Source organism: Mesorhizobium sp. USDA 4413, assembly GCF_056280365.1.
Map to the genome: position 1 here is coordinate 5791484 of NZ_JBVPRP010000001.1, position 56350 is coordinate 5847833.

Genomic DNA, 56350 nt, shown 5'->3' on the forward strand with positions numbered 1-56350 from the left:
GGCGCGCAAATCGATCGACATCGATCTTGCCGCCATCATCTACACGTCCGGGTCAACGGGCGAGCCCAAGGGCGTGATGCTGACGCACCGCAATATGACCGCCGCATGCACCTCGATTGCGTCATATCTGGAGCTTCGCGAGGACGAGGTGATCCTCAACGTCCTGCCCCTCGCCTTCGACTACGGTCTCTATCAGATGCTGATGGCGTTCCGCACCGGCGCCCGGCTGGTTCTCGAGCGCTCTTTCGCCTTCCCGGCGCAGATCCTTCAGATCATCAAGGACGAGAGGATCACAGGCTTCCCGGGTGTGCCCACCATCTTCGCCTCGCTGGCGGAGCTCAAGTCGCTGAAAGATCACGACTTCTCCAGCATCCGCTATGTCACCAACACTGCCGCCGCCTTGCCGCTCAAGCACATCACCATGCTCAGGGATCTGTTTGCCGGCGCCCGCATCTATTCGATGTACGGGCTCACCGAGTGCAAGCGCTGCACCTATCTGCCGCCGGAAGATCTCGAGCGAAAGCCGCTGAGCGTGGGAATCGCGATCCCGAACACCGAAATGTGGATCGTCGACGACAACGACCAACGGGTCGAACCCGGGATCGTCGGCCAGCTCGTCATCCGTGGCGCGACGGTGATGAAGGGCTACTGGGGCAAGCCGGAAGCGACCGCCAGGAAGCTCAAGCCCGGCCCATTGCCGGGCGAGCAGGTGCTCTACACCGGCGACTACTGCCGGATGGACGCGGAGGGCTATCTCTATTTCATCGGCCGCAGCGACGAGATCATAAAATCCCGGGGTGAGAAGGTTGCGCCCAAGGAAGTCGAGAACGTGCTGGTGAACATCCCGGGCGTCAAGGAGGCTGCCGTGGTCGGCGTGCCTGACGAGCTTCTCGGCCAAGCCGTGAAGGCCTTCGTCGTGATCGAGCAAGGCCGCATTGTCGGCGAGCGGCAGCTTCAGATGGAGTGCCAGAAGCGGCTCGAAAACTTCATGGTCCCGAAGTCCATCGTTATCGTGCCCAGCCTGCCGAGGACGGACACAGGGAAACTCAAGAAGGTGGCTCTTTCGTAGTCCCTGTCGGGCGGCGCGGACCGTATTTGGTTTTTTATCGGAGGGTGGGTTATGGATAATTTTTTGGCAACGGATCCCGCGGGCGACATTTACACCAGACAAATTCGCGATTTCCTGGCTTCGAACTTCTACATCGCCGACGTCAAATCGCTCAGCGCCACGGAATCGCTGCTCGATCAGGGTATCGTCGACTCCACCGGCGTGCTCGAGGTCATCGGCTTCATCGAAGAGACCTTCGGCATCATGGTGGAAGACAGTGAGCTGCTCCCGGAGAATCTCGATTCCATCCAGGGCATAGCGCAGTTCATCGCGCGCAAGAGGGGATGAGCTCCTTCTGCCAGGCGCTCAGGGCTGCGGTTTTGCGTATCCGAGCACGACCCGCGCCTCGCCGGCGAGATTGGTGACGGCGCGGACATTCTCGTAGCCCCTGTTCCGCTCGAACAGGCTTGCCACCTGGCGATCCTGGCCGAGGCCGACTTCAAACAACAGTGCACCGCCGGGCCGCAGATACCGCAAAGCATCCCTCACCACGCGCATGTGGATGGCGATGCCGTAAGGCCCGGCCGCAAAGGCCTCGCGCGGCTCGAGCGCGACCAGATGAGAGCGGTCGCCCTCCAGCCGCTTCTCCGAGATATAGGGTGGATTGCACACGACAACATCGATCGTGCCCTGAGGCACCAGGGTGGCGAGAGCGTCGAACAGATCGCCCTGCCGGACCGACACCCGGTCGGCCAGTCCGTGGTGGGCGACATTCCGGCACGCCACCCCGACACATCCATCGGTGAGATCGCTTGCCCACACCTGCGCCGTCGGAACCTGGTGGGCGATCGCACAGGCAAGATTGCCGGCCCCGCAGCACATGTCGATCACGCGCGGCGCCGGCAGGTTCATTTGATGCAACACGTCGACGGCGGTCGAGCCCAGCAGCTCCGTCTCCGGCCTCGGCACAAGCGCGCCGGATGCCACAAGCATCTCCATTCCCATGAAGACCGCGCTGCCTCTGCTATAGGCGTCCGCGACATCGATGTCCTGGCTCAAGACTTGCCTCCACAACCGGATCCAGCACTCGCCGAATGGTGCAGAAGCGCCGGCGCTATTGCGCCGCCGCGCTCTCCAGCTCGTTGCTGAACCTGACCTCGATCGTATCTCCCGGCGCCACCTCGGCGTCCTCGTCGGCGGCCTGCTTGCGCCATTGCCCATCGACGTTGCGAATGATCGTCATCTGGGCTCGAACGGTCTCGCCGGCGATGGAAAGAGGCGCGGCGGTGGCACCCAAGGGCTGCAACTTCTGACTCGCGGCGCGAAGTCTTGTGCCGATATCGGCCAGGCGAACCTCGGTGTCCCGCAATTCGTTCAGCAGACCGATGCGCCTTTGGTTCTCGTTCCGCTCGAGCTGCCTGGCAAAGTCTTCCTGCTGGCGCTTTGTTCTCATCAGCTCGACGGACGTTTCCAACGCCCGGCTGGATGAAAGCAGGACGGCGCGCCGGACATCGGCGAGCCGGTTGTTCGTCAGGTTTCCAGCCTTGAACGCTTTGGTGACCTGCTCCAGGTCCTCTTCATCCGCCTTGACGGCATCCGCTTCATCCTGTGCGCGCTTGATCAGCGTCTCGATCTGCGCCGCGGCATCTTTGGCGCCCTTTTCGACAAAGCTCTGCTCTTGCTGAAAATTACCCAGGGAGAGCTTGAGCGCTTCCGCTTCAGCCTTTGCTATCCCCGCCGCGAGCGCAGGCGAAAGCGGCGATCCTTGCGGAGGCTGTGTGTCGAAGCTTTCCTGCTTGTCGAGCTCGGCCCGCAGGCGCGCGCTGTGGAAGTAGTCCCTGGTGTATTCTCCCCAGATCATCTCGTAATCGCGTCGCAGGTCCGTCGGATCCGGACCTGCCTGGTTGGTCCGCGCCCGCAAAAGGCTGAAACCGCCGGCCACGGCGATTGCCTGGCGCACGGTCATCAGTGGACGGTAGGCCTGCTGTCCGGGAGTGAGCACATCGCCGGTCACATAGATCGGGCGATACTCGGCGATGATCGCCGTTACGTCGCTCGGCCTCACGATCGCCATCTGCTCTCGGCCATCGGGCATGCGGATGTGGAAGATCTTGGTCGGCAGGACCGTTTGCATACGGCTCTGCAATTCGGGTGGCGTCAGACCGCCGACCGAAACCGTGCCGGCCTCTGGCAGGACGATCGTGCCATCCATCTGGACGACGGCACGTTGCGTCCGGTCGGGGATGGAGGTTATTCCGATCTCGACCGTGTCGCCCGGCGAAATCCGGTAGGTCGATGTCTCGGCCGCCACGGCCATCGACGCTGTGGCACAGACTGCAAGAAGCGCAAAGGAGAACCGGCTAAGGCTGGTCATTGGCAACAACCTCCTTGGGGTTTTGGCGTTCGCTCCAATCGAGGCGCGCGACGAACTCGTAGACCGGGCCGCCCGGCACGCCCCAGTTGCTCGACCAGATCACCTGGGAGCCATCCGGAGAAGGCGAGGCATGCGTTTCGCTCCAGTAGTCGGAAGGAGGATTCCGCGTCTGCACGACACGACGGATGGCGCCGCTGCCGTCGATGCGGAGGGCGATGACCTCGCGCGCATAGGGAGCCCAGCCAGGATTGGCCGATACCTCGTGCGGGTCACCGCCATAGCTCAGGAAAACCCAGTCGCCCCTGGCCACGGCCCGGGCCGATGCATGCTCCGCCTGACCGTATGCGGTCAGGGACGTCACCTTCCCGTCCGAGAGCCTGCGCTTGATGACCTGGAACTTGTCGGGGTCGGATTTGCTTATGCCGACATAAACCTCGCTGCCGTCCGCGTCGACGGTCAGATCGCCATGGCCTGGACGATGATGGTCAGTCCATCTCTGATGCAAGGTGCCGTCGACGGTGAAGATAGCTCTCTGCTCCGTGCCATCCACAAGATTTTGGAAACACAGGATATACGTTCCGAGCGGTGAGATTGTGCAGGAACTGGCCTTTCCAGGTACCTGAGAAAGGTCGATATCCGGAAATTTCTGCCGCTGGCTCAGATCATAGGCAAAAACGACGTCCGCGCCGTCCTTGCGGATCGCGCGGACCGCGATGCGGCTACCGTCCCGGCTGGGATTGCCCTTCGATGGACCGAATTGCAGATCGTGGTAGTCCGCGGATGTGAAAAGGACGACTTCGCGGTTGGTCCGTGGCGCCCAGGTTGAGACCGCCCGGTCCTGAACGCAGATCATCAATTCGGCATTTCGGGGATGCCACTCGCACTCGCCCCCTCTTTTGCGCCAAAACAGCGCCTTGTAGGTGTGCCCGTCGAGAAAGCACATTCCGTTGCAACCATTGTCGAGCAGGAGCAGTGTCTGGTCCGCGTTCCAGGCTTGAGCGCTCGAATAGCGATGGCTGCAATATTTGGGCCCGCAAACGACCCCATTTCCAAGAGGGCCGGGCTTGGAGATGCGGACGACGCTTGTGCCGAATGCGGGGTCCGTGGCGGGACGAAGATATTCCGGCAAATTCATCGCCACCGGAGCCACGAAGCCGGCGAACGTGTCGCTCGCCTGCCCCCCGACCGTTCGCAGGCCGACAAAGGCGGCAACGCAAACCAGCAGCAATGCGGCGGAAAGCTTGGAAAACCTCATGTCATGTAGCTCATTTCATGACGTACGCGCCCCTCGCTCAGGCGCGCCCGCCACCAGGCGATGGTCCGCCTCAGGCCTTCGCGCAAGTCCGTTTTAGCCCGCCATCCTGTTGCGCTTTCAAGCCGGGATGAATCCGCCAACAGCGCCCGGACCTCGGAATTTTGCGGGCGCAGCCGGCTCTCGTCACGACGGACGGGCTTGTTGGAACCGCTCAACTCCAGCACCAGGTCCAGCACGTCGGATATGGTCACGGCACGCTGGCTTCCGGCATTGTAGGCATGGCCGAATTCGAGCTCGGCGGAACCTGCGCTGAGAAACGCCGCGGCCGTGTCCTCGACGAAGGTGAGGTCGCGGACCGGACTCGTATCCCCTACCATGATGGCCTGACATTTTGGGTCGACGGCCTGCCTGATGAGGGTCGGAACAATCGCCCGTTCGCTTTGCCGTGGCCCGAAGGTGTTGAATGGACGCAGCACCACGACGGGAACGTCGAAGGAGCGGGCGTAAGATTCCGCCATCATGTCGGCTCCGATCTTGGAAGCCGAGTAGGGCGACTGGCCCTGCAGCGGGTGGGTTTCGTTGATCGGCATGGTCAAAGCGGTGCCATACACCTCACTGGTCGAGGTGTGCACAATGCGCTCGGTATCCCATTGACGGGCGGCTTCGAGCACATTCACGGTGCCCAGGACATTGGTCTCCACGTAGGACTGGGCGGCCGCGTAGGAGTAGGGAATGGCGATCAATGCGGCGAGATGAAACACGACGGCTTGGCCGCGTATGATCCGGTTCAGGAAGGCACTGTCGCGAACGTCTCCGCGGACGAGCTTGAGCTGGCTTCGGATCTCGTCCGGCAGGTCATCCAGCCAGCCGTGGCTGTCGAACGAATTGTAGAGAGCCAACGCCGTCACATCGGCCCCGCCGCGAACCAGCGCTTCAGTCAGATGCGAGCCTATGAAGCCATCCGCCCCGGTGACCAATACTCTCTTGCCCTTGTAGGTCATGTCCTGACAGCCCTCGCACTCCTTGGCCCTAACCCGGCGAATGCCGCGACGACCATTCGAACGGCTCAAGCGCCGGTCGAACGGCCCGCAGTCGTGCCGAGAACGATGAAAACACCTCGAATGATGAGCGCCGCGTCCGAGAGGATTGTCCGGCGGCCATAATAAGAAAGATCGATCTTCGCCTTTGCCGGAAACAGAACCTCCTTGTAGAAGGCAGTCGGCTCGACATCTCGAGGATAGAAATGAGCCTCATGACGGAACATGATCTGAGCAGGACCGAACAGGCCTGGCTTGTATTGCAGGACAGCTTCGTAGCCGTCCCTGAAGCACTCAGCGAATGACAAGCTCTCCGGGCGCGGGCCGACCAGCGCCATGTCGCCTTTCAGAACGTTCCACAGCTGCGGCAGCTCGTCCATTTTGCTGAAAGCAAGAAACCTGCCCACCGTCGTCATCCGCGCGTCGTTGGCAAGTGTCAGCGCGAGCCCCCCCGTATCGCACTGCGGGTAGAATTTTCGGAACTTGTACATACGGAAAAGTTGACCGCCGGCGCCAATTCGCGGCTGGACAAAGAGCACCGGGCGGCCGCCTTCGATCAGCAGTGCCGCTGCAATAAGCAGCATCAACGGAGACAGGACGATGAGGCCAAGACACGCGGCAATGATGTCGATGGCGCGCCGGCCTCGTCCATGGCTCACGCAGCGCATTGCAAGCCGGCCAATGGGCATGTCGAACGCGTTCATGCCGCTGTCCCTGCTCGGGCACAGCTGTTGAGGGCGGATGCCAGGGCGTCCACGACTGCTTCCACCACGGGAGATGTTATCTGCGGATGCAGCGGAATGGTCAGTTCACGGTCGGCGAAGTCCTCGGTGCGCGGCAGATGAACTCCGGGGAAAAGCTCCCGGTAGAGCGTCATTTGATGCACAGGCGGATAGTGAATTGTCGTCTGTATACCCTGCGCCCGCAGTTCATCGATGACCTCTTGTCGGTTGACGTACCGGGGCAACAGGATCGGCATGATGTGATAGGCAGAGCGGCGCGGTTCGGCAAACGGCATGGAAACGGCCGGACAGCGCATGGAGATGAGGCGTCGATACAATGTGACAAGGACGCGCCTGACCTCATTCCATTCCTGCAGATTGCGAAGCTGAACCAGGCCGATGGCTGCCCGCAATTCATCCATGCGATAGTTGAAGCCCAGCATGGTCACATCATATTGCGGCGTGCGGCTGTTCAGCCTCTGCCGCGTGCCGGTGGTCATGCCGTGGCCACGCGCCTGTCGAATCTTCTCCCGCAGGTCGGGGTCACGCGTAATGACCACGCCGCCTTCGGCGGTGGTCATATTCTTATTGCCGTAGAAGCTGAATGCCGCTCCCGCGCCAAAGGTCCCAACCTCCTTCAGGCCGGGAGCATGCGCGGCGTCCTCGATAATGTAGAGCCCTCGCGCGCTTGCGAATGTCTGCCACTCCAGCTTGTTTGCGAGATAGCCTGCGAAATGGACGAGAATTACAGCCCTGGTGCGGGAGGTGCAGCTTGCCTCCGCATCCTCGACCGACATCAGAGGCACGTCATCGGATTCTATATCGACGAAGACGGGCTTGGCGCCGACGTACAAGACTGCGTTCACGGTCGCCACGAATGTCAACGAAGGCACCAGAACCTCGTCGCCCGGTCCGATTCCTAGTCCATGCAGAATAAGGTGGAGGGCTGCGGTGCAGGAATTGACGGCGACACAATCGTCGGCGCCATGCATCGCGGCGAACGCTTCTTCGAATGCCCTGACGCGTTCGCCCATCGTCAGCCAGCCGCTGTCGATTACTTTCGACAAAGCGGCCTTCTCCGGCACACCCAATAAGGGAGCACTAACCAAGAGCATCCCAACCTCCCGGTGACTCTCGCGACTGGAAAATCCGCTCAGGCTGCAGCCGCGGCGACCTCTATCGAAGCTGACTGCTCCTCCCAGGAAACCGTCTGCGCCTTCTGGAAATCTTCGACACGGCCAATGTCCAGCCAAAGCCCCTCGTGCTTGTAGACGTGCACGACCTGCCCATCCTGGAGCATTTGCAACATGAGATCGTCGAAGCCGAAGGGGATGCCGGATGGAATGAACTGCAGAACCGCCGGATTCATGCAGTAGATTCCCATGCTCACCAGATGCGTGAGCGCAGGCTTTTCGCGAAACACCTGGACAGTGTCATTGACCTCGTCGATGACGCCAAAGTCCATTTTGGTGACGCGCGCCGCCGTCGCGATTGTAACCAGATCTTTGTGGGCCCGGTGCGCCGCCACGAACCGGCTGAGGCTCAGATCGGTAAGCACATCGCCATTGAGGACCAGAAATGGTTCATCCAATTCGTCCCTAATCAGGGAGAGTGGGCCGATGGTCCCGAGCGGTTCCATTTCCTGCGTATAGCGTATCTTGAGGTTCCATTGCGAACCGTCGCCACACACGCTGCGGATCAGATGGCCGAGGTAGCCGGTCGTGACGTAGACATTCTCGATGCCGTTGCGCCGCAGCCATTTGAGCAGCAACTCAAGCACCGGCCGGGCACCGATAGGCATCAGAGGCTTTGGCAGAACCGATGTGAAGGGACGCAGACGCATGCCCATTCCACCGCATTGGATAACAGCTTTCATAGGATACTCCCTGCGCACACGGCCGACACAGGCCAACAATCAAGCTCGGCGTCCGAACCTCGCCCGTGCAGCTCCTGCCACCCGATCTGCCAGACGTGCTCCGAACTAAGCGAGAGATACGCTCAGCCTGCAGGCCTGTCGTCGTGCGTTCGAATGGCGCGCTCAGCTGGACGATGGTGAAATGGCAGGCGGTGTTGCAGCATGCGCGGGCGCGGACTCCATCGCGGCCAGGGACCAAGGTCCGACTTTGCATTATGGTAAACGCGGAGTAGCCTTTTTTATTGGAAGGGGTAGATTGCTGTTGGGTTCCAGCTTGGCGGACCAAGTCACGCATCGTCACAGAATTAAGTCCTGTAGGCAAAGACGTTCTGGACGTGTGCCGTAGTCTCCGGGCCGGAAGTGCGTGCGTTGGGGTACAATGTACAAGATTGTCATCGCCGATGATCACGGTCTCTATAGGCGTGGCCTGCGGTTGGCGCTGACTGCCGGCATTGAGGACGTCGAGATATTCGAGGCCGCATGCTTCGATGCCGTGGTTGGCCTTCTTGCCGAGCACGAGCGGGTCAACCTCGCGATGCTCGACCTGAACATGCCTGGGCTCTTCACTCAAGAAGTGATCGGCGATGTTTTGGCCGCGTACCCAGACACGCGCTTTGCGATCGTTTCGGGAAACGATTCACGCTCCGAAATCCTGACCGCTCTCAATGTGGGACTGCACGGCTATATCGTGAAATCGCAAAGCGATGACGAGGTCGTGCTCGCGGTCAAGGAAATCCTGGCGGGCCGCATATACGTGCCGGCGCTCCTTTCCCGACATTTGGGAACCCACGATCAGGTGCTCGAAATCCGTCACGGCAGCAACGCCGGCGCTGGCGCTCTTGAAAGACTCACATCCCGCCAAAAGGATGTTCTGCGGCTGATGGCGGATGGATATTCGAACAAGGAGATAGCGAGAGATCTCGATATCGCCGAGGCCACCACAAAGATTCATGCGGCGGCGATCATGCGGGAATTGGGAGTGCGCAATCGCACCGAGGCGGCGGTTCTGATAAAGACCTGGTTTGGAACGGTGTGAGCTAGGCGTGCACTTCCTTCGACGACAGCCGAAGGGAATATCGCAATCCATCCTCCCGCACCTCGAATTGCGAGGAATGGCCTATAAGGGGTGTCCCGTCGACTCCCAGAACCACGGATCCGAAACCCGGGCGCTTGATCGAAGCCGCGCGCCGGCGCCCCGTTTCTATCCACTCGAAAACAATCTCATCGTCCGCCCCGGCTGACGTGAAATCCCAACGTGCCTCAACGTTGCCTTGCGCATCGCCGAGCACGCCGTGCTTGATCGAATTGGTCGTGAGCTCGTGGACAATCATTGCGAAACTCTCCGCCGCCCCGCCTGAAATCCTGACATCGGGACCCGTGATCACTGTCTTGCCAGCGTCCGCGAAAGGCTTCAGTTCCCGCACGACGAGATCACGGATGGTGGATGATCCATCCGCGCTGCGCGTGAGCAGCATATGCGTCGCCTCAAGCGCGCGAATTCGCTCGACCAGCATTTCCTTGAACTTGGCGAGACTGCCCTCCGGCGCGTCCAGCATCTTCACTATCGCCGTGATGACGGGGAACAGATTGCTGAACCGGTGACGCTGCTCCAGCATCAATTTTTCTTGCCGTCTTACCGCAGCCCGCAGTAGCGTGGTTTGCCGTCGCTCGGTCAGATCCGCCGCGATGCCAATGCGCTGGTCACGGCCATTGCGGCTTTCCTCGCGTCCCCGCAAGGCGACCCAACGGACTTCGCCGCCAGGGCGCTGGAGGCGAACCTCCACGTCGTAGTTGGCCCCGGGCTGCCCCTTTCCTGGAGGCGACACCAGCTTCTCCCAGTCCGCGGCGTGGATGATGGATGACAGATCCGACAGGGGGCGGAACGCGGCCGGAGGCAAGCCTAGAATCTCCCAAAACTGACGTGAGCCCGAGATCACGTCCTGGCTATAGTCTATGCGCCAGGTGCCCAACCGGCCGGCAGACAATGCGAGGTCGAGCCACTCGTTTTGAGCTATCAGCGCTTCGCGGGCGGCTCTTCGCTCGGTTATGTCGTCTACGACCACAAACAGGCTGTCCAACGGCACCGTGTCAGACGCAGAAAGAGAGAGCGTCAACCAAGCCCAAAGTGTGCTGCCATCCCTTCTGATCAGACGCATTTCCGAGCCGAACCACGGCGCTTCGGAGGTCAAGGCGGCGAGCGAATTCTTCAGCAGCGCGCGATCGTCTTGATGGACAAGCTCATCTATGGGCCGCCCGACAAGCTCGTCTTCGGGGTAGCTGAGCAAGGCACTGAGGCGTTTGTTCAGCCCCAGCAATTCCCCTCTGTCGTTCGCAGTCGCAAAGCCCAGCGCAGCTCGTTCAAAAGCCCGGCGGTAACGGGACTCCGCAGCCTCGACCGCGGCGAGCTTGACGTCCAGCGCGGCTTGTAAGCTTTGCCTGGACCGATCGAAAAGAAAGGCGATCATGCCCCCGGCAAGCACAAGCAGGATTGCGCGCGCCCAATCATCGGCGAGAGGCTGACCATTCATAACCATCCGGGCACCCAGGCCGGCAGCCGCCATCAAAAGCGTCGATCCGACCGCAATCAGGCGGCTTTCCAGGAAGGCGATGACAACAATCGCCGGAATAAATTCAAGGAATGCTGGGTCTGTGGCACCCGCGACGGAAACACTTACCTCAAAGAGCAGCGTGGCGACCAGAACAGCCGTCGACGCCAAGTGAGTTGGCGACAGGATCGGACCTCCTCGGCAGCTTTATCCGAATTAACTACAACTTTTGGTCTAGTTCGTCGAGGTTAGATCATCGACCGTGCAGCTAGTACGACTGGTTGCTTTCAGGCCGCCAAAAATCAGGGTCTTATGAAGCCAGCACAATCGTCTGGCTGTCCGTCGTCAAGCGCGGACAGCAGAGACAGAGAAAAAAGGATGGATGATCCATGAATCTGGTCAGCGGGCGGAATGACACGGGGTCGATCGCAAAGTTTGGCATGGTCGCGGCTGGTGCCGGCAGCAGAACAACGACCGCGTTCGCGCGAAGCGCTTCACGCAAAACCATCAGGCCGGCCACCAATGGCACATGCGTGCGGCCGCGCCTTAATTCCATAACCGGCATGCTCGAGCGCATCGGCTGCGGGTGGCTTGTGCTGAGTGAGGCAAAGAGGGTGCTTGAATGGAATGCGGCCGCCGAAACCATCCTCGAGGCCTGTGCGGATTCTCTGGATTCGCCCGGCGATCTATCGGCGGCACTAAGGAGCCTTATCGCTGGCGTGCCTGCGCATTTTCCTGCCGGATCGTTGTCCTGGATCGTCATCCGCAGCGCTGGCGACCGGCCGGTTATCATGAACGAAGAAGGCGTTGTCACCCCCGATGGGTCGATCATCGTCGCGCTTCTCGATCGCCAGCCGAGAACCGGACCCAATCCGGAGACCCTGCGGAAAATGTTTGGGTTGACCGGCGCCGAAACGCAGCTGGCGTTGCGTTTGGCGAGTGGCGACGCCCCCTTGGAAATTGCCGAGCGCAACCGGCTCAGCCGAACCACGATCCGCACCCAGCTCGCCTCGCTATTCGCCAAGACAGAGACAAGGCGCCAGGCGGAGCTGGTCGCTCTTCTGGGGCGCATCTCGGTTCTGCCATAGAACCAGAAACTCTCCGATCATCCGGCGTGCCTAGTTTTCCGAGAGGCCGCCGTTTGCTCCACGTCTGCCTTGAGCGTTTCACCGTTTCACGGAAACGGCGAAACGCTCTATCTCCTTGTTTTATGCAATTCCGAATGGAAAACCGCACACACTTTTCCTGGAATTGCTCTAAACCGCTCTGTCTCTTTGGTTTAGCCGCATTTGTGCGACGCCAAGCGATTCCGCTTGGCTGCAAAATGCTCTAGCGGCTCGCGCAGGGTGCCGGTATCGAGCGGTCCCGCGGAACACCAATACAATTCTCAGGCGGGCCTCGGCATCTCAGGAGCGTATTGTCAGCGTTTACGGGTCCGCAGCGCGCCGAGTTTTGGTCGGATCCTGAACAGGTATTCCAGGGCATACTGGTTCGCGATCTTCATCACGGACGGCCGAAAGATCTGCACGGCGTCTCGCATCGTCGTTCGCCAGGACTGATTTCGGAACCTGGCCGGGATGCGAGCGACCCGCAGCGCACGCAAAAGCGGCTCTGGTTTCGGGAGGCCCCTTCTATCCTCGATTAGATCCCAATTGAGCTGTTTGACGGCAAGAGTGACCTCATCCACGTCCTCGTAGCTCTTCGACGTCGTTATGCTCGGATGATGTGTCGCATCATAGAAGATCAACCCTTCGTTGATTGCCACCATCTCGCCGTAACGGGCCAGATCGACAAAGAACAATTGATCGACGCCGGCCGGGATGGATTTGTGTGCGCGCATCTGGCATCCGGCCTGGATCACGGCGGCGTTGATCAGCAGCGTCGAAGGAATGATGCCAAGGCTCCTGGTCACCCGTACCAGATAGAGGTCCGTCAGGCATTGCTGGCTGGAATAGAGTGAAACCCGGTTTTGCTCCGGCGGGTCCGACCGCATCACGATCCGGTTTTCCTCGACAACATGCGCCGCGCAGGTCATGAACGCTGCCGACGGATATTTTAACGAGATCTCGGCGAACCTCTTCAGCGCGCCCGGGGCCCAGCCAATCGTCGTCATGCAGCAATTTGATCCACTTGCCTGTGCAGGCAAGCATGGCGTTGTTGGTGTTTTCCACCTGCCCCCGGCCCCTGCGGTTTTCGACGATCCGGATGCGCGGGTCGCGTCGCGCATACTCTTCCAAGATGGGCCAACTCGACCCCTTTGGTCCTTCGTCGTCGCTGACGACAAGTTCCCAGTTGGAAAAGTCCTGCCCCACAATGCTGTCGATGGTGCGCCTGATCGTGTCCGGCCGGCGAAACGTCGGAACGGCAACGGAAATGAACGGGCGCGCGGGTGATGTTTCGGCAGCATGAGCGACATTGGCCACGGGGCCAAGCGCCGACAGATTTGTCTCACTTTTGCCACCGGCCGCCGGCTCTAGCGACGGCACGGCTCCTTCAGGACGCGTGTCGCTACTCAACAGGAGCTTCATCGTGCTGTTTCCTCGCGATTGAATACGGACTGGACAATGTCGCCTGTGCCGGTTCGGTGTCCCGCTTCAGAAGGTACAATGAGGCTGCGGTTTTGATGGCAAACCCAACCATCCCGCCAATAGCCATGAGATAGATGACGTCGATGGCTTCCCAACCAGCCTTGGCGCCGGCGAGCAGCGGACCGAAGACAAGCACCATCCGCGCCGCGTCGACGACCAGCCGCACCTCCTGCCGCCGCAACAGGGCAGGAACTTCACTGAGCGGTGTCGACAAGGCCTGCACCGCACCCATCAATGCCAGCGCAGTCATGATTTGCGCGGTCGGCATCCAAGCCTCGCCCAGGAGCGGGACGACGAGATACGGAGCAGCCAGCCCAAGCGCCAAGATGGGCAACGCAGTGAGGCCCGTGACAAGGATCAAGAGGCCACGCGCGACGCCAAGGATATGCCCACGATCGCTGCTCTTGTTCGCCTCGGCGACGAACACGTTGCTCAGCGGAGTGGCTATCAGCACGATGGGCCCCGTTACCAGCCGTGACGCGACGCCGAGATAACCGGCGAAAGCTGCGCCGAACAATGAACCCACGAGAATTGCTGGAAGATTGTTGATGGCATAGCTGCCGAGGGTCGCGGGGATGTCGAACAATGGGAACTTGTATTCCCTGACTGCCTTGTCGAAGGCACTTCTCCATGGCGCTCGATAGATGCCACGCAGGTCGTCCCAACTCAGAATCCGAGAGCCCAGAAAGGCGAGAAAAATGAACTGGCTGAGGACATGCGCATGCACCATCGCCTCGCCTCCGAGATGGGCGACGCCAAAAACCAGTTGCAGCAACGCCATGGTGGCCGGCAGGATCAGCCGGCCGAGAGCGAAATCGCGCAGCAGGCCCGCACGCAGGGCCCAGCAATTCATCGCTTCGACGAGCGCGGCGCCGCTCATGCCAAGCGGAACGAGCCAGAAAAGGTGCCTGAGCTGGGCAGGCGCCAGACCCAAAAGCATCTGCCCGACAGCAAAAGCGAGCACGCCCGTCGTCAACACGGCCATCACGATAAGCTTTACGGTGACGTAGATCTGCTCGGTTTCCTTGACCCCATAGAGCGAGGGCTCGAAGCGCAGCGCTGCGACCGCGCCGAGGATGTTTACCGTTGAGAGATAGATCGTGAAGACGCCGAAGTCGGCAGGAGAATAGAGACGGGCCAGTATCGGAATGGTGGCGACCAGGGTGAGTTGCCCTGCAATCGCCATTGCCGAAACGCCGCCCGCCGCGCGGACGATCTTGCCGATCGGGCTTGCTGTTATCCGCCCCTCCCTGGATCTCAGAAAGTCGCTGTAGGACATTGGTTCGCGATTCCGAGAAACGGCTGACGACTGGAATAGGAGCGTACGGAGGCTGTCGCATCACGCCATCATTCACCTGAATGATGGCACGCATCCAAATGCCGGTTCGATCCGTGGTGGGGGAATGAAACATCGATTGCGGATGTGAAAGCTCGGTTGTCGACCAACGGTCCCGTCAGCATGTCGGCTGCGTTTTTCCGAGTTGGATCAGCAGGTTGGATGGCCAAAGATGGCGGCTATGGCCTGTGGGGCCCCGCTGCTTCGGATGGCTGCTCGACCCGCTGGCGCTCACCATCCGTTGTGCCCAGAATGTATCTGGCGATGATCGCCTGTTCGAGGGCTTGCGTGCTTTTCATTGTAGAACGTTGGCTTGAAGTCTTCGCGCAAACAACGTTTCGCCCTGACACGGCAAGTATATCGCTTATCGTCTCGAAGACGCTGAGCGAACGCATATTGACGTCGAAATCGGCCTCGAAGAGCCGCTCCGCCGGCGGCTCGCGCTCCATGCGCCGGCGAAGACGAGCCGCGACCGTCGCTCGCGGCGCCAGAACTCTGATCGTGAGATCCGCGACCGGCACATCGCCCAGCATCGTTTCGAGAACAGCTTTGTCGGCATTCCCATTGAGCAACGCCAGGGATCCGACCGCCTGAACATAACCCTCGTCGAAGATAAGAATATCGTGGGCCAGCTTGGCTCGATCCCAGGCGTGCGACAGCTTCAGTATTTGCTGCCAGATCCGGGCTCGCCAGATCGGTTTTTTCGGCGGCATCGCTCTGAGCATGAGCAGGGATTTCGATAGATTCGACCCGCCATTGCGTGGGAAAAAAATGACCTTAGCCGTGGAAACGGTCGCCGAGACGATCCTTGAGACGAACAGAAGGACGCCCAGATCAAGTGTTCCGGATCTGATCGCGGGTCGATAGCTGCGAACAACCTCGGCTCGGTATCCGTGTTCGCGCAACCGCATGGCAAGAACGTGTGCTAAGGTTGTCTTGCCCGAACCTGGCGGACCGAAGAGCTCGACGATCACGGTTCAACACTCGACAGGCGCCTCGCGGCCGGACTCACGGGATCCGCGCAAGCAACAAGTCCCCGCTGTCACCGAACCGATATTTGGCGTGTCGTTTCAGATCGACCCGGGTAAGGACGCTCCCGATCGGAATAGAGGTCGCGCCGTCCCGTTGAAGCAACTCCAAAACGCCGCGGGCGATGTCGCGCGGCGTGCTGTTCCAGCGGATGGCAAGAAGGATCGCGTCGGCCCAACTCGTCAGGAATCTTGATTCCGGTCCGGCAAGGCCGGATGGCCCGTTGATGATGACCAGGCTGTATTCAGCCTGCAGTTCATCCCTGCATTCAAGGCTGTCTGCGCGCGCGAGAAGCTCGAGCAAATCCTCGGCCGGCGCAACGGTCATCAGGTCGACGCCCGCACCGGGCACACTCACAATCGCATCCTCCAGAGTACAGCGATTGCGGATAAAATCGCCGAATGACCGGTGAGCCTTCGGCCCGCCGCCCTGGCGGACGAATTCCTGCGTGAGTTGATGGCGCGTAGGTTCCAGATCGATCAGAAGAACCGGGCCACCCAACCGTATAGCGGCCAATGCCAAACTCCAGGCAAGCTCATTCGCACCCTCATAGCGCAAGCTGGACGTGACCATGATGGTACGTGGGGAACGCAACCTGGCTTGGTTTGGTGCCGCGCTAACCAGAAGCGATGTGACGGCACGACTGTACGCGGATTTGGGCTGATCCAGAATCAATTGCCGCAGTTGCTTCATGGCGACCTTGCCAGGCTCAGGAATGAGGCCAATGCAGGGAACTCCGAGCGCTGCCTCGGTCTCGGCCTCCCCGCGCAGGGCGCGATTGACCCTGTTGCGGAACAGCACGAAGGCTGCGCCGAGTATGGCGAAAGCGATCATCCCCGGAGGCACCAGGAAAATCGGCGGCAAAGTCTGCGGTTTGGCCGGCGGCCACGCCGGGGAAAGGATCGAGACACCTGCTGAAGGAGCGGCGATGCGCCGCGTCAGATCCTGCTGCCGGCTCAGGAGCTCGTTGTATCTTTGGGTTAGCAGGTTGACCTGGGGTTCGAGCGCGCGCAAACCGGAAAGCCGGCTGGCGGTGTCGGCCACGACGACATCGAGAACATTCTTGCGATCTTCCAGCGCCTTGACCTGAGCCCGGTAAGTGTTCACCTGCGTCTCGGCGCTCGCCAGGCCCTGCTGGATCTCGTTGTCGATCCTCGCGCTCAGATCCTTGTCCGCCGGCGTCTTGGCCTGGCGGGCCGCAAGGTCGGCCAGGTCCGGAGTACCCATTGCTTCGGCCAGAGAGGCGATTGGCGCACCCTGTTTGCGAAGATCCTGGATATGTTGAAGGCGCGCCTCCATCGCAGCGAGATCGGCCTTGGACATAGATATCTGCTGGCTGAGATCAGCCCTTTCCCTGGCAGCATTGTCAGCCGCGCCTTGATCGACGGCACCATGGCTCAGCCTGTATTTCTCCAGCCGATCGGTTGCCGAAACAAGATCGCTTTGCACGGCGGGCAGACTGGCGACCACTGTATCGAGTTCCTGCCTGTCTTCGGCTTGTCGCCTTTTCGCGAGCTCATCGATATAGACTTGTGAAAATGTATTGGCGACTGTGGCCGCTTGTACCGGATCTTCGTCCGCGAAGGCAACGGAGATCACCCTTGAGCGCAACTCCTGCCCAATCCTGATCCTATTCCTCAGCAGCTTCAGGTCGGGATCGACGGCGGCTTCCCCACTCTGGGGCCAAAGTCGCTCGATGATCTCGGCAGCACGCGACCTTATCGACACAGGGGCTGGACCAGGCGCGGAGGTTCTGGTTGTAGGCGAACCCTGCGCGGCCGTGGCGCCTTCGAGTTTGTGCAGCGCAGCCGCTACGCGGCGCAGATGGCCCTGAGACGAAAGCATAGTGATGTGGTCATCGATGCTGGAATCGACAAGGTCCTGCGCGGACGACCCGCCCGGAGCAACGGAACTGCGCGCCGGCGGGTCGATTATCAACTGACTGGTCGCCTCGAACATCACGGGGCGGACCAGGCCGGCCAGCGCCGCGAGGATCCCACCGGCAAGCGCAAAGGCAAGGATCAGCCATTTTCTTCTTGCCAGGGCAGCCATCAGTTCGTGCGTGGGCGTAGGTGGTTCGTATTCGCGCCGTTGCCGGATGCGATCCCTCTGTTCGACGACTGTTGGAGCAGGTTGGGGAATGCCTTGCGGAAGTTTCATTCGGCTGACGGCGGAACCTGCCATTTCATACTCCTGCCATGTCGAGTTCACGCGACCCGGTCGCGATAGGCGCTTGCCTTGTCTCATAGCGCCAGGCCTGAAACATCAAGGCGGACCACAATTCGCGCGAGCGATCCTGCCCTCGCATATGATCGCGCCAGCAACCGTCCACCTTGGCGCTGTCCAGCACGTCCTCGCCGTCGTGCCGGATATCGGCGAGAAGATCGGTCGCCCAGCTCCGCAGAGGACCTCTCAGCCATGCGGCAACGGGAACGTCGAAACCTTGCTTCGGCCTGTCGATCAGCCGGTCTGGAAGATAGCGACGCAGCAGATTGCGAAGGATCCACTTGCCTTTGCCGTCGCGCACCTTTGCATCCGACGGCAAGCGCCAGGCGAACTCGACGACGCGGTGGTCAAGCAAGGGACACCGCCCCTCAAGTCCGTTGGCCATGGTGGCGCGGTCCAGCTTCACCAGTATGTCGCCAGGCAAATAGCCGGCCATGTCGTCATAGAGAACGCGCGATAGCAGCCCGTCGAGTTTCGACGCGGCGATCGATGAAGACTGGTCATGCCGCGTGAGGCTCGCGGTCGGTGATGTTACCAACCGCTGATACAAATCATCTTCATGCCTTGCGCTGAGCAAGCCGGCGAACCGATTAAGCCGGTCGCTCCGCAGCATGTGGCGCATATTTGCGGCAAGCGGGAGCCTGTCGAGGATATCCTCGCGTGCCGCGCGGGCCAGCAAGTCGAGGCCGGTCGCTAGCGTGCGCCGCACTGCCAGCGGCAGACTTTGCTGACGCTTCAGCCGATCCGCCATGAAGTGACGGCCATAGCCGGCGAAGCATTCATCGCCGCCGTCGCCCGACAGGGCGACCGTCACATGCTGGCGAGCGAGCCGTGCCACCAGCAGCGTCGGGATCTGGGATTCGTCGGCGAATGGCTCGTCCCATATCCGGGGCAGTTCCGGGATGACCTGGCGTGCCGCCTCGGGCGAAAGGTGAAGCTCCGTATGATCCGTGCCTAGATGTTTTGCCACGTCGGCCGCATAACCGCTCTCGTCAAATCCCCCCTCCGAGAACGCAATGGTGAAAGTGCGCACCGGACTTCTGGATTGAGCCTGCATCAAAGCCACGACGGTGGAGCTATCGATGCCGCCCGACAGGAAGCTACCCAAAGGCACATCGGCGATCATGCGTTCGCGAACTGCGAGCCGCACCAGATCATCGAGCTCGTTGGTGAGATCGTCGTCACTGCCGGCGATCGGGTCCTCGCGGCCCTTGGTGGCAATTTCGGCCAGCGACCACCAGTGCACGACTCGCTGGGAAAGCGATGCGGCGCTGCCCGCCTGCGCGATATCCGTAGACCTGACCGAGAGCACGGCACCCGGCGGCAATTTGAACGCATTCCGCCAGATGCATGCGTGATCCGGCACCCATCCTTTCGAAAGCATGGCTCCGGCGGCGCCGAGATCGAGCTCGGGAGAGAAGCTGGGAAAGCACCGGATTGCCTTGAGCTCCGACGCAAAAACCAGGGCATGGCCGGCTAGGGCGACGTAGAGGGGTTTTTTGCCGATCCTGTCCCGGGCAAGGTGAAGGGTCCTGGTCTCCAGATCCCATAGCGCAAAGGCAAACATCCCCGCGCAGCGCCTCAGGGAAGACTCAAGGCCCCACGTCTCAATGGCGCATAACAGGACTTCGGTATCGCCGGTCCCACGGAACTGTCGACCCGCGCTTTCGAGTTCGCGCCGCAGGTCGCGGAAATTGTAGATCTCGCCGTTGAAGGTGATCACGTACCGGCCGCTGGCCGAGCGCATCGGCTGCCGCCCTGTGCTCGACAGGTCGACGATGGCAAGCCGCCGATGGCCGAACGCAATCCCGGCGTCGCGATCCACCCACAGCCCCTGGCCATCAGGTCCGCGGAGCCGAAGCGCGCTTGTCATAGGCCCAATCGCCTCAAGCGACTCCGGGTCCATTTGCGCCGGTGAGATCAGAATTCCAGCGATACCGCACATCATGCCACCCTTACATGCTGGGGCCGCAGGCGGACCTCGGGATGCATCCCTGCGACGAGGCAGAACGTCAGCGCGAACCACACGATCGGATGGCGAATGATCAGATGCGGCATGCTGAAGACGACCACCGAAGCAAGAAGCACCGAAAGCGCGTCGAACCGGCTGCGCCAAGCAGACATGGCGGCCGACCCGACAATCCAGACCAAGGCGAGGACTGCCACCAATCCCCCCTGCAGATAGAGATCAAGAATGGTGTTGTGGGCTTCGAACGGCCGCTCCAGGAATTGCCTGTCCGCGACCGGCGGCCGCTCCAGGTGCGGACCGGGACCAAGGCCGAGGGACCAGGACTGCAGTCCCTTCTCGATCGCTTCGCCCCACAGAAAGACCCGCAGGTCAAACGTCTCCGCAGTCGCCTCGCCGCCTCCGTCCTTGGTGAGGCTCTTGGCGAACTGCGCCACGCTGCTCTCCTCGGCGACGGCATACGGCGCAGCCGCGACCGCCAGCGGCACGGCGCCGACGATCAGCAAGAGCGCAATCTGCCGGGAAAGACTGGCTCTGCCGTCGGCGGATGCGAACCAAGCCCCGAGCCGCATTCCAAGAAACACGAGGCCGCTTAGAATGGTGGTGTAGAGATAGGTGTCGCTTTTGGTCAGCCGTCCGACGTAAAAGATCGGAATAAGGCTGGACAGTGCGAAAAACTGGGCCCATCGGTTGTTGGTGGTCACCGCAAGGTGCAGAGCCAGCGGGCCGAAGACGGCGCAATAAAGCGCGAGTTGGTTTGGATTTTCCGACCAGCCGCGGAAGCGATCCCAATACCACGGATCTACCCCCGACTGATGGACCCAACCCCAGGCAAGTCCGAGTTGGACCATGAAGGCGCCGAAAGCGATTGCGATCGCCCACCAGGCGCTGCGCCGAAGACGGGACTCAGCGTCGGGTTCCAGCACCGCAAGACATGTGACGCTCGCCAGGAGCGCATAGGCCATCGCGTCGTGCGACAGCCCTGTGAGGTAGAGCACCGTGGTGGAGTAGCCGACGGCGGTGCCGATCGCCAAAGTCAGCGACAGAAGCAACCAGAACTTCGCCAATTTTAGAAAGGCCGGCGTCGCTTCGATCGGGCCGCCTGCCAGGATCCGGCCGATCGACAGCATGATCCAGAGCACGAGGAAAAGCTCGCCGTAGCCGAATGGCAAGCCCGGTACGGATATCTGCGACGCGAAGGACAACACGACGCCCGCAGCGAGCAATGCATCCCTTATCATCGGCGTGCCTCGCCCAATCGGCGCTTGGCGATACGGCCTGCCGACGCGGAATCCGCAAGACCGCCCCTGGCCCGAGCCGCCAGCACGCTCCTGTAAAGATCGCAATACTGCTCGACCACTCCCGGTAGGGCAAAACGCTCTCTGACGAGCGCGGCGCTACGAGCACCCATAGCCTTGGCGCGCTTACGATCCGAGAGCAGGTCGACTATGCGATCCGCCAATGCGTCCGCGTCGCGCGGCGCAACCAGATAACCGTTCCATCCATCCTGGACGACATCGGTGCAGCCTGGCATTCTCGAGGCTACGATGGGCAGGCCCGCAAGCCCGGCTTCCAGCAGCACGCGAGGAACTCCCTCGCGGTATTCGGTTGGAAAGGCGAAGACGTCGGCCATGCCAAGAAGCGCAGGAACGTCCTGGCGTTTCCCCAACACAAGTACCTCTGAACCAAGGCGTCGAATTTCCGATTCGTCGACGGCAAATGGTCCCTCGGATTGCCACGGTCCAATCAACACGAAGCGCGCATCCGGCCGTTTGGCGAGAACTTTTGGGATGGCCTTGAGGAGGGTCGGAATCCCCTTCTGACGGGTCAGTCGACCGACAAACATCACGACTTCAGCCGTCTGAAGCCCGAGTTCCTGGCGCATCCTTGCAGGCGGCGGCCCAAGGTGCCTGGCCGCCGCGAATGCGCTTATGTCGACGCCCGAACCGGCGATGAGGCGCTTGTCGCTGTGTCCAAGCAGCCGATATCGCTCGAAGAAAGTCTGATCGTCGCGGTTCTGGAACACTGTCGCCGCTGTCCAAAGCGACGCCAGCCACTGCAGGCCGCAGAAGATCGGACGAAGCGCCAAGGCGCGCGGCGCACGTGACGAAAAGGTCCAGCCCAGCCCGTTGATCGTGCGGACAACCGGCACCTGCCCTCGCACCGCGAGCGGGGTCAAAAGATTAGGCTTGGTGTCGAAACTCTGCACGATATCGGGGCGCAACTCGGCCATCAATCCGCGCAGCGCCCTGATCGTGCCCGCTTTCCCGCTGCCGCTGCTGAAGCGGTCGAAGCCATAGCGCCTATGCGCGATCCCATGCCTTAGGAAAGAGGCACCGTCGCAGGTCGAAACGGCAGTGATCTGGAAGCCCCTCTCACGCACCTCCATGAGAAATGGAATTCGCAGCGCGTGATCCTCGCCACCAACGCAGACCAGGTGTGGCTTCATTTCACCACTCCCCAAAAGCTGCGGTCCACCAGCTGCCCGAAATGGCTGGAACTTGGATAGTCTTTCATGGCCCGCTGTCTTTGCGAGGAATGCGTTCAGTCGATCATCAAAGCTAGGGGCGGCCCCTAGACTTGTCCTCGTCTGTTCGAATGACAGGGCCGGCGGTCAGGGCAATGGCATCGGAAACTGCTGCAGATTCGGCAGAACGCCCCGATGGTTACCACTGGCTGACGAGAGATCTCTCGCTATGGAGCGTGGAAACGGAGCCACAGCACGGCTCTTCGGAGGAGCCGGTCGCAAACACGACGCCGACGGACGCCAGGGCTCTATGATGGCCCAGCGCGCGATACAAACTGCGGTCGCTCGATGACAGTATATTCATACGCCCGGTGCCTTCGGTCTTCTTCAAAGACCCGAATCCATCGGACTTCGGAGTTTCGCAGCGTAACGTCCCGATTGGTTGCGAGCTTTGCGGCCCGGAAGGGCGTTGGCGCAACGATCTTGTGAGAGACGATCACCTTTCCGGCGAAGATCTCCTCGACCTCGTAGTTCGGCATGCCACCCTCCGCCCCTTGCTCCACGACCAGCCCATCAACCCGGATCGGGGCAAAATGTTCCCGCGGGCCGCGAAAAACGCGAGGCTGCGGCCCGGCACAAGCAAGAGTTGATCGATTTTCGGAGCGGATGTCCAGGAAAAGTAGAGATCGCAGGGAGATTGAACACCGATCGACGGGAGCTAAGCTCACCGTCAGCTTAGGCCGAACTCCAGCAGGAACGACCTAGACCGGTCTCAAGGACTTACCGGCAGGAGCGCTGGTCGCTCCCGCCGGTGAGCATCTTGTCAGACTACAAGAAAGGAGTTTTCACCCAGGTGGAGATGCGGGGCCAGACTCGCAAATTGAGTCTGCGCATGGCCGCCAGCTCCGTCGCCGTCGAAGGAAAGCGCTCCTGTCGAGCTGTTGTAGATTATGTGATCGCTCGCATCATGTGCGCTGCGGCCGATGTGGAAATCGCCGGCTGCAAGCGCGCCCTTCTGAAGCCCGGCGAATATGCCGTGGTCGAGATGGATCTTGTCTCGAGAGACGTCGAAATCGGCGATCCTGTCGATGTTGTACTTTCCAAGTGCCGTGTTGAACACGAAGGCATCGTGTCCGCCATAGCCCTTCAGCAGGTCCGACCCGCCGCCGCCATTTATCTTGTTGTCGCCGTTGTTGCCGATGATCGTCTGGCCGAACTCGTTGCCTTTCAGATCGATGGCGGTTTTACCAGCCTTATTGGAGGTGGAAAGTTGCTCGACATGCGAGCCGGCGGACAGGGCATAGCTGACCGACGCCATCACTTTGTCGAAGCCGCTACGGCTAGCTTCCATGACTTTGTCATGCGCATTGTTGATGTGGTAGGTGTCGTTGCCCTTGCCGCCATTGATCACATGATCGTTGTGAGAAGAGTCTGTGGTCGTCTTCGGCGGCGTCGCGTCTGACGTTGACGGCGTCGGCTGGGAGGTGGCCGGCGGTATCGGCTGGGAGGTAGCCGGCGGTGTCGACTCAGTGGTCGCCGGCGATGTCGGCTCAGTGGTCGCCGGCGGCGTCGACGAGGTCGAGCTGGCATTGTGCTGCCGGAACACGGCCTGCAGTTCCGGCGAGTTCTCGAGCGCGGTGTCGCCGTTCTGCGAGCCCCATGCATAGGCGTAGTCGAAGGCCGGCGACGGCACCAGCTTGGCCCAATGATCCATCATCGTCTGCATTTGCGACGAGCTGGGCATGACGTGCTTTCCACCCGTGTCGGTTTCCCAGCCGCCGCCGCCGAAGGTCTGGTAGACGGGAATGATCTTGTCGATCGGGATACCTGATTTGACTGCGGCAGCCACGGCCCTGTCGATCATGTCGTAGTCGACGCTGGTTGTGCCGGTGCGCACCGGATAGGGGTCAAGACCGTAGTAGTCGATGCCGGTGTTTGCGGGATTGTAGGTGTTGGTGAAATTGGGGTTGGTGGAAGATCCCATATTCATCATCGTGATGAAGGTCTTCGCGCCCGGAAAATGTGAGTGGATCCAGTCCGATTCCGCTTTCAGATTCTCCGCGCTGGCATAAGTCCCCCATCTTCCGGTCGGATCCGGCTCGTCCATCAGGAAGAATCCGAAAACCTTCGGGTTGTTGAGGAACGGGGTGACTTTATCGATGAAGGATTGGGTGACGCCATCATGGGCGCTGAGATAGACCAATCCTTTCATTCCGTCGGGAAGCGCGTTCACCTGGGAAAGATATTGGACATCGACCAGATTGAAACCGGCCGTTGCCACCTCGGCGGCCGAGCCGCCCGACGCGTAATGCAGAGTTGCCATGCTTGTCCCTTTTTGTGATTCGGCAACGCCCCCTGCGCCCACCGCTTGCCTAGACGAAAGATATATTAGACAGAAATCACATACGGATTTCGCTGGTCAAAATAATTGATCGCGGCCCTTCCTTCGTGGCCCCCTTCACGAAAAACTTAAATGTTTTCAGTCCAGTCGCGCTTCATCACTCAACGTGTCAGGAAACTTTTCTTTTGATATTGTCCCCGCTTTCCACCGATTTTACTGCGCCGTTTTGGGACAGGGCCACGATTTCGCTTCATTTGGATTAAAGTAGGCTACATTAGCGACGCTTCACGTCCGGCAATCGCCCGGATCATATCCATGCAGTCAATGTTTCCCATCTCGGGCAGCGCCAACAAAGCCGCGCGGCTATCCGCGTGAAAAATTCAGAAGGCAAATGAAGAGCAAGCAAGAATCCTCCTCCCTTTTACGGATCGCAATGTCGGACTGCGCTCAGGGCTTGTTCGGCGTTGGGCTTTTTTCAGCAGTGACGAACCTCCTGGCGTTGACCGGGTCGCTCTATATGCTCCAGGTCTATGATCGGGTGCTGCCCTCCCAGAGCGTTCCGACCCTGGTCGTGTTGACGATTGGAATGCTGGGCCTTTACGCAGTCTACGGGCTGCTCGATTTCGTGCGGCTTCGCCTGTTGGTCCGCATTGCCAGCCGGCTCTATAGAAACCTGCACCAAAGGGCATTCGCGATATCGGTGCTTTTGCCGCTCAAGGCCGGACGGGAGGCGGACAAGCTCAATCCGTTGCGGGATCTTGACCACCTGCGCGGCTTTCTGTCGGGATCCGGGCCGACCGTCATATTCGATGCGCCTTGGATTCCTTTCTACCTGCTGATCATCTATATGCTGCACCCGTCGCTCGGCGTGCTGGCGACGATCGGCGCTCTTGTCGTGGTGGCGCTGACCGCGGTCGCGGAGATTTTCGGTCGCGGGCCTGCCAGACTGACATCCGAAGCCATGATCTCGCAGCGCGCCCTTGCCGAATCCGGCCGCCGCAATGCGGAGGTCGTCCACGCGATGGGCCTCTCCTCCAGACTGGCCGGGCGCTGGAGCGATATCGTTCATAGCTATCTGACGCATCAGGAGCGGCTCTCCGACATCATAGGAGGGACCGGTTCATTGTCGAAAGCGCTGAGGATGGCGCTGCAGTCCTCAGTGCTGGGCCTCGGCGCTTATCTGGTCATCGGCGGCGAAGCGTCCCCCGGTGTGATCATCGCATCATCGATATTGCTGGGTCGCGCGCTTGCTCCGGTCGATGCGGCGATTGCAAACTGGAAAGGCTTTCTGTCGACGCGGCACAGCTATTTCCAACTCAAGGCAATGTTGGATTCGTTCGAAGACCCGATCGAGCCCTTGGAATTGCCCCGGCCGCAGACGCGGCTGACGGTCGAGAGGTTGACGGTCGCGCCGCCCGGAATGCCAAAGCCGACCGTGCTCGATGTAAGTTTCCAGCTCTCCAGCGGCGCGGGCATGGCGATCGTGGGCCCGAGCGGTTCCGGCAAGACGACGCTCGTGCGGGCGTTGGTCGGAGCCTGGAGGCCGCTCAACGGCAAAGTAAGGCTAGACGGGGCCCCTCTCGATCAATGGGACCCGCATTCGCTCGGCGCCCATATCGGTTATCTGCCACAGGATGTTGAGCTTTTCGATGGAACCGTGGCCGACAACATCTCGAGATTCGGCGGCAAGAGCGATCCCAAAGGGGTGCTCGCAGCCGCGAGGGCCGCGGGCGTCTACTCGATGATCATGCATCTGCCTGAAGGTTTCCAAACCCGCATCGGCGAGGGAGGCAGGGCCCTGTCGGCAGGCCAGAGGCAATTGATTGGCCTCGCCAGGGCGCTCTATGGCGACCCGTTTCTGGTCGTCCTGGACGAGCCCAACTCAAATCTCGATGTCGAAGGTGACGCGGCACTTGCCGGAGCGATTCTGGCCGTGCGTCAACGCGGAGGCATCGTGATTGTTGTCGCGCACCGGCCGTCCGCTCTCACCAACATCGACCAGGTTTTGGTGCTGGCCAACGGCATGGTCCGTTCGTTTGGTTCCCGCGAGGAGATCTTGGCGAGCATGACGCGACCACCCGCTCCCCCCACCCACCGTCCGATCATTCCGACCCAGAGAGGTGTAAGCGGACATGCGTGACGTGCTGCCTCGCCTCTTTGCGGACACGCGTGATGTCCTGCCTCGCCTCTTAGCGGACATGCGTGACGTCCTGCCTCGCCTCTTTGCGGACCTGCGCTCCTATGCCGGCTTCGGTGCTCTTTCGCCCTCCGCAGGCGCGAACACGCTCAAGCCGCCCGGCAGTCTCGGCCCAAGCCTGGCCCTTGGCCTGGCGGTGACTTGCCTGCTTGTCGTTGGCGGAGGGCTGTGGCTCGGCCTGACCGAGATTGCCGGTGCCGTGATCGCTCCCGCGACCGTGGTGGTTGAAAGCAACACCAAGAAGGTGCAGCACCAGGCCGGCGGCACGATCAGCGGCATCTTCGCACAGGATGGCGATCATGTTCGGGCGGGCGATGTGTTGGTCAGGCTGGATGATACGCTGGCACGCGCAAACCTCGAGATCATCAGCGAGGATTTCGACCGCGCTACAGCCCGGCTTGCCCGTCTGGAGGCGGAGCGTCAGGGGCTGACGACAATGCAGATCCCAGCCGCCCTTCAAGCGGAGATGAACAAGCCGGGCGTGGTGGCGCTGGTCGATGGCGAGCGCGCCTTGCTGCAAACGCGGGCTTCGGAATTGGCCGGGCAAAAAACGCTTCTTCGCAGCCAGACCGAGCAGATCCAGCGACAGCTCGAAGGCCTGAAGGCGCAGCAGGCCGCGATGGACGAATCCGCGTCTTTGCTGGGCCGCGATCTCACCGATGTGGATGCTCTCTACTCCAAGAAACTGGTTTCGAAGGAGAGGCTCAGCAACGTCAGGCTGGACGCGACACGGGCCAAAGGCGAGTCCGGGCGGCTGGCGGCGGCCGTCGCGGAGGCGCAGGTCAAGATCACCGAAACCGAGTTGCAGGTCCTGCAGCTTGACGAGCAAAGGCGCAGCGAAGTGACAAAGGAGCTGCGCGAAACGGAAGCCAAACGGACCGAACTCGAAGAGCGCAAGATCGTGGCTCAGGACGAACTGACCAAAACTGAAATCCGCGCCCCGCAATCGGGGACGATCCAGCAATCCACCGTCCACACGATCGGCGGTGTAATCGCTCCAGGGGAATTGCTGATGACGATTGTCCCCGATGCGGACAATCTTGTCGTCGACGCGCTCATTCCTCCGGCGCGGGTGGATGACATTCAGCCAGGTCAGCCGGTCTCGATCCGTTTCCCGGCCTTCGATGCCGGCACGACACCCGCCTGCCAGGGCGCGGTGAAGTGGATCTCCGCAGACCTGATCAAGGACCCGCAGCGCCAGCTCTCCTATTTCTCGGCACGCATCAGCGTCGAAAACAAGACGAGTTGCCTGAGGGATGCGAAGGTGCTCAAGCCCGGCATGCCGGCCGAGGTTCATATAAGCACAGGACAGCGCAGCGTCTGGTCCTATCTGCTGAAGCCGCTCACCGACCAAATGTCACGCGCTTTCCGATAGACAGATATAGGGTCTAATCCGGCGCTTCCGAATGTCTGCAAGGCGGCATCTGGCTGAGCGCATATCGGACGTGAGGATCAGCGGGCCTGCTTGGAATGATTGCGGGGCCTGAAACGCGAGAGCGCCTGACCAACGGCGGCCGGATTAAATCATCCTGCCAGTCGCAGGTGCCGCTCGAAAATGGCGAGCTTGTCTCCACAGGGCAGCCGAACCGCTCTTGGCCTCGCTCGCATTCGACGGCTCGTCCTCGCCGCTGCTCCTCACCCTTTTGCGCCGTGCCTCCAAAAAAACGCGGGGGCGTCCGGCCGTTCTTGCTTGGGCCGCCCGGCATCCTTCGTTCGCATGGCAAAAAAATTGGCGAACCATGATATGTCTCGGTTCAGCCGGTGCCATGTTTTTCGTTCCAGCCCCCACCGGTTAGGCCCGGCGCATTGGCGACTCGAGCCGCCGGGGTGCCGGGCCGCTCCCGTGCAGAACCGCTGAGCGACGGAGCAAGCGGTAGGGCTGAATTGGGACAGGAATCCCATTGTCGGCGCCGGAAAATCCTCTAACGCCAGCATCGTTGCGCCCGGCTATCCGATGATCGATCGAAGGTGAGCCGCGGCACCCTGATCCTCGCGTGGTCTTTCTCCCGGCTCTTTTTGACGCCTTGGCTCACCATCCATGCCCCGCACGGTCCGGCTGCCTAAAGAGATGGCCCACTATGGCTGGAGCAGAGCGCCACCAAATAGCGCCCAAAGGTGTTCGCAGTCCCACGCCCTCAAGCTTGGTGTTCCTGGTTCGCCATATAAGACCATTGCACTGCGAACATCGTATCCAAGCACTGACGCATTCGCGACGAACTGGATGGCTTGTCCTAAGCTGATGGCGCTGATCCGGGTTTCGATTTTGCTGTTGAGATCGACGACGCCGAAGACCTCCGCGCTTGCACCTCTGCCGGCCAAAACAGCCGTTGAGATTGCATCGTCCAAGGCAAGGAGCATCACATAGTCCCCGCAATCCAACCCCTCCTAACTTCGACACGCGAAATTTGTTCCGTGTCGCTGACAAGAATCTTCAACTGTCGTTCAAGCGCGGCCAAGCCGCCGCGGCGTCTTGGGGCCGTCGAAGCGGCAACCTTGACAGCTTGGGTTCTCGGCCAGGGCGACGCCGCGCCGCGCGCCAGGTCGGCGAGCACGGCCGGCGATGATGACTATATGCGCAACCCGGTCGCGATCATGATGAGGGAAAATACGCAACCATATCGACCGGCTCCGAAAAGCGATCTTGAACGTGAACGGCAGCGCCATTCTCAAATCCAAACGGCTGCGATTGGAACAAAGCCCCAAGACGGTTGTTCGGCCCTATTCCATCGAGCAAAGGAGCTTGGGCCATGAACACGCGGACGCTTCTCGCATCATTGGCAATCGCTGCGACGTCGTTCGCCTTTCCGGCCGTCGCCGCCGATAACGCGCAGACCTTCGTGGACAAGGCCGCCGTCGGCGGGATGTTCGAGGTGGATTCCAGCAAGCTTGCGAAGGAAAGAGCCAAGGAGCAGCAGGTCAAGAATTTTGCGGAGAAGATGATTGCCGATCATGGCGCGGCGAATGACAAGCTGAAAAAGCTCGCCACGGAGCAGAAGTTGCAAGTGCCGGCTCAGCTCGACGCCGCGCATAAAAGCGACATTGAAAAGCTGCAGAACACCACGACAGGATTTGACCAGACTTACGTCGAGATGCAGCGCAGCGCGCATGCCGATGCGGTCGATCTTTTCCAGTCCTATGCCAAGGACGGCGACAATCCGAGCCTGAAGACGTTCGCCGCGGAGACCCTGCCGACACTGAAGATGCATCAGGACATGATCGAGAAGATCGCGGCAGCGAACGCAGGCATGCCGGCGGTCAAGTCGGCATCGACACCCAAACCGCCTGCCCCCGTTCCGGGCGCCAACAGCTTCACCGAGTCTCAGGCAAAAAACCGCATCCAAGACGCCGGCTATACCGACATCTCGCCGCTCGCCAAGGACGGCCAGGGGATCTGGCGCGGGCAGGCGAAGAAGGATGGCAAGACCATCTCCGTCGCGCTCGACTATCAGGGCAACGTCTTTGCCGGCCAGCAGTAATCATCACAGGAGCACCAGATGCAAACGATCACCGCGCTGTTCGACGATTATGACGATGCCGCCGATGCCGTCGGGGAGCTTGAGTCCATGGGCGTGCCGACATCCGATCTCAGTATCATCGCAAACAATGCCGATGGCAGACATTCCCCTGCGGCTGAAGACGCAGCCAGCGGAGCCGGCATTGGGGCCGTCGTGGGCGGCGCCGGTGGCTTGGCAACTGGTCTCGGCGCTATCGCAATACCCGGCGTCGGTCCAGTCGTGGCGGCTGGCTGGCTCGCGGCGACCGCCGCGGGCGCGGTCGCCGGTGCCGTCGTGGGTGGAGCGGCCGGCGGCATCATCGGCAGCCTGACCGATGGTGCCGATGTGTCGGAACGTGATGCCCAGATTTATGCTGAAGGCCTCCGCCGCGGCGGCACGCTGGTCACCGCCCGCGTCGAGGATGACCTCGCTCCACAGGCACAAGCGATCCTTCACGATTCGAGGTCCGTGGATATCGCCGAACGGCGGAACGAATACGAAGCGGACGGCTGGACGGGATTTGACCCGGCGGCCAGCGGTTACCGCCAGCAGAGCAAATAGGGGTCGGCGTGAAACGGGTACTGTGGCCCCTGATACTGACAGTCGTGGTCCTGCTGGCCTGCTACGGGGCGTTCATCTATGTCGAGCGAGGCTGGCCAACGGCCCCGCTGAAGCGGACGCCCGAGCAGAACCAGGGTGGCAACGCACCGCAGGATACGTCTCCGGCGGCCGGCATAAAGAAGAACCCGCAGGACAGCAACAAAATGCCAGGCAATCAATGAGCGTCAGGCGAGCGAGTGCGTTCGCCTGATCGTCTGGCGGCCTGCTCATCCGCGTTCGACGAATTTGTTGAAACGGCTGGGCACGCCTTCCGCAGTGATGTCCTGATGCACGAAGGCAAGTTCGTTGTCGTCCAGTATGGTGAAGAACTCTTCCCATTCGATGGGTTCCAGATCGTCTTCCTGATCACCGAAGTCCACTCGCAGCATCGCGCCCTTCGCCGCGGTCCGCGCGACCGCGGGTCTGCCTTGGCGGGCTTCTATCCACGCGCGGATCACCTCGTGATTTGTGGTTTTCAGTGGCTCGCTCATGGGGAATCCTTTCGACTCTGAATCTCCTTCCGCTCTCGCCAGCGAATAAAACTCAATTCTTGTCCGGCTCGCTCGTTCCCGCGGTCTCGCCAAAAACCCTTCGCGGCGGGCATCGACGGGCAAGACAAGGCTCAAACGAGCCTGGATGTCGCGGCTCATCATGCGTCGGCGGCCGGCCACAAAGCCGTTGGCCGGAGCAGACTTTTTCAGGGTTCGAAAACTTTGTGAGCGCCTATCCCCTCGAGCTTGTTGCCTCGAAGCAATCAGAAATTCCTCTATCGTTTCGCCCACCTGCCTTGGTGCCTCCGGGCGCAGTCTTGCACCACCGAGGGAACCAACAGCCGACCTGCTGGTTCGGACGGCATTCAGCGGAGCCTTGCCATGCCAATGCAGCCGAAATTGTCGTCGATACCCTGATTGACTGGAACGTCCAGGCCGTGATGGGCCTGCCAGGCGACGGCATCAAGGCGTCATGGGAGGCGCTGCGGAAAAGCGCGATCAGGTTTTCCACATGCGCCATGAGGGTCCGCTGCATTCGAGCACAACAGGCCGGGTAGCCGGGAACCCTTGGGAAGGATTTCAGATGTCTCGAAGGTTTACGTGGGCCGCGGCCGTGGTACTCGTGCTTATACTTGTCGCCGTCTGGGCTTGGACGGCTCGAGACTCCAGGCACCCGCCCGGCCAGCAGCCTCCGCCTCACGCGATCAACCAGAACGGCTGATGACGGGCCTCGACGCGACCGCAGGCTTGCTCAGCGCGTTGCCGTCTCGCCCGCTTTGTTTCGCCGCGCCTTGGGAGGAACCAGCCGGCCGGACGCGGCTCGCAAACCCCTGAAAAACTCTTCCACATAAGGCAAGAGCTCGAACAGCAGAATCACCGTCATCACCGTTCCAATATACCCCACGGGCAGTGGCTGCTCCTTCCAGGCGAGGTCAAACCGAGCCTTCTCAGGCCCAAATCCGAACAGCGCCAGGAACTGGCCCCAGTGCAACGAAACCACGCTGACAAGGCCCATCAGCGGGATCATTTCCAGAAAGCTGTGCACATGCTGTTCGATGGGAGTTACGGTGCGCGCGGTGGTCGCGTAACGCACATCCCATAGGGCGGTGGCCTCGTGGACAACGAACATGATCATCATCACGGCGATGATCAGTGCATTGATCTCCAAGAACATCGCCGCGAGCAAAGGAATGCCTACCTCGGCGAACATCAGCAGATGGATCAGCGATTCCTTCGCGCCGGTCGTCGATTCGATGTGCGTCGCGCGGTGGCAGAGCCAATCCGCAATTCCGGCAAGCAGCCAGACGGGCAATACGAAGTACATCAGTATCAGCACCATTGGATCGCTCAGCATTGAGCCGCGCTCCAGCTCTGATCTTTCCGTGCTGCCACGTCTTCTAGGACATCCCTCATGTGAACTCGCATTCACGCAAACACCGCCGGGGCCGAACTCCGCCCCGGCAATCGGATGCCGAGCGAGTTCAGGTGCTGCCGACAGCTCGCTTCAATCAGTGCGCAAAGCGGCTTCTCAGCCAGCCAAGCAGACGATTACCGGTGATGATCCTGCGGATGCGCTGAGCAGCCCAACCTGCCTGCATGGTTGCGCCGGCATGGCAGCTGCAGACGATTTCATGCAACTGCCAATCGGACAGCTCAAAGAAACGTCTGGCTTCCCCGTAGGTGTCGGATCGCAAGCCCGACGCCCTGAGCAGCGGGTCCTCAAAGGCAACCGTGAGCGGGGATCCTGCCGCACGGGCTTCCTCGCGCATCCCTGGGTAAAGATATTCAGTGCCGGTGAGCGCGGCGAGACAGCGCAGCGGATTGCGGTCGAGCAGTTCTGCCCACCTCTCAATCTTTTCAGTCCGCGTGGCGAGCGGCACCAACGGGTTAATATCAGCGACTGTGTGCAATTGGTCGAGCGTTTGGTGTTTCATAGTAGGCTCCCATCCATCCTTCCGTGACCGGTTAATTCTAGCGAGAGGTCGGCGGGCCCGCGCCCGAGGGACCAAAGCGCGGGCCGATCAGTGTTGCCCACCGATCTTCGGCAGACGTCCAGCAGCGGCGCCTGCACAGCACTGAACTGACGGCCATCCCGAATGTTCCGAAGGAAGACCGAATACCGCGCATTTGGCGGCCGTCGCGGGAAGCGGCGGCGTGTCGGACCGAGGCGTGGTCGGAAATTCGACTTGGATCTTAGGCTCGAGCTCGACTTTCGATCATCCGATTTGCAAGCCTGACCAGATCCTGGATCGCCGCCGGCTTCGGCAGGTATGGCGCGTCGTGAAAGGCGGGTGCCTGAAATTCAGGGTCGTAGCCCGAATGCACCACGAAGGGCACACTCAGTGCTTTGAGAAGGCTGGCGGCAACGCCGCGCTGGCCGTCCAGCAATTGTATGTCGATTATGGCCAAATCCGGCCGGTGATCGGCCAGCCATGTCTGGGCTGCCCGGTCGGAGGCCACGCAGGCGACTTCGAAACCGCCGTCCATCAATCCATTCGCTACGTCCGAAGCAATCAGATACTCGTCTTCCACGATCAGAGCCAAGGGCGACCTCATTTCTGCCTCCTAGCGTTCACTGCTTGTTGCGGTCTGGAGGCGAAGGTTCCTCGTTGGCGCTGGCCCTCGTCTAAGCCTTGCGGCGTCGCGCTTTGAGACCTTGCCGGGCGGGGAACCGAAGCACTTCCCCTTGCAGCGCCCCGTCGACATTGCCGACCGGGTTGGGACCGGCCTGAACCGGGCCGCTCTCCCGGGGCTGGTGGAGCATGACCACGCCTGGCATAGCCAATGCGAGGCGCGACCTGAGCAGGCAGGCAAGCTTTGGGTGCAACCCGTCGCCTTTGGGAGCCGCCATCGCGTCCAGCGAGAGGAAGGGGAGCATCATTTTTCCTTTCTTAGGCTGTGCGGCGCGGTCCTCATTCCGCCGCCGCCTTTACGCGCCTTGCCTCATTGAAGTCGACCGACGACACGATCTTGCCGCTTCCGTCGCGGACGCGGACAGCCCAGCCCTCTTGCCCGCCTTCGGTCCTGTCGTCCAACAGATCGATTGCCGAACGCAATGCCTCGTCATGCACGGCCTCCAGGCTCGCCAACTCCACCCCCTGGAGCTGGCGCACGCTGTTGTTGTCGCGATACTCGAATGTGAACGGACCCCGCGGCTTATCCGCAGGTCCACCGATGTCGCGATAGCTGTCCGGCCCGGATAGCTCGTCTGTATTGCCGAAAGCCGCACACTGGACCATCATTTCTTTGGCGCAGCCGACGAGGGCGGCTTTGTCAAGCGTCAGGCGCGGATCGGATATCGCCATTGTGACGGCAATCTTTTCGCCGCCCTCGCCGAGAAATTCGACCACCGTGCCTTCCGGCCCGGCATGTACTTCAGTTCCGAGAACCTGCATTGCTGCCTCGTCGTCTTCGCATCGGTGAAGATTAAAGCTGGCCCAATCGGAAAGGTTCCGGGTCCAATACGGCTCGTCCTCCGCGATGGGTGCCATGCCGAAAACGCGCGCCACGTCGTGGCGGCATTCTTCTTCACCTCCGACGGCCTTGTTGGAACAGCAGGGCCGAACAGATGTTTGGTTGCGAAGGAGCTATCCATGATCTCGCCGAGCAAGCGAACATCTGCCGAAGACCGAGGCCAAATCCAGGCGGGCATGACCGAAGACAAGACGCCCGGGTTCGATCCGGCGGCCGCGCCCCAGGAGACGGATGCCGAGGCCGGTGACGGCGCCAATCCAACTGGCCCCGCGACACGCCATGAAGCGAAGTTCACCAACCAGGCGAGCTTCGCCAATGCAATGCGCCGCCCGGATAATGCGTCCGGCCTTAATCCTGGAAGGAGAGGGCCTGTTTTGGTGGTCGCGGCTGCCGTGGTTCTCGCGGCCGCCGTGTTCCTGCTTGCCGCGCTGCTCGGGTAGCTTCCGTGCCGGCGCCTCGTCAACGGACGTGGCGTTCCAACGCTGAAACATCGTCTTCCGTTCAACAGCCCAGGAGGTGATTTTTGATGTCAACGTTGAAAAAGCTCCTTCGCCATCTGTGGCAACGGAAAATCCAACCGACGGCTGCCCCGTCTCCGGTCGATGCGATCGTGCGGTTGTTGCGCGAAGCAAAGGACCAGGAGTTGCGCGGCGGCAAAGGGTAGAAATTTCGATCCTTTCGCGTCCTGCCGTTCGGAACAACGGCCCACCGGGCAAGTTGGGGGCGCTCCAACGGTTGCTGGAACAACGCACGGTGACGGCGCGAAAGATAGACAAGGGCAGACATGAGCGCACATCGGCTGCGGCGCGCGCGTTGGTTGAAGCAGAACGACTGACGCGCCAAGCAAAGACGGCTCGACTGCGGGAACAGCGTCTGGCGGCGACGCCGCCAACAGAGGCGCCCTCGCCCGCAAAACCGCCACCTGACGCGACTAGACCCAAGCCGCCAATGAAGAAGCGAAAAACAACCGATATCAGCTAGCATATAGCTCCGGCTCGGTGCTGCCGCATCCTGACAAAATGGCGGGAAGAGATCAGTGCGGCCGGGTCGTCTTGCCCAGATGCATCGGCGTGGCCTGCTGGCGTGCCTGCCTTGTCACTTGGTCAGCCCCGCCGACATCTTGATCGCCGGACTCCTTCAGTGCCTTGGCAGCCTCGGTCAAAGTGGCGCGATCGTCCCCATGTTCAGCAATGAGCCGCTTTACCTGCTCGACAGCGAGCCCGTTCTGGCGGGCGAAATGCTCGATCTCGTGGTCTTGCTCGACTGCGTCTCGTGATTTGCCTGTGCTGTTCGCCACCTCGGATCCTCCTCGAAATGCATCGACGGAAGAGCAACGCCTTCCAGCGCCATTTGTTGCCACTACGCGGGAAGCAGGCCTTACACGGGCTGACGTGATCGAGTTTACGAAAACTAGTCCCCGGCCGCTGGATCGTCAGACCCGGTCTCGACCTCATCAAATATGTGTTCGTGGACAATACCCAGGATTTGCAGCCTCACCGCCTCACGCGCCTCGGGCTGAATAAACGGCATTAGGAGGTCGACCGTCTCCACGACCCGTCGTGGCAGATCGGCGCTGCGGTCGGTCAAACGGCTTCCATGGTCGTAAATGTTTTCAGTCAGCTTTTTATCCAGATCCGAGAAAGTGCCCATCGCTATCGCTCCGAACGTGACGTCGGAACGGCCGGATCCTAAAAATGGTTCCGTGCTTCGGGAGCACTACTGGTTTCGCCGCTGCAATGTTCGCCGGGCCCGCCAGATCACAAAACGCCCGGAACAATCGCACGCGTCGCATGTTCGGCCAGACCATTCTTGAACGGCTGGAGGAACCAAATGAATAACGGGAAGCTCGCGGTCGTGACCGGCGCCTCCAGCGGCATTGGCAAGGAACTCGCCAAACTATGCGCGAAGGACGGATACGACTTGGTGATTGCCGCTGACGAACCGGCGATAGAGCCGGCCGCGGAGGCGCTGCGGTCGCACAATGTCGCAGTCGAAGCCGTCGAAGCCGATCTCGCGACCGAGCAAGGCGCCAACGCATTGATCACGCAGGTTGGCGACCGCGATATCGACCTTCTGTTGCTCAACGCCGGGCGCGGCCTGGGCAGAGGTTTCGTCGACCAGGACTGGGTCAAGGCTCGCCGCGTGATCGATACCAATATCACCGGCACCGTCTATCTGGCGCATCGGCTCGGCCAACAGATGGTTCGTCGCGGCAGGGGCCGGATCCTGTTTACAGGCTCCATCGCCGGCTTCATGCCCGGCACTTTCCAGGCCGTCTACAACGGCACCAAGGCCTTCATCGATTCCTTCGCCATCGCACTGGGCCATGAGCTGAAGGACAGCGGTGTGACCGTGACGCTGCTGATGCCCGGCGCGACGCAGACCCGCTTCTTCGAGCGCGCCGACATGTTGGATACCGAAGTGGGGACGCAGGAGAAGGACAATCCCGCCGACGTGGCCAAAGATGGCTATGAAGCAATGATGGCTGGAGAAGCACAGGTCGTCAGCGGTTTGGCGAACAAGCTGCAGGCCGCCGCCGCCCACGTCACGCCGGCCGGCACCCTGGCCGAACAGCATCGCAAGATGGCAGAGCCGGGCTCCGCGAACAACGCGTGAGACGGGCGAAGCCTGCGGAACATTCGAGACAGGCGCAAGTTCGGCCAGCGATCCGGCAACATCCCAGTCGAGGACAGTCCGATGAAAGCACTGACGTGGCACGGCAAAGGCGACATCCGGTGCGACGCGGTCGCCGATCCATCGATCGAGGACGATCGCGACGTCATCATCAAGGTCACATGCTGTGCCATCTGCGGCTCGGACCTGCACCTCATGGACGGCTATATGCCGACGATGAAATCGGGCGACGTGCTGGGTCACGAAACGATGGGCGAAGTGGTGGAGGTCGGCCGTGGCCACACCAAGTTCAAAAAAGGCGATCGTATTGTCGTGCCCTTCAACATCTCGTGCGGCGAATGCTGGTTCTGCCAGAAGGGCTTGTTTTCGCTCTGCGATCGTTCCAACCCCAATGCCGAGCAGGCGGCAAAGGTGATGGGCCAGTCGCCCGCCGGGCTGTTCGGCTATTCGCATCTCGTCGGAGGCTACTGGGGCGGTCAGGCAGAGTACCTGCGTGTGCCGTTCGCCGATGTCGGCCCGATCAAGGTGCCTGACGGACTGGACGACGAGCAGGTGCTTTTTCTGTCCGATATCTTCCCGACCGGTTATATGGCGGCAGAAAATGCCAACATCCAGGAGGGCGACACCGTCGCCATATGGGGCTGCGGACCGGTCGGCCAGTTCGCGATCCAGAGCGCGTGGATGCTCGGTGCTGGCCGGGTGATCGCCATCGACAAGGTGCCGGAGCGGCTTGCCATGGCGCGCGACCACGGCAAGGCGGAGACACTCGATTTCAGCACCTCCGATATCTACGACGCCCTAATGGACATGACCGAGGGGCGTGGACCGGACAGTTGCATCGACTGCGTCGGTACCGAGGCGAACGCCGGCGGCAGCTTCGATTCCATGGTCGATAAGGTCAAGGCCACTGTCTATCTCGGCACGGACCGGCCGCATGTGCTGCGCGAGACGATCTATTGCTGCCGCAAGGGCGGCACCATCTCGGTGCCCGGCGTCTACATCGGCCTTGTCGACCATATCCCATTCGGCGCGGCGATGAACAAAGGGCTCACATTCCGCATGGGGCAGACCCATACCCAGCGCTATCTCGAGCCGCTCCTGCAGAAGGTGCAGGGCGGCGATATCGACCCCTCCTTCGTTATCACCCACCGCGCCGGCCTTGAGGCCGGACCCGATCTATACAGGAAATTCCGCGACAAGCAGGATGGCTGCGTCAAAGTGGTGATGCGCCCCCACGGCTGACATATCGCCTCTCGGCCAAATCCGCATGGGCGCCGCGTCGTCCGATCCACACACGGAGATTTGCCATGGCTCGACCGAAAAGTACATCCAAGCCGGCTGTCAGAACGCCCAATGCAGAAGGCCTGCCGCGCCCCCGTCGCGACGCAAGAGACAGCGATGCCGGTGCAAAACCGGTGGCTCCGAAAAACGCCGGCGCTGCCGAGAAGCCGTATTCCTCGCAGCTCGACAGCAGGGTTGCCGATCGGAATGCCGGGCGCAGGCACGAAGCCGGTGCGACGCCGCGGCCGACAGACAAGCCGTTGGATTGAGGCGCGGCGCCGGCCGCCGCTCCAGCGCGCTCACATGGCTCCGCTGGCGCCTGGTCAGCTTTTTGCGCCGCGCTCGACGAATTTGTTGAAACGGCTTTCTCCTCCGCTTTCGGCCTTGTCCTGGTGAAGGAAAGCCAGATCGTTCTCGTCGAAGATCCTGAAGAACTCATCCCACTCGATCGGCTCGAGCGCTTCTTCCGGTTCGCCGAAATCGATGCGCAGGATGCCACCCTTGCCTTTGGTGCGGACCACGGCGGGATGGCCATCCCTTTCCTCCACCCATTTACGGATTTCGTCGTGATTGGTGGTCGTCTTCGCCTCGGACATGGCTTTTCCTTTCTCGCAGCGGGACCGACGCGGCCCTAACAGCGCGCAAAGGGCAATGTTCCAACCGATCGGCAGTCCGACAGCGGATTGTCACGCGCATTGCGGGAGGAACTTTGTTGAAGCAGGGAACAAACCTTTTGGCCCGCAGTTCGGGAGCCCAACGCCAAATCCGCAAGGAGTTCTCGTGAAACGTGTACTGGTTACGGGGGGCTGCGGTTTCATCGGCCGGCATGTCGCCCAGGAGCTCATCGAACATAACTATGAAGTGCGTATCCTGGACGTGCTTCTGGATCAGGTACATGGCAGCGAGGCCATCAGCATCCCAGCTGGCGTCGAGTTGATAAAAGGTGATGTGCGCGACGCAGGAGCAATGGCCGAAGCCGTTTCGGGTATCGACGCCGTCATCCATCTCGCTGCCGAGGTCGGCGTCGGCCAATCCATGTACGAGATCGCTCGCTACGTCGGCACCAACGATCTCGGCACCGCGACCCTGCTCGAGGCGTTGATCAAGAAACCGGTCGAACGGATCGTCGTCGCGTCCTCGATGAGCATCTACGGCGAAGGCCTCTATGAGACACCGGACGGGCGGCGCATCGACGATGCCCGCCGCAAGCCAAGCGATATCAGGAACGGCCAGTGGAACCTGTTGTCGGCCGCGGGCGAAAGCCTGTCGCCGATTCCGACGGACGAGGAGAAGCGGCCTGACCTCGCCTCGATCTATGCGTTGACCAAATATGCGCAGGAGCGTGCGGTGCTGATCTTCGGTCAGGCTTATGATGCGGATGCGGTGGCATTGCGCCTGTTCAACGTCTTCGGCGCCGGACAGGCGCTCGCCAATCCCTACACCGGCGTGCTCGCCAACTTCGCCTCGCGCCTTGCCAACGGGAAGCGGCCGATGGTCTTCGAGGACGGCAAGCAAAAGCGCGACTTCGTCCATGTGCAAGACGTTGCCCGCGCCTTCCGTCTGGCATTGGAGCAACGCCAGGCAGCCGGCCACGCCATCAACATCGGCAGCGGGCGGTCCTACGCGATCAGCGACGTCGCCCGCCTGCTCGCCGAGGCGATGGGCGTGCCGAAGCGGCCGCCCGAAATCCTCGGCAAGGCGCGCTCCGGCGACATCCGCAACTGCTTCGCCGACATCGGCAAGGCGCGCGAGCTGCTCGGCTTCGAGCCGAGCCGCCGGCTGGAGGACTCGCTTGGCGAATTCGCGGCGTGGGTTCGCAACAGCGTCGCCATCGACCGCGGCGCCGATATGAAGCGCGAGCTTGAAGAGCGAGGGCTGGTGTCATGAGCCAACGGCATCGGAACCTTCGCAACCCGCCTGTGGCGATTGTCGGCGGCAGCGGCTTCATAGGCTCCAATCTGGCTGACAGCCTGCTGTCGGACGGCGAGCCGGTGCTGGTCATCGACAATTTCAGCCGTCCCGGCGTCGAACAGAACCTCGAATGGCTGGCGCAAAAGCACGGCAGCCGGCTCACCGTGGAAACCGTTGATATCCGCGACGGGAGCGGCCTGGCCTCAGCCCTGGCGCCGGCCAAGGCGATCTTCCACCTGGCGGCCCAGACCGCCGTGACCACGAGCCTGGTCGATCCTGCACAAGACCTCGACATCAATCTCAAAGGCACGTTCAACGTGCTCGAAGCGGCGCGACGGGTGAACGCGCCGGTAGTCTTCGCCAGCACCAACAAAGTCTATGGCAGCTTGCCCCAGATCGCGGTACGCGAGGCCGCCGATCGTTACATTCCCTGCGACGAAGCCATCCGCGCCAATGGCGTGGACGAGACGATCGGCCTCGATTTCTGCACGCCCTATGGCTGTTCCAAGGGCGCTGCGGACCAGTATGTCCTCGACTACGCCAAGTCCTACGGCCTGCCGACGGCGGTGCTGCGCATGAGCTGCATCTACGGCCCCCGCCAGTTCGGCACCGAGGACCAGGGCTGGGTTGCGCATTTCCTGCTCAGCACGCTGGACGGCCGGCCGATCACGATCTACGGCGACGGCAAGCAGGTGCGCGACATCCTGCACGTATCGGACGCCGTTGCCGCCTATCGCGGCGTGCTCGCGAGGATCGAAGACCTCAAAGGCCAAGCCTTCAACCTCGGCGGTGGACCGCACAACGCCGTCAGCCTGCGCGCGCTATTGTCGGAGATCGCCGCCATGACAGGTCGCGACATCACACTCCGCCACGACCTCCAACGGACCGGTGATCAGCCCTTCTTCGTCGCCGATACCCGCAAGCTAGAGGCCGCGCTGGGCTGGCGGGCGCGCGTCCCATGGCGCGAGGGTATTTGCGACCTCGCCGAATGGCTGCGCCGGCACCGTGTACAGCCCCGCCCCGAAGTCGCGAGGTATGTCGCATGAAAGTCGCACTGGTCAACCCGCGCTGGACATACGAGCACAGCATCTATTTCGGATGCCGGCAGCCGCATCTGCCGCTGGAGCTTGGCTACTGCAAAGCGCTGCTGGAAGCCAACCGCCACGAGGTGCTGATGCTGGATGGACAGCTGCAGGATCTCGACAACGCCGCGCTCGCCGAGCGAGTGGCCGCGTTCGGGGCGAACATGACCGTGGTGACCTCGGCGCCTACTTACCTGTTCTGGCGCTGCGCGCCCCCGGAGTTGCGGGTGCCGGCAGAGTTCCTCAAGCATCTCGCCGGACGCGGTGGCCGCACCGTGGCCGTCGGGCCGCATGGCTCGGCAACTCCTGCCCCCACCCTGCGCAAGCTTGGCGTCGACATCGTCGTGCGAGGCGAATGCGAGGAAGTGGTGGCCGAGCTTGCCGGGTGCGATGACTGGAGCGCCGTCCCCCACACGGCATGGTTGGACGGCGACGCGCCGGCCAGCAACGGAGGCGTCGCAGTCAGCCGCTTCGTAGACCACCCGGCGCTTCATTGGCCGTCAGACTGGATTGCCGCCCATGCACATCATCATCATCGGTTCGATGCAAACCAGAAGGGCTTCGGCGCGGAAGTAGAGGCGTCCCGAGGCTGCCCATACAATTGCAGCTTCTGCGCTAAAATCGATTTTCGCGATACATACCGGCGCAGGAACCATGACGCCATCATTGCCGAGATTGACGGCCTGATCGCGCAAGGCGTCGGCTACGTTTATTTCATCGACGAGATTTTCCTGCCGCAGAAGGCGCTGCTCGAGGCGTTGATCGGCCGCGACCTCCAATTCGGTGTCCAGACCCGCATCGACCTTTGGAAACCGGAGTTGCTCGAGTTGCTGGGCGAGGCCGGCTGTGTTTCGATCGAAGCAGGCCTCGAAAGCCTGACCGTCGAAGGCCGCGAGATGCTGGCCAAGCGCTGCCGGCTGGGCACGGAGGAACTGGCCGCGCTGCTGGTTGATGCCCGGCGTCACGTTCCCTTCGTCCAAGCCAATCTGATCGGCGTGGTCGAGGACGACCCGGCGTTGGTCGATTATTGGCGCAAGCATCTCATCGACAACGGCGTCTGGGCCAACGAACCGGTGCCGCTCTATCCCTACCCGAGCTCGCCCAGTTACCGCGAGCTATGGGGCGAGCCCGACGATCTCGCGTGGGAGCGCGCGCATGAGCATTACCTCGCCTCGTTTCGGACATTCAGCGACATCCAGGACCAGCGTCCGCGCGCGCTGGCCGAGTTGGAGTACTCATGCTGCAATCGCTGATCCATCGCCCAAGGCGTATCCTGATGACCACCGACGCCGTCGGCGGAGTTTGGCGCTATTCGCTCGATCTGGCACGCGAGCTTGTTACCGGCGGTGACACTGTCCTGCTGGCCGGGCTGGGACCGCGGCCTTCAGCGGAACAGGTCCGGGAAGCGCAATCGTTCGCCTCGCTCGCATGGCTTGAAACCCCGCCGGACTGGATGACGCACGACGAGAGCGCTCTCGATCGGTTTCCCGGAGAATTGCGGACCATCGCAACAGCCTTCGCTGCGGATCTTGTTCATCTCAACGCACCGGCTCAGGCGGCCAGGGTCGATCTACCCTGCCCCCTCGTAGTGGTCTCGCATTCGTGCGTCGTGACGTGGTTGCGTGCTGTGCGCGGCCAAGACGTGGCGGGCGACTGGGCGTGGCAGAAGGATCGCAACAGGGCTGGATTCGACCGTGCCGGGGTAGTCGTCGCACCCAGCCGCAGCCACGCCGCCATGCTTGAGTCCTGCTATGGAGCGATCTCGCGCCTGAGCGTCATCCACAACGGCGCCCTGCCTGGCCCAGCGGATTCGCGCCGCGAATCGTTCGCTTTCGCCGCCGCCCGCTGGTGGGACGAAGGCAAGAACGCCAAGGTGCTCGATGCCGCCGCCGCGATCACCGAATGGCCGATTTACGCCGCCGGCCCGCTCGACAGTGGGGATGGACAGAGGATTTGCCTCGATCATTGCGTCACGCTTGGCCCGGTCGGCCACGCCGAGGCGCGGCGGCTGATGGCGCGGGCCAGCATTTTCGTTTCGCCCTCTATCTACGAGCCTTTCGGACTTGCCGCTTTGGAGGCTGCGCTCTCGGGTGCGCCCTTGGTGCTCGCCGACATTGCGACCTATCGCGAGATCTGGGACGGCGTGGCCATGTTCTTCGACATGCACGATCCTTACGCACTTGCCCAATGCATTTCCCACCTCGCCCGCGATGCGGACCTGCGGCGCCAATTCGGCCGGCGCGCCGCTCGGCGCGCGCGTCAACTTTCGCTGCAGGCTCAGGCAGCGGCGATGCGCGAAATCTACGATCGGGCGGCGATGGCCGTCGCGGGGGACTGACCATGCGGTTCGTGTTCTATACCCACTCCGTCGTTTCCGACTGGAACCATGGCAATGCGCATTTCCAGCGCGGCGTCATGCGGGAACTTATCGCGAGCGGACATCACGCATTCGCGCTCGAGCCCGCGGACGGATGGAGCCGATCGAACCTGCTGGCCGAGAAAGGCCCCTTCGCGATCGAACGCTTCCGAAAGGATTTTCCCGAGCTGATACCGGTGACTTACGACGCGTCCTTCGATCATGAGGCCTGGATCGCGAACGCGGATGTGGTGATCGTCCATGAATGGACCGATCCAGATCTTGTCGCCCGTATCGGCCGGGCCAAGCTCAACGGCGGCAATTTCACGCTGCTGTTCCACGATACGCATCATCGCGCCGTATCGGCCACGCAGTGGATCTCGGCACTGAACCTTGAGCATTATGACGGCGTCTTGTTGTTCGGCGAGGCGTTGCGGGAGAGCTATCTTCGCGCCGGCTGGGGCAAACGGGCTTTCACCTGGCACGAAGCAGCCGACGACCGTTTGTTTAGGCCGCAGCTCGATGTCGAGCCTCAATCGGATCTGGTCTGGATCGGCAACTGGGGCGATGACGAACGCAGCGCCGAAATCGATCAGTTCCTGATAGAGCCGGCCCGCGGGCTTGGCCTGTCGGGCACCGTCCACGGGGTGCGCTATCCAGCGGAGGCGCTTGCCGCGCTTGCAGACGCCGGGTTACGGCACGAAGGCTGGATCGCCAATTCCGATGTCCCGAAGACCTTCGCGCAGCATCGTGTGACGGTGCACATTCCGCGCCGGCCTTACCGCGAACACCTGCCCGGCATTCCGACGATCCGCATGTTCGAGGCGTTGGCCTGCGGCATTCCCCTGATCTCGGCACCCTGGTCTGACGTAGAAGGGCTGTTCCGCCCCGGCAAAGATTTCCTGTTTGCCCGCGACGGCGCCGAAATGCGTCGGCACCTGCGCGATGTGCTGCATGACGCCGAACTTGCAAAGGCGTTGGCGGTGGCCGGACTGGAAACCATTCTCGCCCGGCACACCTGCCGGCACCGCGTGGACGAACTGTTCGACATACTCGCCGCATGCGGCAATCGCGCTGCGGTCGACAGCACGACAGCAAAGGAGGCTGCCGCATGAAAATCGCCTTTTACGGATCCAGCCTGTTATCATCCTACTGGAACGGCGCCGCCACCTATTATCGGGGCCTGCTGAAGGCGCTTTCCCGGCATGGCTATGACATCGTCTTTTATGAGCCGGATGCCTTCGATCGTCAGAACCATCGCGATATTGACGTTCCCGACTGGTGCGACGTCGTCGTCTACGAGGCGACGCCGAATGCGCTGATGCAGGTCGCGTCCCGCGCCGCGCAGGCCGATATCGTCGTCAAGGCGAGCGGCGTCGGCTTCGAAGACGAGGCCCTGTTGCGCGCCGTGCTCGACCACTCCCGCAGCGACGCGCTGACGGTGTTCTGGGACGTTGACGCCCCGGCAACTCTTAATGAACTGCGGAACGACTCCGATCATCCTCTCCATGAGGCCCTGCAGAGAATCGGCCTCGTGCTGACCTATGGCGGCGGCGATCCCGTCGTATGGGATTACCGGGCGCTTGGCGCGGCCGAATGCGTGCCGATCTACAACGCACTCGACCCAGAGACACATTTCCCCGTCGCCCGAGAACCCCGCTTCGCCTGCGATCTCGCTTTTCTCGGCAATCGCCTGCCGGACCGCGAAGCGCGCGTGGAGGCCTTTTTCCTCGATCCCGCCAGCGCCCTGGAGGACCAGAAATTCCTGCTCGGAGGATCGGGGTGGGGCGACAAGCCGTTGCCTGCGAATGTTTCCTGGCTCGGTCATGTCGGCACGCGAGATCACAATGCGTTCAACGTCACGCCGAAGGCGGTGCTGAATATCAGCCGCGACAGCATGGCCAGCAACGGATTTTCGCCAGCAACGCGGGTGTTTGAGGCGGCCGGCGCGGGCGCATGCCTGATAACGGACGCCTGGGCCGGCATCGAGTTGTTCCTGACGCCGGGCGAGGAAATCCTGGTGGCGCGGGACGGCGCCGACGTTGTCGAAATCATGCGCACGCTTACGCCGGAGCGCGCGATGGGAATCGGCGCGGCGGCGCTTCGGCGCGTTCTTGCCGAACACACCTACACATTGAGGGCCGAGCTGGTTGACGCCATCTTCAAGGCTCATTTCGAGCGCCGGACCGTGGAGGCTGCGGAATGACGAAGCCGCTCGACATCGTTTTCCTCGGTCTGTCGTTGTCCTCTTCCTGGGGCAACGGCCATGCGACAACCTTCCGCGGGCTGCTGCGAGCGCTCAACAAGCTCGGCCATCGCGTCACATTCCTGGAGCGCGACGTGCCCTGGTATGCGCATCATCGCGACCTGCGCGATCCCGATTTCTGCGATTTGCGCTATTACGACACGGTCGAGGAACTCCGCCGCAACCATCAGCGAGATCTTCGACTTGCCGATGTCGTAGTCATCGGTTCGTTCGTACCTGAAGGCAAAGCGATCATCGACGATCTCGCGTCCTTGTGCACCGGGCAATTCTGCTTCTACGACATCGACACTCCGGTGACGCTGGCAAGGGTCGCCGAAGACAACTGCGACTACCTCGCGCGTCGGCAGATCCCCTATTTCGACGTCTATTTCTCCTTCACGGGGGGACCGACCCTCGAACGCCTGAAGCTTGAATTCGGCGCGCGCCGGGCGGAGCCGCTCTACTGCTCGGTCGACCCCGAGCGGCACCATCGGATCGGAAGCAAGATCGAATGGGATCTGGGCTATCTCGGTACCTACAGCGCGGACCGGCAGCCAATGCTGGAAGCGCTGCTGATCGAGCCAGCCCGCAGGCTGCCGCAGCGACGGTTCGCGGTTGCCGGTTCGCAATACCCGTCCGAGATCGCCTGGCCTTCCAACGTCGAGCGAATCGAGCACCTGCCACCCGGCGATCATGCAGCCTTCTACAGCAGGCAGCGCTACACGCTGAACCTGACACGCACCTCGATGATCTCAGCCGGATGGTCGCCCAGCGTGCGGCTCTTCGAAGCCGCGGCGTGCAGAACGCCGATCATCAGCGACCGCTGGCCCGGCCTGGAAAGTTTCTTTCCGGCCTCGGCAATCCAGACGGCCGCGAGCGCGGAAGATGTGACGGAAATCCTTCTGAAACAGTCGGACCGCGCCAGGCTCAATATGGCCAGGCAGGCTTGTTCGCTGGTCCTCGACGGCCACACCGGAGATGCTCGGGCACGTGAGTTCACGTCAGTGCTCGTGCAGCCACAGACACGTCCCTTGCTCGATCTGGACGTCGAAAGTGCAGCATGACAGGCATACAGGAGAACGTAGAGATGCGGCGTTCAAGAACGGTTCAACAGACACGGACGGTGCTTGTCGCCGGCGGTGCCGGTTTCCTCGGTTCGCACCTATGCGAGGCCCTGTTTGGCGATGGCCATCGCGTGATCTGTGTCGACAACTTTCTTACCGGGCGTATGGAAAACATCACCCCCCTTATCGGCCAATCGCGGTTTCGGCTGATCGAGCAGGATATCTGCACTCCGCTCGAGCTCGGTGAGCCGGTCGACCATATCTTTAACCTGGCATGCGCGGCGTCCCCGCCCCGGTACCAAGCCGATCCGGTTCACACGACCCGCACCTGCGTGATCGGAACGCTCAACCTGCTTGAGCTTGCGGTGCGCGACGGCGCGCGGTTCTTGCAGGCCTCGACAAGCGAAATCTATGGCGATCCCGAACAGCATCCGCAGCGCGAGGATTACCTTGGCCATGTGAACTGCACCGGCCCGCGCGCCTGCTATGACGAAGGCAAGCGCGCCGCAGAGACGCTTTGCTTCGATTATCTGCGGGCCGAGATGGCCGATGTGCGTGTCGCCCGTATCTTCAACACTTACGGCCCGAGAATGGACCCTGCCGATGGCCGCATCGTCTCGAATCTGGTTATGCAGGCACTTGAAAAGCGGCCGTTGACGATATTCGGCGACGGCCGACAAACGCGATCCTTCTGCTACGTCACCGATCTGGTAGATGGCCTGCTGCGGCTCATGAACATCGAGCCCAATCCACGCCAGCCGGTCAATCTTGGCAATCCCGGAGAATTCACCATCCTCGAATTGGCCGACCTGGTGAGGGAACTGACCGGCACCAGGTCGCCCATGAAATTCCTGCCTCTGCCGCAAGACGATCCTCGCCGGCGACGCCCCGACATAGCGCGTGCGAAAACGCTTCTCGGCTGGTCGCCCAAGGTGCCGCTCAGGCAGGGCCTGCTGCAGACTATCGTTTACTTCGCCGATCTTGACGACACGGCGACGGTGCCGCCGGTCGAATCTGCCAAGTCGGGGACGGGCAGATCTGGACCTCTCAGCTCCAACGATGCGGATCCGGCGAACGTTCTTTTCGCTCGAGCGGAACATCCGACCAAGGTTCTGGTTGGACCTGACAACCAGTTAGGAGAACATAACCGTGCAGTCGAAGCGATCAGCCAAGGACATCGACCAGATGGCGGCCGCGGAAACCGCCGCCTTCCTGCGACGAGCCTCCATCACGTATCTCGAATGCTGCGTCAGTCTGATGATGACGCATCTCCAGCGCGAGGAAGTCGCCAGCATCCTCGAACAGGAAGCTGACATGCTGCGCAAGCTGGACTGAGGCCTCGGCACTGTTCCATTTTTCGCGACTGCCGGGCCGGTATTGCGCAAACCAGGAAGGAGAGCCGATATGGGTCTCGGTACAATTCTCATTATCATTCTTATCTTGGTGCTGATCGGCGCGATGCCGGCTTGGCCGTATTCGGCGGGCTGGGGCTACGGCCCTTCAGGCCTCGTCGGCGTCATACTTATCATCCTGGTGATCCTGGTTCTAATGGGCAGGATTTGAGGGGCCGGATAGCCCGGCCACACTTGGTCGATGTCTCTGTCGAAACGCGAATCCCGCCCTGCCTGAACGCTTCCGGATGACAAAGTCCTATCGCACGAGGGCGGTCACGGATGGGGGGCATCAGCGCGCCAAGCATGCTGCCGAAGCAAGCGCTCCGAGCAATTGCACCTTGCCGATGCGTAGAACGACCCGCATCAGAGCCTCGGCAGCCAGTAGAGCACCGCGTAGAGCGGCAGCCACGACAGCACGACAAAATACCAGTAGAAAGCATTGTCCTCGGCGTCGCTGAAGCGTTTGCCCGTTCCGTGCCTGGTGAACATCAGCACGGCCAGGACGAGTGTGTCGGCGACGTCCGTCAGCACGTGCACGCCATGCAGGCCGAGCAGAAGCCAGACAAAAGAGCCGTACGCGTTGTCGCTCCAGAGTACCGGCAAGGCGGAGAACTCCATGACGCGCAGTCCGATAAGCACAAAGCCGATCACGCTCATGACCAGCAACAGCACACGGACCGACCGCAGGCTCTCCCGCATAGCCGCTCGCCTTATCAAGAAGTTCGGCAGCGCGCTGACAACAAGGACGAGCGTGAAGAGCGCGGACCAGACCAAACTCAAGGGAACCGCGTCCTTCGGCCAATGCGTGTTGGTGACGGCCAGGTAAAGGTAACCCCCAATGCCAAGGGCAAAGCCAGTTCCCTCCAGCAGACAAAATGAGAAGGTCCCCCACCAGGGAGTGACACGCGAGCCGAAGGCATAGGTCGGCAAATCGGAGACATCGATGACGCTGCGGGCCATCTAAACGTTTTCCTCGGTGGTTTTCGGCCAGAACCAGGCGACCAGCACAATGGCGACGACAGGCGAGCCCCAGGTAATCGCCCACGGTGTGTAGATCGAACCGATGAAGGCGACGGCGGTAGCGAGCGCCGCCAGAAAGGGCCAGATCGACGGCGCCGGAGATTCCTCGCGAATGTCAGGCCGAGCCTCGGTGATGCTGGTCACGACCAGTTCGCGCTCATCAACCTTGAGACCGCCGACCACCGCCTTATCGCCGCCCTGATCCCAGAGCGGCGAGCGGCATGTGATGTAGGGAATGCGGTCGAAATTCTGGGGCTGGGGCGGCGAGCTGGTCGCCCATTCCAGCGTTTCGGCATCCCAGGGATTGTCGCCGGCAAAGGAACCCGAGCGGGCGCTGACGACCATATTCCAGAGCATGAGCAGAAAGCTTGCAAAGAACAGCAGCGCACCGGCGCTGGCGAGCAGGTTAAGCCCGCCCCAACCCATCTCCGCGGGATAGGTGTAAACCCTGCGCGGCATGCCGTGCAGGCCAAGCAGATGCATCGGAAAGAAGGCGGTGTTGAAGCCGATGAAGGCGAGCGCGAACTGCCATTTGCCGACCCGCTCATCCATCAGCCGACCCGTCACCTTCGGGAACCAGTAGTAGACCGCCGCGACAAGCGGAAAGAGAGTGCCGCCGATAAGCACGTAGTGGAAATGGGCGACGACGAAATAGGTGTCGTGCACTTGCGTATCGATCGGGACCGATGCCAGCATCACGCCCGAGAGGCCGCCGGCGACAAAGATGAAGAAGAAACCGAGCACGAAGATCAGCGGCGTCTTGAGCACCGGCTTGCCATCCCAGAGCGTCGCGATCCAGCAGAATATCTGGACGCCGTTCGGAATTGCGATCGCCATGCTGGAGGCGGTGAAGAAGGCGGCGCCCACCTCGGGCAGGCCGGTCACGAACATGTGGTGAACCCACAAACCGAAGGACAGAAAGCCGATTGCGATCAGCGACAGCACCATCGGCAAATAGCCGAAGACCGGCCGCCTGGAGAATGTTGCCACGATCGCCGACACGAAGGCGGTTCCAGGCAGGAAGATGATGTATACTTCGGGGTGGCCAAAGAACCAGAAAAGGTGCTGCCAAAGCAGCGGATCCCCGCCCGCATCGGCATTGAAAAACTGCGTGCCTACCAGCCGGTCCATGATCAGCATCGACGAGGCGAGCATGACCGCCGGCATAGCGAAAATGATGATGAAGGAATGGACAAGCATGGTCCATACGAAGAGCGGAATGCGGTCAAGCGTCATGCCCGGCGCGCGCTGCTTCAGGACCGTGACGACGATCTCCACCGACACCGCGAGCGCGGCGACTTCGGTAAAAGTGATCATCTGCGCCCAATAATCGGGCCCCTTGCCTGGAGTGAAATCCAGGCTTGCGAGCGGGACGTAGGAGAACCAGCCGACATCCGGGCGAATGCTCAATGCGAAGCCACCCCACAACATCAGGCCGCCGAACAGGTAGACGTAGTAGGAGAAGGCGTTGAGGCGCGGGAAGGCGATGTTGCGGGTGCCGACCATGAGCGGCACCAGATAGACGGCGAACGCCTCGCCAACCGGCACGCCGAACAGGAACATCATCGTTGTGCCGTGCATGGTGAAAAGCTGGTTGTAGAGCTCGGCGTCGACGAGGTGGCTGTCCGGCCGCGCGAGCTGCAGCCGCATGATGATCGCCATGATGCCGCCGGCCAACAGGAAGGCGAAGGCAGTCACGGCATACCGGATGCCAATGATCTTGTGATCGACCGTCGAGAGAACGCCGATCAGACCGCGCGCCGTGCCCCAGGTCTTGCTCAGCCTCGCGCGCAGTTCCTCGTCACCCAGATCGGTGTCACGGGTCTCGTGACGTTCTTGGGCCGCCGGGCTCATTGCGAACTCTCCGAAAGAGCGGCGGATTGAGACGATCTCGCGGAAGCAAGAACGCTTTGTCTTGGAAGATGCGCCATCGGCTTTGCCGGTGCGGCTTGATTGGCGCGCCAGCGTTCGAATTGGTTCGGCTCCATTGCCACCACGAAGATCGCCATATGCGCATGCTGCTGGCCGCAGAATTCGGCACACTGGCCGCGATATGTGCCTGGCTTGTCGGCTTCAATACGGAGCTCGTTGCTTTTGCCGGGAATGAGATCGAGCTTGCCGGCGAGGCTCGGTATCCAGAAAGAGTGGATGACATCGGCTGTGGCGAGCTTGATGTCGACCGGGCTGCCGACCGGAATGCGAATCTCGTTTGCCGTCTCGAAGCCGTCGTTTCCTTCATACCGGACCTGCCACCACCACTGGTGCCCTATAACGGAGATCGTCAGCGCCGCGCCTGCCCCGCTCCTGAAAACCGCCTTTTGTCCGCCGAAGCTGAGCACGGTCAAGCCTGAGAGAATGATGGTGCTCGACCCCAACATAGCAGCAAAGGCAGCCTTCATTGCTGGTTTGACGGCTGGATGGGCCTCGGCAGGCTCGCCGCGACTGCCGCGCCTGTGCACAAGCGCGAGCAGCAGCCCCGTCATGGTGACGAGCCAGACGACGCCGAGTACTGCCGTGAAGGTCCAGAACAGAACGGCCAGAGCGTCGGCCTGGCTGCCATGCGGATCGAGGACCGACTGCGTGTCGGTGCAGCCCGAGACGAGAATGCAGGCTGCAGCACCGACGAGACCGGGTAACGCCGCCGCTCCCCCTTCGGAGACTTTCGGAAACGGAGAAAGCGGGACATTCGGAACTCTCCAGTTCCGTTCCGTGTTGTTGGGTCGATCCGAGGCCGAGGAAGCCGAGCCGTGAGTCTCAGACGCGACATGAGGATTTTCCGTGAGCCCGGATTTTACATCGGGGCATTCCTCGCCTTCTGCCTGGTCGGTGGCGTTCTTCTGTTTTGCGGCATCTATGCGCCATAACGTCGGCGGATGCCGGGAGTGATCGCCCGCCCCGAAATTCTGCATCTCGTGAGCCTGCCAGAAATCCATGCAGCGTGGTTCACCCGGAGGAGGACGCTTCAGCCGGCTGTCCGCCTTACGCGGCCGTCTGTGCGCATTCGGAACTGGCAGCAAGGGATAAAGTTCCTTGGAGCTGATCCCGACCTGTCCGTGCAGCATCGGCCCTTTTTGCTTTGGATTCCACGAGCCGCGCATCCCGGTCATTGAGGAGCTTCGGAACGCTTTGAGAAAAAGGCCGATACGGCCGTTATATCGTCGTCCGTGAGGCGTTGCGCCGCGGTCGCCATGATACGCCAAAATCGCGTACCGCCGCGGGTCTCGGACCGGAACAGCTTCAGTTGCCGTTCGAGGTAAGCGGCGTGCTGGCCGTCAAGGCGCGGATAGAGCGGATTCTTGTCGGAGCCGATGTGGCAGCCGGAACAGGCAGGTACGTTCCGCTCCGGAATTCCGGCTTCCGCGATTTGCCGTCCCCTGCCGATCACCTCCGCCGAAGCTCGATCAGGGTCCACCGGTGACGGCGGCAGCGCAGCAAAATGCCGGGCAAGCGCAGCCAGGTCGGAGGGGTCAACGCCGGTCACCGGCAGAGCCATGAAGCCGCTCGTGCGATCGCCTCTGGCATAGGCTTGGAGACTGGCGAGCAGATAGGCTTCCTTCTGCCCGGCGAGAGCGGGTACGAGACCACCCCTGCCCTCGCCGTTGCCGCCGTGACAGCGCGTGCAGTCGGCGAGTGCCGCCGGGGCGGTAGGTTGCGATCCGTCTAAGGCAAGTTCCCGAAATCCATTTGCATCGAGTTTCGGAAGCTTACGCAGGAAGGCAACCATGGCCCAGACCTCGTCATCCCGGTCGCGGGCCGGCCAGGCGGGCATGCCCGTGAAACGTATTCCATGTTTGACGATCCTAAACAGCTGAGCGTCGGTCCAGTCTCCGACCGTGAGCACAAGGTCCGGCGGCTGCGGAAGCATCCGCATCACCGCCGGTGAGCGGGGCTCACCTGGTTCGCCGTGGCAAATCGCGCAACCCCGGGCAAAATGGCCGGCTGCCGCCCGAAGGCCCCTGCTGTCGAGCGTTTTCGGGGCGTCCACGGCCAATGCATAAGTGCGCACGGCCGAACGCATGGCGAGTTGGAGGAACCAGGCGGTCACCTTCCAATGACCACTGCTGGCACCGACGTTGAAGAAGCCGATCCATGCCCCAAGCAATATGACGACAGGCAAACCGACAGCGCCGAACACGACATGCTTCAGGCGGATCATCATCGGCTGGTTTGCCACGCGAACGACGTCATCTTCTTCCGCCGCAGCACTGGACGGCTTTGCCCCTGGATCAGCACGAGAACCGCGCATCACTGCAAGGCTTTCAAATATCGCGCGAGCATCCGGATTTCGATTTGCGGCAGCATATCGAATGCCGGCATTTTCACGCCAGGCTTGAGCAGATCAGGCCGAGCGATGAATCGCGCAATCGCTTCCTCCGTATTGGGCAGAATGCCTGCACCGATCGCTGTTCGCGACCCGAGGTGGGAAAGGTCGGGGCCTATCGTTCCATGGGCATCGGTGCCTCTTATGGTGTGGCATGCGCCGCAACCGTTGCGCAGGAACAGCGAAAGCCCACCGCCCGGCGGGTCTTGAGGTGCGGCTACGTTCGAGAATTGCGGCGCAGCCAAACTCACCGACGCGATTGGAGGTTTGACGACCTCCGTCCGTTGATGCCCGAGTTCCTCAGCTGCGGCCCAGCAGCTGCCCTTGGCAAGAAACCAAAATGCGCAGCCCACCAGAAGGCCGGTGTTTGCGGACATGACAACGCTCCCGCGCCTTAACTTCGCAAGATGGGCGAGGTTCCATCGCCCGCACGCCCGCCCTTCTTCGAAAGCGCTGGCCGGCATCGCGCCCAGCATTTTTTCCGACGGGAAGGAACATTCCTTCCCAGTCCTAGTTCGGCGGCCAGGAACTTACCTCCAACGGCAGAGGCGGCGGTTTCGTGACATCGAAGAAAGTTCGCATCGGCATCGTCGGCGTCGGCAATTGCGCATCCTCCCTTGTGCAAGGCCTTACCTACTATCGCCAGGCAAAAAGCAACGAGCCGATACCGGGGCTGATGCATGCGGATCTCGGCGGCTATCATGTCGAGGACATCGAGGTCGCCTGCGCCTTTGACGTCGCAAAGGGCAAGGTAGGACGCGATGTGGCCGAAGCGATCTACAGCGCCCCGAACAACACCTTCCGGTTTGCCGATGTGGCTCCGATCGGTGTCGATGTGGAACGCGGACCGACGCTCGACGGCATCGGCAGATATCTGCGCGATGAAATCGAGGAAGCGGATGAACCGGTCGTCGACGTGACCGCGAGCCTCCGGGAAAGCGGGGCCGAGGTACTGGTTTCGTATCTGCCGGTCGGCTCTGAGGCGGCGACCCGTTTCTATGCCGAATGCGCGCTCGCAGCCGGCTGCGCATTCGTGAACTGTATACCGGTCTTCATCGCTTCGCGGCCGGAGTGGCGACAGCGTTTCGAGGAGCGTGGCCTCCCCCTCGTCGGTGACGACATCAAAAGCCAGGTGGGTGCCACCATCGTTCACCGGCTGCTCGCCAATCTATTTCGGGAGCGCGGAGTGCGCATTGATCGCACCTACCAGCTCAATTTCGGCGGCAACACAGACTTTCTCAACATGTTGGAGCGGGAGCGGCTGGAATCCAAGAAGATTTCCAAGACGCAATCGGTCACCAGCCAGATCGATGTTCCGCTCGAACCGGGCAATATCCATGTCGGACCCAGCGACCATGTACCTTGGCTCACCGATCGCAAATGGGCCTATATCCGCGTCGAAGGCACGACTTTCGGCGGTGTGCCGCTGAATGCCGAGCTGAAGCTGGAGGTATGGGATTCGCCCAACTCCGCCGGCGTGGTGATCGATGCCGTGCGATGCGCCAAGCTTGCCCTCGATCGCGGCATTGCAGGGGCACTCACCGGGCCTTGCAGCTACTTCATGAAGTCGCCACCGGAGCAGTTCACCGACGCCGAGGCCCGCCTGCGCACGCTTGCCTTCATCGCCGGCAGGGACGAGCCGATGCTCGACGCCGCCGAATGACCACGATCTTCTTTCTGATCCGGCATGCGGAGCACGACAATGTCGGCCGCTATCTGCCGGGGCGCCTCGACGACGTCGATCTCGGCCGCGCCGGCCAATCGCAGGCGCGGCAACTAGCGGACCGCATGGCGAGGGAGCCGCTTGCCGGGATCTTGAGCAGCCCACGCAAGCGCACCCTGGAAACCGCGAAACCTATCGCTGTGGCCTGCGGCATCGAGCGGATCTCGATACGTCAGGAGCTGGACGAGATCGATTTCGGTGCGTGGTCGGGCA

General features: G+C 61.5%; 55 protein-coding genes and 2 pseudogenes (2 of these 57 cut by a window edge). 24 read left to right on the forward strand and 33 right to left on the reverse strand.

Annotated features, from left to right (window positions below):
* Together ACVMIM_RS28165 and ACVMIM_RS28170 are read left to right on the forward strand one after the other, a co-directional pair.
* On the forward strand, window positions 1-1069 hold the 3' portion of the coding sequence (locus tag ACVMIM_RS28165) for a class I adenylate-forming enzyme family protein (protein ID WP_476115899.1). The gene continues 485 nt to the left of window position 1, outside the view; only the last 1069 of its 1554 coding nucleotides appear in the window; its start codon lies beyond the left edge, outside the window; the stop codon is at window positions 1067-1069.
* A 63-nt stretch (window positions 1070-1132) separates the two neighbouring features.
* Complete coding sequence (locus ACVMIM_RS28170; protein WP_476115900.1) at window positions 1133-1396, forward strand: acyl carrier protein; 264 nt, start codon at window positions 1133-1135, stop codon at window positions 1394-1396.
* 18 nt (window positions 1397-1414) lie between these two features.
* Here ACVMIM_RS28170 and ACVMIM_RS28175 read toward each other — a convergent pair whose 3' ends face one another.
* From ACVMIM_RS28175 to ACVMIM_RS28205, 7 genes are all read right to left on the reverse strand, one after another.
* On the reverse strand, window positions 1415-2107 hold the full coding sequence (locus ACVMIM_RS28175) for a N5-glutamine methyltransferase family protein (RefSeq protein ID WP_476115902.1): 693 nt from the start codon (window positions 2105-2107) through the stop codon (window positions 1415-1417).
* A gap of 55 nt (window positions 2108-2162) precedes the next feature.
* On the reverse strand, window positions 2163-3365 hold the full coding sequence (locus tag ACVMIM_RS28180; protein ID WP_476115904.1) for a polysaccharide biosynthesis/export family protein: 1203 nt from the start codon (window positions 3363-3365) through the stop codon (window positions 2163-2165).
* Between the two features lie 43 nt (window positions 3366-3408).
* Window positions 3409-4677 (reverse strand): hypothetical protein, encoded by a 1269-nt coding sequence (locus tag ACVMIM_RS28185; protein ID WP_476115906.1) that lies wholly within the window; start codon window positions 4675-4677, stop codon window positions 3409-3411.
* Complete coding sequence (locus tag ACVMIM_RS28190; RefSeq protein ID WP_476115908.1) at window positions 4674-5678, reverse strand: SDR family NAD(P)-dependent oxidoreductase; 1005 nt, start codon at window positions 5676-5678, stop codon at window positions 4674-4676. Before ACVMIM_RS28190 ends, ACVMIM_RS28185 begins: the two co-directional genes overlap by 4 nt.
* Window positions 5679-5743: 65 nt before the next feature.
* Window positions 5744-6418, reverse strand: coding sequence for a sugar transferase (locus ACVMIM_RS28195; protein ID WP_476115910.1), 675 nt, complete (start codon window positions 6416-6418; stop codon window positions 5744-5746).
* Window positions 6415-7551 (reverse strand): DegT/DnrJ/EryC1/StrS family aminotransferase, encoded by a 1137-nt coding sequence (locus tag ACVMIM_RS28200; protein ID WP_041003407.1) that lies wholly within the window; start codon window positions 7549-7551, stop codon window positions 6415-6417. Before ACVMIM_RS28200 ends, ACVMIM_RS28195 begins: the two co-directional genes overlap by 4 nt.
* 38 nt (window positions 7552-7589) lie before the next feature.
* The gene (locus ACVMIM_RS28205) at window positions 7590-8312 is read right to left on the reverse strand and encodes a nucleotidyltransferase family protein (RefSeq protein ID WP_041003405.1); all 723 of its coding nucleotides are present in this window, start codon (window positions 8310-8312) and stop codon (window positions 7590-7592) included.
* Between the two features lie 418 nt (window positions 8313-8730).
* Here ACVMIM_RS28205 and ACVMIM_RS28210 point away from each other — a divergent pair, with 418 nt between their 5' ends.
* Window positions 8731-9387 (forward strand): LuxR C-terminal-related transcriptional regulator, encoded by a 657-nt coding sequence (locus ACVMIM_RS28210; protein ID WP_041003403.1) that lies wholly within the window; start codon window positions 8731-8733, stop codon window positions 9385-9387.
* A gap of 1 nt (window position 9388) precedes the next feature.
* On the opposite strand, the gene ACVMIM_RS28215 is transcribed toward ACVMIM_RS28210, so the two are convergent.
* Entirely contained in the window at window positions 9389-11068 is a 1680-nt protein-coding gene (locus ACVMIM_RS28215) for a sensor histidine kinase (protein WP_476115913.1), read from the reverse strand.
* A gap of 218 nt (window positions 11069-11286) precedes the next feature.
* On the opposite strand from ACVMIM_RS28215, the gene ACVMIM_RS28220 reads away from it, so the two are divergent.
* Window positions 11287-11985: a helix-turn-helix transcriptional regulator gene (locus ACVMIM_RS28220; RefSeq protein WP_476115915.1), complete on the forward strand. Its 699-nt coding sequence runs from the start codon at window positions 11287-11289 to the stop codon at window positions 11983-11985.
* A gap of 332 nt (window positions 11986-12317) precedes the next feature.
* Here the strand turns inward: ACVMIM_RS28220 and ACVMIM_RS28225 are convergent, their stop codons facing one another.
* From ACVMIM_RS28225 to ACVMIM_RS28265, 9 genes and pseudogenes are all read right to left on the reverse strand, one after another.
* Complete coding sequence (locus ACVMIM_RS28225) at window positions 12318-13010, reverse strand: hypothetical protein (protein ID WP_476117485.1); 693 nt, start codon at window positions 13008-13010, stop codon at window positions 12318-12320.
* Window positions 13011-13023: 13 nt separating this feature from the next.
* Window positions 13024-13425: pseudogene (locus ACVMIM_RS28230) on the reverse strand (glycosyltransferase family 2 protein); the annotation flags it as partial.
* Complete coding sequence (locus tag ACVMIM_RS28235) at window positions 13406-14764, reverse strand: lipopolysaccharide biosynthesis protein (protein WP_476115916.1); 1359 nt, start codon at window positions 14762-14764, stop codon at window positions 13406-13408. The gene ACVMIM_RS28235 and the pseudogene ACVMIM_RS28230, both read right to left, overlap by 20 nt.
* 236 nt (window positions 14765-15000) lie before the next feature.
* Complete coding sequence (locus ACVMIM_RS28240) at window positions 15001-15795, reverse strand: hypothetical protein (RefSeq protein ID WP_476115918.1); 795 nt, start codon at window positions 15793-15795, stop codon at window positions 15001-15003.
* A 34-nt stretch (window positions 15796-15829) separates the two neighbouring features.
* On the reverse strand, window positions 15830-18034 hold the full coding sequence (locus ACVMIM_RS28245) for a GumC family protein (RefSeq protein ID WP_476115920.1): 2205 nt from the start codon (window positions 18032-18034) through the stop codon (window positions 15830-15832).
* Between the two features lies 1 nt (window position 18035).
* The gene (gene asnB / locus ACVMIM_RS28250; protein WP_476115922.1) at window positions 18036-20024 is read right to left on the reverse strand and encodes an asparagine synthase (glutamine-hydrolyzing); all 1989 of its coding nucleotides are present in this window, start codon (window positions 20022-20024) and stop codon (window positions 18036-18038) included.
* Entirely contained in the window at window positions 20021-21172 is a 1152-nt protein-coding gene (locus ACVMIM_RS28255) for an O-antigen ligase family protein (protein ID WP_476115923.1), read from the reverse strand. The genes asnB and ACVMIM_RS28255 overlap by 4 nt, the downstream gene beginning before the upstream one ends.
* 107 nt (window positions 21173-21279) lie before the next feature.
* Window positions 21280-22491, reverse strand: a complete 1212-nt coding sequence (locus ACVMIM_RS28260) for a glycosyltransferase family 4 protein (RefSeq protein ID WP_476115925.1) — start codon at window positions 22489-22491, stop codon at window positions 21280-21282.
* A gap of 841 nt (window positions 22492-23332) precedes the next feature.
* Window positions 23333-24874 carry a calcium-binding protein gene (locus ACVMIM_RS28265; protein ID WP_476115927.1) on the reverse strand — a complete coding sequence of 514 codons (1542 nt, stop codon included), beginning with the start codon at window positions 24872-24874 and terminating at the stop codon, window positions 23333-23335.
* Window positions 24875-25241: 367 nt separating this feature from the next.
* Between ACVMIM_RS28265 and ACVMIM_RS28270 the strand changes: the two genes are divergently transcribed.
* Window positions 25242-26990 (forward strand): type I secretion system permease/ATPase, encoded by a 1749-nt coding sequence (locus tag ACVMIM_RS28270; protein WP_476115929.1) that lies wholly within the window; start codon window positions 25242-25244, stop codon window positions 26988-26990.
* On the forward strand, window positions 26983-28422 hold the full coding sequence (locus ACVMIM_RS28275) for an HlyD family type I secretion periplasmic adaptor subunit (RefSeq protein ID WP_476115931.1): 1440 nt from the start codon (window positions 26983-26985) through the stop codon (window positions 28420-28422). Before ACVMIM_RS28270 ends, ACVMIM_RS28275 begins: the two co-directional genes overlap by 8 nt.
* Before the next feature lie 701 nt (window positions 28423-29123).
* On the opposite strand, the gene ACVMIM_RS28280 is transcribed toward ACVMIM_RS28275, so the two are convergent.
* Both ACVMIM_RS28280 and ACVMIM_RS28285 read right to left on the reverse strand, forming a co-directional pair.
* Window positions 29124-29405, reverse strand: a complete 282-nt coding sequence (locus tag ACVMIM_RS28280; RefSeq protein WP_476115933.1) for a hypothetical protein — start codon at window positions 29403-29405, stop codon at window positions 29124-29126.
* Window positions 29406-29489: 84 nt separating this feature from the next.
* On the reverse strand, window positions 29490-29711 hold the full coding sequence (locus ACVMIM_RS28285; RefSeq protein WP_476115935.1) for a hypothetical protein: 222 nt from the start codon (window positions 29709-29711) through the stop codon (window positions 29490-29492).
* Between the two features lie 83 nt (window positions 29712-29794).
* Between ACVMIM_RS28285 and ACVMIM_RS28290 the strand changes: the two genes are divergently transcribed.
* Genes ACVMIM_RS28290 through ACVMIM_RS28300 form a run of 3 tightly spaced genes read left to right on the forward strand, consistent with a single transcriptional unit; the run spans window position 29795 to window position 31323 of the window.
* On the forward strand, window positions 29795-30523 hold the full coding sequence (locus tag ACVMIM_RS28290) for a DUF4142 domain-containing protein (protein WP_476115937.1): 729 nt from the start codon (window positions 29795-29797) through the stop codon (window positions 30521-30523).
* Window positions 30524-30541: 18 nt separating this feature from the next.
* Complete coding sequence (locus ACVMIM_RS28295; protein WP_476115938.1) at window positions 30542-31102, forward strand: hypothetical protein; 561 nt, start codon at window positions 30542-30544, stop codon at window positions 31100-31102.
* A gap of 8 nt (window positions 31103-31110) precedes the next feature.
* Complete coding sequence (locus tag ACVMIM_RS28300) at window positions 31111-31323, forward strand: hypothetical protein (protein WP_476115940.1); 213 nt, start codon at window positions 31111-31113, stop codon at window positions 31321-31323.
* Window positions 31324-31368: 45 nt separating this feature from the next.
* Here ACVMIM_RS28300 and ACVMIM_RS28305 read toward each other — a convergent pair whose 3' ends face one another.
* From ACVMIM_RS28305 to ACVMIM_RS28330, 6 genes are all read right to left on the reverse strand, one after another.
* Window positions 31369-31923 (reverse strand): hypothetical protein, encoded by a 555-nt coding sequence (locus tag ACVMIM_RS28305; RefSeq protein WP_476115942.1) that lies wholly within the window; start codon window positions 31921-31923, stop codon window positions 31369-31371.
* Window positions 31924-32383: 460 nt separating this feature from the next.
* Window positions 32384-32986: a hypothetical protein gene (locus tag ACVMIM_RS28310; protein ID WP_041003373.1), complete on the reverse strand. Its 603-nt coding sequence runs from the start codon at window positions 32984-32986 to the stop codon at window positions 32384-32386.
* Between the two features lie 154 nt (window positions 32987-33140).
* Window positions 33141-33566 (reverse strand): hypothetical protein, encoded by a 426-nt coding sequence (locus tag ACVMIM_RS28315; protein WP_476115944.1) that lies wholly within the window; start codon window positions 33564-33566, stop codon window positions 33141-33143.
* Between the two features lie 259 nt (window positions 33567-33825).
* Window positions 33826-34176: a response regulator gene (locus tag ACVMIM_RS28320; protein ID WP_476115946.1), complete on the reverse strand. Its 351-nt coding sequence runs from the start codon at window positions 34174-34176 to the stop codon at window positions 33826-33828.
* An 82-nt stretch (window positions 34177-34258) separates the two neighbouring features.
* Window positions 34259-34513, reverse strand: a complete 255-nt coding sequence (locus tag ACVMIM_RS28325) for a hypothetical protein (RefSeq protein ID WP_476115948.1) — start codon at window positions 34511-34513, stop codon at window positions 34259-34261.
* Between the two features lie 31 nt (window positions 34514-34544).
* Window positions 34545-35141, reverse strand: coding sequence for a DUF6894 family protein (locus ACVMIM_RS28330; RefSeq protein ID WP_476115949.1), 597 nt, complete (start codon window positions 35139-35141; stop codon window positions 34545-34547).
* A gap of 84 nt (window positions 35142-35225) precedes the next feature.
* On the opposite strand from ACVMIM_RS28330, the gene ACVMIM_RS28335 reads away from it, so the two are divergent.
* On the forward strand, window positions 35226-35546 hold the full coding sequence (locus tag ACVMIM_RS28335) for a hypothetical protein (protein WP_476115950.1): 321 nt from the start codon (window positions 35226-35228) through the stop codon (window positions 35544-35546).
* An 86-nt stretch (window positions 35547-35632) separates the two neighbouring features.
* Complete coding sequence (locus ACVMIM_RS28340; RefSeq protein WP_476115952.1) at window positions 35633-35770, forward strand: hypothetical protein; 138 nt, start codon at window positions 35633-35635, stop codon at window positions 35768-35770.
* 369 nt (window positions 35771-36139) lie between these two features.
* Here the strand turns inward: ACVMIM_RS28340 and ACVMIM_RS28345 are convergent, their stop codons facing one another.
* Together ACVMIM_RS28345 and ACVMIM_RS28350 are read right to left on the reverse strand one after the other, a co-directional pair.
* Window positions 36140-36403, reverse strand: a complete 264-nt coding sequence (locus ACVMIM_RS28345; protein WP_041003365.1) for a DUF3606 domain-containing protein — start codon at window positions 36401-36403, stop codon at window positions 36140-36142.
* 113 nt (window positions 36404-36516) lie between these two features.
* Window positions 36517-36756 (reverse strand): hypothetical protein, encoded by a 240-nt coding sequence (locus ACVMIM_RS28350; protein WP_476115954.1) that lies wholly within the window; start codon window positions 36754-36756, stop codon window positions 36517-36519.
* Between the two features lie 180 nt (window positions 36757-36936).
* Between ACVMIM_RS28350 and ACVMIM_RS28355 the strand changes: the two genes are divergently transcribed.
* Entirely contained in the window at window positions 36937-37722 is a 786-nt protein-coding gene (locus tag ACVMIM_RS28355; protein ID WP_041003361.1) for an SDR family NAD(P)-dependent oxidoreductase, read from the forward strand.
* Window positions 37723-37803: 81 nt separating this feature from the next.
* The gene (locus tag ACVMIM_RS28360) at window positions 37804-38982 is read left to right on the forward strand and encodes a zinc-dependent alcohol dehydrogenase (RefSeq protein ID WP_041003359.1); all 1179 of its coding nucleotides are present in this window, start codon (window positions 37804-37806) and stop codon (window positions 38980-38982) included.
* A 362-nt stretch (window positions 38983-39344) separates the two neighbouring features.
* On the opposite strand, the gene ACVMIM_RS28365 is transcribed toward ACVMIM_RS28360, so the two are convergent.
* The gene (locus ACVMIM_RS28365) at window positions 39345-39617 is read right to left on the reverse strand and encodes a hypothetical protein (RefSeq protein WP_041003357.1); all 273 of its coding nucleotides are present in this window, start codon (window positions 39615-39617) and stop codon (window positions 39345-39347) included.
* Window positions 39618-39801: 184 nt separating this feature from the next.
* On the opposite strand from ACVMIM_RS28365, the gene ACVMIM_RS28370 reads away from it, so the two are divergent.
* The 9 genes and pseudogenes from ACVMIM_RS28370 to ACVMIM_RS28410 all read left to right on the forward strand — a co-directional run bounded on the left by ACVMIM_RS28370 (window position 39802) and on the right by ACVMIM_RS28410 (window position 49242).
* Window positions 39802-40908 (forward strand): NAD-dependent epimerase/dehydratase family protein, encoded by a 1107-nt coding sequence (locus ACVMIM_RS28370; protein WP_041003355.1) that lies wholly within the window; start codon window positions 39802-39804, stop codon window positions 40906-40908.
* A gap of 32 nt (window positions 40909-40940) precedes the next feature.
* On the forward strand, window positions 40941-41978 hold the full coding sequence (locus tag ACVMIM_RS28375; RefSeq protein WP_476115956.1) for an NAD-dependent epimerase/dehydratase family protein: 1038 nt from the start codon (window positions 40941-40943) through the stop codon (window positions 41976-41978).
* Window positions 41975-43267, forward strand: a complete 1293-nt coding sequence (locus ACVMIM_RS28380) for a TIGR04295 family B12-binding domain-containing radical SAM protein (RefSeq protein WP_476117397.1) — start codon at window positions 41975-41977, stop codon at window positions 43265-43267. Before ACVMIM_RS28375 ends, ACVMIM_RS28380 begins: the two co-directional genes overlap by 4 nt.
* Complete coding sequence (locus ACVMIM_RS28385) at window positions 43252-44352, forward strand: glycosyltransferase family 4 protein (protein ID WP_476115957.1); 1101 nt, start codon at window positions 43252-43254, stop codon at window positions 44350-44352. Before ACVMIM_RS28380 ends, ACVMIM_RS28385 begins: the two co-directional genes overlap by 16 nt.
* Window positions 44353-44354: 2 nt before the next feature.
* Window positions 44355-45485 (forward strand): CgeB family protein, encoded by a 1131-nt coding sequence (locus ACVMIM_RS28390; protein ID WP_476115958.1) that lies wholly within the window; start codon window positions 44355-44357, stop codon window positions 45483-45485.
* Window positions 45482-46576, forward strand: coding sequence for a CgeB family protein (locus tag ACVMIM_RS28395; protein WP_041003344.1), 1095 nt, complete (start codon window positions 45482-45484; stop codon window positions 46574-46576). Before ACVMIM_RS28390 ends, ACVMIM_RS28395 begins: the two co-directional genes overlap by 4 nt.
* Window positions 46573-47679, forward strand: a complete 1107-nt coding sequence (locus ACVMIM_RS28400; protein WP_041003342.1) for a CgeB family protein — start codon at window positions 46573-46575, stop codon at window positions 47677-47679. Before ACVMIM_RS28395 ends, ACVMIM_RS28400 begins: the two co-directional genes overlap by 4 nt.
* A 23-nt stretch (window positions 47680-47702) precedes the next feature.
* Window positions 47703-48665, forward strand: a pseudogene (locus ACVMIM_RS28405) (UDP-glucuronic acid decarboxylase family protein); the annotation flags it as partial.
* 418 nt (window positions 48666-49083) lie between these two features.
* Complete coding sequence (locus ACVMIM_RS28410) at window positions 49084-49242, forward strand: DUF3309 family protein (protein WP_476115960.1); 159 nt, start codon at window positions 49084-49086, stop codon at window positions 49240-49242.
* Between the two features lie 194 nt (window positions 49243-49436).
* Here ACVMIM_RS28410 and ACVMIM_RS28415 read toward each other — a convergent pair whose 3' ends face one another.
* The 5 genes from ACVMIM_RS28415 to ACVMIM_RS28435 all read right to left on the reverse strand — a co-directional run bounded on the left by ACVMIM_RS28415 (window position 49437) and on the right by ACVMIM_RS28435 (window position 54791).
* Entirely contained in the window at window positions 49437-50033 is a 597-nt protein-coding gene (locus tag ACVMIM_RS28415) for a cytochrome c oxidase subunit 3 (protein ID WP_476115962.1), read from the reverse strand.
* A complete protein-coding gene (gene ctaD / locus ACVMIM_RS28420) occupies window positions 50034-51947 on the reverse strand; it encodes a cytochrome c oxidase subunit I (RefSeq protein WP_476115963.1) in 1914 nt (637 codons plus the stop codon).
* Entirely contained in the window at window positions 51944-53200 is a 1257-nt protein-coding gene (gene coxB / locus ACVMIM_RS28425) for a cytochrome c oxidase subunit II (RefSeq protein ID WP_476115965.1), read from the reverse strand. Before coxB ends, ctaD begins: the two co-directional genes overlap by 4 nt.
* On the reverse strand, window positions 53197-54252 hold the full coding sequence (locus ACVMIM_RS28430; protein WP_476115967.1) for a c-type cytochrome: 1056 nt from the start codon (window positions 54250-54252) through the stop codon (window positions 53197-53199). Before ACVMIM_RS28430 ends, coxB begins: the two co-directional genes overlap by 4 nt.
* An 86-nt stretch (window positions 54253-54338) precedes the next feature.
* Complete coding sequence (locus ACVMIM_RS28435) at window positions 54339-54791, reverse strand: c-type cytochrome (RefSeq protein ID WP_476115969.1); 453 nt, start codon at window positions 54789-54791, stop codon at window positions 54339-54341.
* Window positions 54792-54973: 182 nt separating this feature from the next.
* On the opposite strand from ACVMIM_RS28435, the gene ACVMIM_RS28440 reads away from it, so the two are divergent.
* Both ACVMIM_RS28440 and ACVMIM_RS28445 read left to right on the forward strand, forming a co-directional pair.
* The gene (locus ACVMIM_RS28440; protein ID WP_041003328.1) at window positions 54974-56077 is read left to right on the forward strand and encodes an inositol-3-phosphate synthase; all 1104 of its coding nucleotides are present in this window, start codon (window positions 54974-54976) and stop codon (window positions 56075-56077) included.
* Window positions 56074-56350, forward strand: the 5' portion of a protein-coding gene (locus ACVMIM_RS28445; protein WP_041003326.1) for a histidine phosphatase family protein. The gene runs 320 nt beyond the window's last position; only the first 277 of its 597 coding nucleotides appear in the window; it begins with the start codon at window positions 56074-56076; the stop codon falls past the right edge of the window. Before ACVMIM_RS28440 ends, ACVMIM_RS28445 begins: the two co-directional genes overlap by 4 nt.

Coding starts and splice junctions, on each gene's coding strand:
- ACVMIM_RS28415 (WP_476115962.1), bottom strand. CDS start 50,033: ATGGCCCGCAGCGTCATCGATGTCTCCGATTTGCCGACCTATGCCTTC.
- ACVMIM_RS28210 (WP_041003403.1), top strand. CDS start 8,731: ATGTACAAGATTGTCATCGCCGATGATCACGGTCTCTATAGGCGTGGC.
- ACVMIM_RS28205 (WP_041003405.1), bottom strand. CDS start 8,312: ATGAAAGCTGTTATCCAATGCGGTGGAATGGGCATGCGTCTGCGTCCC.
- ACVMIM_RS28340 (WP_476115952.1), top strand. CDS start 35,633: ATGTCAACGTTGAAAAAGCTCCTTCGCCATCTGTGGCAACGGAAAATC.
- asnB (WP_476115922.1), bottom strand. CDS start 20,024: ATGATGTGCGGTATCGCTGGAATTCTGATCTCACCGGCGCAAATGGAC.
- ACVMIM_RS28255 (WP_476115923.1), bottom strand. CDS start 21,172: ATGCTGTCGATCGGCCGGATCCTGGCAGGCGGCCCGATCGAAGCGACG.
- ACVMIM_RS28355 (WP_041003361.1), top strand. CDS start 36,937: ATGAATAACGGGAAGCTCGCGGTCGTGACCGGCGCCTCCAGCGGCATT.
- ACVMIM_RS28295 (WP_476115938.1), top strand. CDS start 30,542: ATGCAAACGATCACCGCGCTGTTCGACGATTATGACGATGCCGCCGAT.
- ACVMIM_RS28220 (WP_476115915.1), top strand. CDS start 11,287: ATGAATCTGGTCAGCGGGCGGAATGACACGGGGTCGATCGCAAAGTTT.
- ACVMIM_RS28285 (WP_476115935.1), bottom strand. CDS start 29,711: ATGGCGCTGCCGTTCACGTTCAAGATCGCTTTTCGGAGCCGGTCGATA.
- ACVMIM_RS28260 (WP_476115925.1), bottom strand. CDS start 22,491: ATGAAGCCACACCTGGTCTGCGTTGGTGGCGAGGATCACGCGCTGCGA.
- ACVMIM_RS28185 (WP_476115906.1), bottom strand. CDS start 4,677: ATGAGGTTTTCCAAGCTTTCCGCCGCATTGCTGCTGGTTTGCGTTGCC.
- ACVMIM_RS28325 (WP_476115948.1), bottom strand. CDS start 34,513: ATGATGCTCCCCTTCCTCTCGCTGGACGCGATGGCGGCTCCCAAAGGC.
- ACVMIM_RS28270 (WP_476115929.1), top strand. CDS start 25,242: ATGAAGAGCAAGCAAGAATCCTCCTCCCTTTTACGGATCGCAATGTCG.
- ACVMIM_RS28225 (WP_476117485.1), bottom strand. CDS start 13,010: ATGACGACGATTGGCTGGGCCCCGGGCGCGCTGAAGAGGTTCGCCGAG.
- ACVMIM_RS28180 (WP_476115904.1), bottom strand. CDS start 3,365: ATGGCCGTGGCGGCCGAGACATCGACCTACCGGATTTCGCCGGGCGAC.
- ACVMIM_RS28350 (WP_476115954.1), bottom strand. CDS start 36,756: ATGGGCACTTTCTCGGATCTGGATAAAAAGCTGACTGAAAACATTTAC.
- ACVMIM_RS28360 (WP_041003359.1), top strand. CDS start 37,804: ATGAAAGCACTGACGTGGCACGGCAAAGGCGACATCCGGTGCGACGCG.
- ACVMIM_RS28310 (WP_041003373.1), bottom strand. CDS start 32,986: ATGCTGAGCGATCCAATGGTGCTGATACTGATGTACTTCGTATTGCCC.
- ACVMIM_RS28195 (WP_476115910.1), bottom strand. CDS start 6,418: ATGAACGCGTTCGACATGCCCATTGGCCGGCTTGCAATGCGCTGCGTG.
- ACVMIM_RS28365 (WP_041003357.1), bottom strand. CDS start 39,617: ATGTCCGAGGCGAAGACGACCACCAATCACGACGAAATCCGTAAATGG.
- ACVMIM_RS28235 (WP_476115916.1), bottom strand. CDS start 14,764: ATGTCCTACAGCGACTTTCTGAGATCCAGGGAGGGGCGGATAACAGCA.
- ACVMIM_RS28315 (WP_476115944.1), bottom strand. CDS start 33,566: ATGAAACACCAAACGCTCGACCAATTGCACACAGTCGCTGATATTAAC.
- ctaD (WP_476115963.1), bottom strand. CDS start 51,947: ATGAGCCCGGCGGCCCAAGAACGTCACGAGACCCGTGACACCGATCTG.
- ACVMIM_RS28385 (WP_476115957.1), top strand. CDS start 43,252: ATGCTGCAATCGCTGATCCATCGCCCAAGGCGTATCCTGATGACCACC.
- ACVMIM_RS28395 (WP_041003344.1), top strand. CDS start 45,482: ATGAAAATCGCCTTTTACGGATCCAGCCTGTTATCATCCTACTGGAAC.
- ACVMIM_RS28290 (WP_476115937.1), top strand. CDS start 29,795: ATGAACACGCGGACGCTTCTCGCATCATTGGCAATCGCTGCGACGTCG.
- coxB (WP_476115965.1), bottom strand. CDS start 53,200: ATGACCGGGATGCGCGGCTCGTGGAATCCAAAGCAAAAAGGGCCGATG.
- ACVMIM_RS28400 (WP_041003342.1), top strand. CDS start 46,573: ATGACGAAGCCGCTCGACATCGTTTTCCTCGGTCTGTCGTTGTCCTCT.
- ACVMIM_RS28390 (WP_476115958.1), top strand. CDS start 44,355: ATGCGGTTCGTGTTCTATACCCACTCCGTCGTTTCCGACTGGAACCAT.
- ACVMIM_RS28410 (WP_476115960.1), top strand. CDS start 49,084: ATGGGTCTCGGTACAATTCTCATTATCATTCTTATCTTGGTGCTGATC.
- ACVMIM_RS28200 (WP_041003407.1), bottom strand. CDS start 7,551: ATGCTCTTGGTTAGTGCTCCCTTATTGGGTGTGCCGGAGAAGGCCGCT.
- ACVMIM_RS28245 (WP_476115920.1), bottom strand. CDS start 18,034: ATGGCAGGTTCCGCCGTCAGCCGAATGAAACTTCCGCAAGGCATTCCC.
- ACVMIM_RS28435 (WP_476115969.1), bottom strand. CDS start 54,791: ATGTCCGCAAACACCGGCCTTCTGGTGGGCTGCGCATTTTGGTTTCTT.
- ACVMIM_RS28430 (WP_476115967.1), bottom strand. CDS start 54,252: ATGATGATCCGCCTGAAGCATGTCGTGTTCGGCGCTGTCGGTTTGCCT.
- ACVMIM_RS28335 (WP_476115950.1), top strand. CDS start 35,226: ATGATCTCGCCGAGCAAGCGAACATCTGCCGAAGACCGAGGCCAAATC.
- ACVMIM_RS28190 (WP_476115908.1), bottom strand. CDS start 5,678: ATGACCTACAAGGGCAAGAGAGTATTGGTCACCGGGGCGGATGGCTTC.
- ACVMIM_RS28380 (WP_476117397.1), top strand. CDS start 41,975: ATGAAAGTCGCACTGGTCAACCCGCGCTGGACATACGAGCACAGCATC.
- ACVMIM_RS28280 (WP_476115933.1), bottom strand. CDS start 29,405: ATGCTCCTTGCCTTGGACGATGCAATCTCAACGGCTGTTTTGGCCGGC.
- ACVMIM_RS28275 (WP_476115931.1), top strand. CDS start 26,983: ATGCGTGACGTGCTGCCTCGCCTCTTTGCGGACACGCGTGATGTCCTG.